We start from the raw sequence: 57,671 nt of genomic DNA, 5'->3' as shown, positions 1-57,671 counted from the left end.
CTCGGGAGCGTGGGGCTGGGCTTTCGCCATCTTTCTGACGGCGGGTATTTCCGACGGTGTCGACGGGTTCATCGCCAAGCGCTTCGACATGCGCAGTGAATTGGGAGCCATGCTCGATCCGCTGGCCGACAAGGCCTTGCTGGTCTCCATCTTCGTCACGCTGGGGATCGTCGGCGTGGTGCCCGCCTGGCTGGTGATCCTGACCGTGTTCCGTGATTTCATGATCATTGGCGCCGTGCTGGTGTCCTGGGTCATGAGCCAGCCGATACAGATCGCGCCGCTGATGCTCTCCAAGCTCAACACCGCGGTGCAGATCGCTTTCGTCGTCCTCGTGCTGTTCGCCAAGGGCACCGGATGGCCGTTTCCTTTCCTGATCGAAGTGGGGTCCATTCTGGTCACGCTCTTGACCATTGCGTCGGCTGCCGCCTATCTGCGCCAGTGGCTCAACCATATGGCCGGATGAAAATTCCGACCGAGGGAGGCCATCCGCCACCTCAGCCGTCTCGGACGACGCTTGTTTGGCCGGAGGAGAACGGTTTGGATCGAGCTTCAGGAGCGTGTGGATGAGCCTTCAAAGGCAGGTGTTCTTCTGGCTCGGCGCGCTGGCCTTGTTCGTCGCGCTGGTCTGGCTGCTTCAGGGCATGTTGCTGCCCTTTATTGGCGGCCTCGCGATCGCCTATTTCCTCGACCCCGTCGCCGACAGGCTGGAGAGCCTCGGCTTGCCGCGCTGGGCCGCCGCCTCCGTCATTCTGCTCGGCTTCATCTTCGTCATCGTGCTGGCCATCCTCCTGGTGGTGCCGATGCTCGGCGAGCAGTTCAACGGCTTGCGCGAGCGGCTGCCGAGCATCGTCGCGTCCATGCAGCGCATTCTCGGTGAGCTCAACCAGGGCTGGCTTGGCGGGATCTTCGCCGAGAGGCTGCAGAACATCCAGAAATCGCTCGGTGACTATGTCGGGCAGGGCGCCCAGCTTCTCGGCACCTTCGTCTCCTCGATCTGGTCGGGCAGCCAGGCGGTCATCGGGGTGATCAGCGTTCTCATCGTCACGCCGGTGGTGGCCTTCTACATTCTGCTCGACTGGGACAACATGGTGGCGCGCGTCGACAGTTGGCTGCCGCGCGACCATGTCGAGGCCATCCGCGGCATCTTCCGTGATATCGACGCCGCCATCGCAGGCTTCGTGCGGGGCCAGGCAACGGTCTGCCTCCTGCTCGGCCTGTTCTACGGTTCCGGCCTCACGCTGCTCGGCGTCAGTTTCGGCTTCCTGATCGGACTGTGCACTGGCCTTGCTTCCTTCATTCCCTATGTCGGTTCGATTCTGGGCTTCGTCGTCACCGTCAGCGTGGCACTGGTCCAGGTCTGGCCCGACTGGCATTTGCCTGTTTATGTCGCCCTCCTCTTCGCGGCGGGGCAGATCCTCGAAGGCTATGTTCTCTCGCCCCGGCTGGTCGGCGGCTCGGTAGGCCTGCATCCTGTCTGGCTGATGTTTGCCCTGCTGGCAGCCGGCAGCCTGTTCGGCTTCATCGGCCTGCTGGTCGCCGTGCCGGTGGCGGCGGCGATCGGTGTCCTGGTGCGCTTTGCCCTCTCGAGCTACCTCGCCAGCCAATACTACACCGGTCATGTCAACCACGATGGCTCTCTCTCTTCGGACCATTCGTCGTGACGACACCCCGCCAATTGGCACTCGATCTGCCTTTGCAGGTCTCGTTCGCCCGTGAGGATTTCCTGGTCTCGCCCTCCAACGAGGCGGCCTATGCCTTCATGGAACGCTGGCCGGACTGGCCTTCCCGCCGTGCTCTGCTGATCGGCCCGAGCGGCTCGGGCAAGAGCCATCTGGCGGCAATCTGGTCCAAGCTGGCGGGTGCGGTCACCCTGGCAGGCGAGGCGCTCGGGGAAGAAAGCGTTCCCGAACTGGTTTCGCACAAGGCGGTGGTGATCGAGGATGCAGGACGCGGCGTCGACGAGACGGCGCTTTTCCATCTGCTCAACCTCACCGGCGAGGCCGGCGCCTCGCTGCTGATCACCGCCCATGAGCCGCCCGAACGCTGGGGCCTGACGCTTCCCGACCTCATCTCGCGCCTCAGGGCCATGACGGCGTTGACCATCGCCACGCCCGACGATGATCTCTTCCGCATGCTGCTGGTAAAGCTCTTCCTCGATCGCCAGCTCATCGTCGATTCGAGCCTGGTCGACTTCCTCGTCCGGCGCATCGAGCGCTCCTTTGCCGCAGCGCGCCAGGTCGTCGCCGTGCTCGATCGCGAAGGTCTTTCGCGCGGCCGCCGCATCACGCGGGCACTGGCCGCTGAACTGCTCAAGGAAGTGCTTGCTTCTCCGCTGGACGATGAGTGAGGTCGATGGCGCCTCGTCGCGGTCCGCCCGTCATTGTGCGAGCTCTATCGCAGACGGACGCACTGGCCCACGGTGTTCATCTAGAGTTGGCCGCCAGCGAAAGACGCCGCTCCGACGATATGGACAGGGGAACTTTGCGTTTTCATGGTGAAGTTCGAACACGAACGGACCGATGCTCCGGATCTCCCCGCCCGACCATTCGCCGGTTTCCATGAACATGCCTAGTCCAGGGACGACCCGTTGGTACCGGCGATCTTGACGATCATCGCCGCCGAGGTCGACAGGTTCCGGCACTCGATTTTGTTGTTCCTGGCCGGGCGGTTCTACAAGCGATGCGGAGGAGTTTTGCGAATTTTCCCCATGGTGGTCATTTTATGTGACAGCATTGTCATATAGGCGGCCTAAGCAGATTTCCCCATGACGGGCGGCGATTCCGACCGGCGGGACCTGTAACGCCGGCCTAAAGCGTTTTACGATTTGACGGCATCGTCAAGAATCGCAAAGACGCGTCGAACCAGAGAGCGAGAGCAAACAAGCGTTTCCGTCTAAACGCGCTTTGCTCCGGGACATAGCGAGCGCCATTGACCATGACCAGCACGGCACAGACGGCGGAAGAGAGTGTGATGCGAGGCGAGACGGCGCGCGAGGCGGCTCCTGCTCAGGACCCGATCGCACTGCGCGTCAGCCCGGATCGCTTCATCAACCGCGAAATTTCCTGGCTGCAATTCAATCGCCGCGTGCTGGAGGAGGCGTCCAACAAGAGCCACCCTCTGCTTGAGCAGTTGCGCTTCCTATCGATCTCGGCCAGCAATCTCGACGAGTTCTTCATGGTGCGCGTCGCCGGCCTGATCGGCCAGGTGCGAGAGGACGTTACGGCGCGCAGCCCCGATGGCCTGTCGCCGGCCGAACAGCTCGTCAAGATCGGCGAGGCCGTATCCAAGCTTGCCAGCGACCAGCAGAAACGCTGGACCGAGTTGCGCGACGACCTGTTGCTCGAAGGCATCGTGATCACCGAGCCGCGCGATCTGTCCAAGGCGGAGCGCGCCTGGCTGGACGATTATTTCCTCAGCTACATCTTTCCGATCCTCACCCCGCTGGCGGTGGATCCGGCCCATCCGTTCCCCTTCATCCCCAATCTCGGCTTCACCATCGCCCTGCAGCTCAAACGCGTCAGCGACGGGCGCATGTTGAACGCCCTGATCCGCGCGCCGCACAAGGTGGAGCGCTTCATCCGCCTGCCGGATTTCGCCGAGACAGGGGCGGCCCGCTACATCACGCTCGAAAATCTGGCGGTGCTGTTCATCGCCAAGCTGTTTCCCGGCTACACCGTGAAAGGGCAGGGCTCCTTCCGCGTCATCCGCGACTCGGATCTGGAAGTCGAGGAAGAGGCCGAAGACCTGGTGCTACTGTTTGAGACGGCGTTGAAACAGCGCCGGCGCGGCGTGGTGATCCGCCTTGAGATCGAAGCCGGCATGCCCGACAGCATCCGCCAATTCGTCACCGAGGAACTCGATGTCGCCGACGACGCGGTCTTTCGCGTCGAGGGTATGCTCGCCCTCAACGAATTGTCGCAACTCGTCGGGCTCGACCGTCCGGACCTCAAATTCAAGCCCTATTCGCCGCGTTCGCCCGAGCGTATCCGCGATCATGGGGCCGATGCCTTCGCCGCCATCCGGCAGAAGGACATCCTGGTGCACCATCCCTACGAATCCTTTGACGTCGTGGTGCAGTTTCTCAACCAGGCGGCGCGCGATCCTAATGTGGTTGCCATCAAGCAGACACTCTATCGCACCTCCTCCAACAGCCCGATCGTCAAGGCACTCGCCGAGGCGGCCGAGGCCGGCAAATCGGTGACGGCGCTGGTGGAACTGAAGGCGCGCTTCGACGAGGAAGCCAACATACGCTGGGCGCGCGACCTCGAGCGTGCAGGTGTGCAGGTGGTGTTCGGCTTCATCGAGCTGAAAACCCACGCCAAGCTCTCGCTGGTGGTGCGGCGCGAGATGGGCCAGCTCGTATCCTATTGCCATGTCGGCACCGGCAACTACCACCCGATCACCGCACGCATCTACACGGACCTGTCCTTCTTTACCGCCGATCCTGTGATCGCGCGCGACGTCTCGCGTATCTTCAACTTCATCACCGGCTATGCCGAGCCGGCGGCGCTGGAACGCATGGCGGTCTCGCCCGTCTCGCTGAAGCAACGCATCCTCGATCACATCAACGCCGAGATCGAGCACGCCAAGGCCGGCAGGCCAGCGGCGATCTGGGCCAAGTGCAATTCGCTGGTCGATACCATGATCATTGATGCGCTTTATGCCGCCAGCCAGGCGGGAGTGCAGGTGGATCTGGTGGTGCGCGGCATCTGCTGCCTGCGGCCGGGAGTGCCGGGCCTGTCGGAGAACATCCGCGTCAAGTCGATCGTCGGCCGCTTCCTGGAGCATGGCCGCATCTACGCCTTCGGCAACGGGCATGGCCTGCCGCACCAGAAGGCGGCCCTCTACATTTCCTCGGCCGATCTGATGGAACGCAACCTCGACCGCCGCGTCGAAGCGCTCTGCCCGATCCTCAATCCGACGGTGCACGAGCAGGTCCTCGATCAGATCATGATCGCCAACCTTATCGACAACCAACAGAGCTGGAGCATCTTGCCCGATGGGACCGCCGAACGCATAGTCCCGCAGCCTGATGAAGAGCCCTTCAACGCCCATAAATATTTCATGACCAATCCCAGCCTATCGGGACGAGGCAAATCTCTTGAACACAATTCTCCCAGAACGCTCCTCAGCCGCAGACGCTGATACCGTTCCTCACGTCCAGGCCGCCGATATTGCGGGTCCGAGGCCGTGGCAGCCCGGATTCGCACAGGGCCGCATCTGCCAGGGTCCGCCGATCGCGACCATCGACATCGGCTCCAACTCGGTTCGTCTCGTGGTCTATGAAGGGCTGACGCGCAGCCCGACAGCCGTCTTCAACGAGAAGGTGCTGTGCGGCCTCGGCCGCGGCGTGATGACCACCAAGCGCCTTGATCCAAGCGCTGTCGCCAAGGCCTATGCCGCTCTGGTGCGCTTCCGTGCCTTGTGCGACACCATGGGCGTGAAGGACCTCTATGTGCTGGCGACGGCTGCGGCGCGCGATGCCGAGGATGGCGAGGAATTCATCGCTCGCGCCACGGCGATCTGCCGTGCTGAGATCGAAGTGCTGTCGGGTAAGCGCGAGGCGCGCCTGTCGGCTTATGGGGTGATCTCGGGCTTCCACATGCCGGATGGTGTCGTGGGCGACATGGGTGGCGGCTCCCTCGAACTGATCGAGGTGCATGGTCATCGCGCCGGCGCGGGCATGACGACGCCTCTCGGTGGGCTCGCCTTGCAGGACACCTCCGGCCAGTCTGTACGCAAGGCGGCAAAGATTGCGCAGGAAAAGCTCGCCAAGGCGGACCCACTGAAACATCTGAAGGACCGCACCTTCTACGCGGTCGGCGGGACCTGGCGGTCGCTCGCCAAGCTGCACATGATGCAGCTCGGCTATCCCCTGCACATCATGCATGGCTACAGCGTGCCGGCGCGCGAGATGCTCGACTTCTGCAAGCTGATCATGCGGGTCGACAACACCACCTTGATCGGCAAGGACACCGTCTCGACCGGGCGCCTGCCGCTGCTCGCCTATGGCGCGGCGGTGATGAGCGAGGTCATCAAGGCCGGCAAGCCGCGCGATGTGGTGATCTCGGCCCAGGGCGTGCGCGAAGGGTTGCTCTATTCGTTGCTGGACGAGGAGAGCCGTAAGCTCGATCCGCTGATCAGCGCGGCGAGCGAACTCAATATCCTGCGCTCGCGTTCGCCCCAGCACGGTGAGGAACTGGTGCGCTGGGGCGACCGTTTCATGGCATCAACCCATATCGACGAAACCCCGGATGAAAAGCGCCAGCGCCATGCGGCCTGCCTGGTGGCCGATATCGGCTGGCGCGCCCATCCCGATTATCGTGGCGAGCAGAGCCTCAATATCATCGCCAACGCCGCCTTTGTCGGCGTCGACCATCGCGGCCGTGCCTATATGGCGGTGGCGAACTATTTCCGCCATGTCGGCCTGAACGAGGAGGAGCTGTCTCCCCGCATCCGCGAGATCGCTACCGCGCGCATTCTCGACCGGGCACGCATCCTCGGCGGGTTGATGCGGGTGGGGTATATCCTGTCCGCTTCGATGCCGGGCGTGCTGCCGCGCGCCCCGCTCTATGTCAGCCACGGCAAATTGTTGCTGGACGTTCCGCGGGACCTGGAGGGGCTGGCGGGCGAGCGGCTCAACGCCCGCATGAAGGCGCTCGGCCGCCTGATCGGCCGTGAGGCGACGATCCGCATCATCGATCCCGCTGACAACGTTACGGTCGCGGCGGAGTAGGGGCCGTTAGGCGGGGCATCCACCGTTTTCAGGTCTTCCCACTGTTCTAAGGGATTTTGCTCGCCATCTCGCCAATGAGGCCGCTACGGCGCAAAGTGTCGAGAACTTGTTCGCGACGTTTCGCGCTGGCGGTCTGATCGCGACCATAGATGCTTGGTGCTTTGATCAGGCCGGCGAGAAAGGCTGCGTCTTGGTCGTTGAGTTGGCTCGCGGCCTTGCCAAAATAGACCATGGCGGCGCAGCGGTAACCATAGGCCCCCATACCGAAATACACCCGCTCCAAAAACGCGCGGTCGATTTCAGTCCGGGCGTGGGTCAGACGTAGTTGCAAGGCCCTCACCCAGCGCAACAGGTGGTTCCGGCCTTCGGAAGCATCCGGCGGAAATGTCCGATCCGCGACATAGCCGACTGGCATGTCTAGCGATAATGACCAGAAACGATCCGACGGATCGCCCCTTTCGATGGCGAGAACGAAGCGCGCCACTTTGTCGGTGAGATCCGCCGAGCCTTCGGTTCCAGCGACGGGGCAGGCCGCGAGAGGGCGGAGATCGTTCAAGCTGATCGCCGGCAGATCTCGAACCAGATACCAGCCGAGGCAAAACGCCGTCCCGCTGAGGAGGGCGAGGGGGATCAGGATGACGATAAACAGGCGGCGCGTGCCGATACCTGACGTGTGATCGTTGCTTTGCGCCCATGCTGCCGGTGAATTGAGGCGCGACTGGCTCGCGCGGTGGCGTTTTCAGGTTTCAGCCATACCGGCTCAGCCCCAGATCCGAGACGTCGATCTCCGGCTTCTTGCCGCCGACGATATCGGCCATCACCCGGCCGGAACCGCAGGCCATGGTCCAGCCCAGCGTGCCGTGGCCGGTGTTGAGCAGCAGGTTCTTGTAGCGGGTGCGGCCGATCACCGGCGTACCGTCCGGCGTCATCGGACGCAGGCCCGACCAGAAGCTCGCGGCGGCGAGATCGCCCGAGCCGCCGAAAAGATCGGTCACCGACTGGGCCAGCGTGTCGCGGCGGGCCGGCGGCAGGTCCTTGCTGAAGCCCGAGATCTCGGCCATGCCGCCGACGCGGATGCGGTCACCCAGCCGGGTGATCGCGATCTTGTAGGTCTCGTCCATGATGGTGGAGACCGGCGCGCGGCTCTCATCGACGATCGGAATGGTGAGGGAATAGCCCTTGATCGGATAGACCGGCACCTTGAGGCCGAGAGGCGCGACGAAATCGGGCGTATAGCTGCCGAAAGCTGCGATATAGGCATCGGCCTTCTCGACGCCGGCACCGGTCTCGACACCCTCGATCTTGTCGCCCGCGAACAACAGCCGCTTGACCTCGACACCGTAACGGAAGCGCACGCCGAGCGTTTCGGCGAGCTGTGCCAGCGCTCCAGTGAATTTGTAGCAATCACCGGTCTCGTCATTGGGCAGCCGCAGGCCGCCGCGGATCAGGGAGCGAACATGGGCGAGAGCGGGTTCGGCGGCGATGCAGCCATCCGCGTCGAGGACCTCGAAGGGAACACCGTCGCGCTTGAGCACCTCGACATCCTTGCCGATGCCGTCGAGCTGCTTTTGGGTACGGAAGAGCTGCAGCGTGCCCTGCATGCGCTCGTCATAGCTGATGCCGGTGGCGGCCCTCAGCTCGATCAGCTTGTCACGGCTGTATTCGGCAAGGCGAACCATGCGGCTCTTGTTGATCGCATAGCGCTCGGAGGTGCAGTTGAGCAGCATGCGCCAGACCCAGGCGACCATCGCCGCATCGGGGCGGGGGCGCAGGATCAGTGGAGCGTGTTTCATCAACAGCCACTTGATCGCCTTTTGCGGGATGCCTGGAGCCGCCCAGGGCGAAGCATAGCCGGGGGAAACCTCGCCGGCATTGGCGAAGCTGGTCTCGAGAGCCGGGCCGGACTGGCGATCCAGCACGACGACCTCATGTCCCGCCTTCGCCAGATAATAGGCGGAGGTCACTCCGATCACGCCGCTGCCGAGAACCGCGACCTTCATTTATGCCCACACTCCTGCTTGCGCCGCGCCAATACGGTCAGCGAATCCAACGATTCGCCCAGCTTTCGCTTGGCTGATAGCGCAAGTCAATTACAGGCGGCTATCGGCTAATTGCCGCGACCTTGCCGCGCTCGATCGCCAGCGCGAGCTTGCCATGCTTGAGGGCGAGCGCCTTCTCGCCGAACAATTCCCGGCGCCAACCATGCAGCGCCGGAACGTCGGCGGTGTCGCTGTCGGCGATCATGTCGAGGTCATCGGTGGTGGCGATGACCTTGGCGGCGACGCCCTGGCTTTCGGCTACCATCTTCAGCAGCACCTTAAGCAGTTCGACGGTGGCGCCGGCTCCGTTGCTCGCAATGCGCGGGGGAGCCTGGCGCGGCAGGCTGGCGGGATCACGCGCGAGGCCCGCCTTGACTGCCTCGATCAATTCCAGGCCAGGACGGGAGCGCTCCCAGCCTTTGGGGATCATGCGAATGCCGGCGAGTTTCTCCGGCGTGTCAGGGGCCTGCAGCGCGACTTCGGTGATGGCGTCATCCTTGAGCACGCGCGAGCGCGGTACATTCTTGGACTGGGCCTCGCGCTCGCGCCATGCCGCCACTTCGATCAGAACGGCGAGATCACGCGGCTTGCGCACGCGCCCACTGACCCGGCGCCAGGCATCTTCGGGGGCCTGCCGGTAGGTATCGGGCGATGTCAGGATAGACATTTCGTCGCCAACCCAATGGCTTCTCTTTCTTTTCTCAAGCGATGCCGCAAGCTTGAGATAAACGTCGCGCAAATGGGTGACATCGGAAACGGCGTAATTGATCTGCGCGGGGGTGAGGGGGCGCTTCGACCAGTCCGTGAAACGAGAGGACTTGTCGATATGGGCGTTGGTGATGCGCTGGACCAGTTGATCATAGGCAATGGAGTCGCCATAGCCGAGCACCATGGCGGCGACCTGCGTGTCGAACAGCGGTGCGGGAATGAAGCCGGCCAGGTGCCAGACGATCTCGATGTCCTGCCGGGCGGCGTGGAAGACCTTCAGCACCTTCTCGTCGCGCAAGAGCTCGAACAGGGGGGCAAGGTCGAGCCCCTCGGCCAGGGCATCGATGACCACGGCTTCCTCGGGGCTGGCGACCTGGACGACGCAGAGCTTGGGCCAGAAGGTGGTTTCACGCAGGAACTCCGTGTCGACGGTCACGAACGCATGGGCGGCGAGACGGGCGCAGGCGGCTTCCAGATCCTGGGTTGTGGTGATGATGACGGCGGGGTGGGCGGAAGATTGTGGCATGAATATGCTTATCGGGCACGCAGCGTCACATGGCAAGGTTTTAGGCCCTGAATGCACGTTCAGGGCCGTCCGATACCGGAGAAGGCAAGCTCAACCTTGACGGCGACCGTGGCGTTGGGGTCTATGACCTCAAACTCCAGAGCGAAGCGCGTTTCGGCGAAAACGCACTTATACTCTGGCACCATAATTTGACGCGTCTTTGCGATTCTCGGTGATACCGTCCAATCGCAAAACACTTTGTCCGGAAAGACAGCCCTATGCACCGTTACCGTTCTCACACCTGCGCCGATCTTCGCCTCGACCACGTTGGGCAGGACGTGCGGCTTTCCGGCTGGTGCCACCGCATCCGCGACCATGGCGGCCTGCTGTTCATCGACCTGCGCGATCATTACGGCCTGACCCAATGCGTGGTCGATCCGGATTCACCGGCCTTCAAGGTGGCCGAGACCCTGCGCTCGGAATGGGTCGTGCGGGTGGACGGCAAGCTGCGCAAGCGCCCCGAAGGCACTGAAAACCATGAAATGCCGACCGGTCTGGTGGAAATCTACGTCACCGAGATCGAGGTGCTCGGCCAAGCGGCGGAATTGCCGCTGCCCGTGTTCGGCGACCAGGACTATCCAGAAGAGACGCGCCTCAAATATCGCTTCCTCGATCTCAGGCGCGAACGCATCCACAACAACATCATGCTGCGCGGCAAGGTCGTCGATGGCATGCGCACCCGCATGAAGGCCGCTGGCTTCAACGAATTCCAGACGCCAATTCTGACGGCCTCCTCGCCGGAAGGCGCGCGCGACTTCCTGGTGCCCTCGCGCATCCATCCCGGCAAGTTCTACGCTTTGCCGCAGGCGCCCCAGCAATATAAGCAGCTTTTGATGATGGCGGGCTTCGACCGCTACTTCCAGATCGCTCCCTGCTTCCGCGACGAGGATCCGCGAGCCGACCGCTTGCCGGGCGAGTTCTACCAGCTCGACCTCGAAATGAGCTTCGTCACCCAGGAAGACGTCTTCGCCACGATCGAGCCAGTGATCACCAGTATCTTCGAAGAATTCGCCGGTGGTAAAAGCGTCACCAAGGGGTGGCCGCGCATTCCTTATGCGGAGGCGCTGCGCAAATATGGTTCGGACAAGCCGGATCTGCGCAATCCGTTGATCATGCAGGAGGTCTCCGAGCATTTCCGTGGCTCGAACTTCAAGGTCTTCGCGCGCATGCTCGAAGATCCTGCCAATCAGGTTTGGGCCATTCCTGGGCCTGGCGGTGGCCAGCGCACCTTCGCCGACCGCATGAACTCCTGGGCGCAAAGCGAGGGGCAGCCGGGCCTTGGCTATATCCTCTTCTTCGACAAGGCGACCGACGAGACCAGCAAGCAGGCGGATCCGAATGCCGAAGGTATCGGCGCCCGCGGACCGATCGCCAACAATATCGGACCTGAAAGGGCGGAGGCGATCCGGCTGCAGCTCGGCCTGAAGGCCGGCGACGCCGCCTTCTTCGTCGCAGGCGATCCGAACAAGTTCTACAAGTTCGCCGGCGCCGCCCGCACCAAGGTCGGCACCGATCTCAAGCTGGTGGACGAGAGCCGCTTCGAGCTCGCCTGGATCGTCGACTTCCCGATGTTCGAGTGGAACGAGGACGAGAAGCAGGTCGATTTCGCGCACAATCCCTTCTCCATGCCGCAAGGAGGCCTCGAAGCGCTTACCACTCAGGATCCGCTGTCGCTGAAGGCCTATCAGTATGACATCGCCTGCAACGGCTTCGAGATCGCCTCGGGCGGCATTCGCAACCACAAGCCGGAAGCAATGGTGAAGGCCTTCGAGATCGCCGGTCACAGCGAGGAGACGGTGATCGAGCGCTTCGGCGGCATGTACCGGGCCTTCCAGTACGGCGCGCCGCCGCATGGCGGCATGGCAGCGGGTGTCGACCGCATCGTCATGCTGCTCGCGGGTGAGCAAAATCTGAGGGAGATCTCACTGTTCCCGATGAACCAGCGTGCCGAGGATATCCTGATGGGCGCTCCCTCCGAGGCGACGCCCAAGCAGCTGCGTGAGCTGCATATTCGTCTGAACGTCCAGGAAAAATAGCAGCCTTAGGGCTGGCGGCCGCGACGTCATGCGCTAAAACGAACAAGGCCAGGGCCGAGTAGGCCCGCGGCCCAGAGCGTCTACCGATTTGAGGAAGCCACCGAGAATCGCAAAGACGCTTCAGTCAATCCGTCGGATTGGCTTGGAAACAAAGAGCTGGAGTAAGGCAGCGTTCTGTCATGAGCGCATTTTGCTCCAGCCAACAGGACGGGAAACGCAATGTCAGATGTCCAGCCCGGCTCGGCACCTCCCACGAATTCCTCGACCATGTCCGAGGATCTGCGAACTGGGGCGTTGATCTATCATCGCTATCCCAAGCCGGGGAAACTGGAGATCCAGGCGACCAAGCCGCTCGGCAACCAGCGCGACCTTGCTCTGGCCTACTCGCCTGGTGTGGCCGCCGCCTGCGAGGCCATCCACGCCGATCCGCTCGAGGCCGCCAACCTGACCGCGCGCGCCAATCTTGTCGCCGTCGTCTCCAACGGCACCGCCGTGCTCGGCCTCGGCGACATCGGCCCGCTCGCCTCCAAGCCCGTGATGGAGGGCAAGGCGGTCCTGTTCAAGAAGTTTGCCGGCATCGATGTCTTCGACATCGAGATCGCCTCCAGGTCGATCGAGGAGATCGTCACCGTTGTCGCGGCGCTGGAGCCGACCTTCGGCGGCATCAACCTCGAGGACATCAAGGCGCCCGAATGCTTCGAGGTCGAGCGCCTCCTGCGTGAGCGCATGGCGATCCCGGTCTTCCATGACGACCAGCATGGCACCGCCATCATCGTCGGTGCCGCCGTGCGCAACGGCCTGGAACTCGCCGGCAAGGCGATCAGCGAGGTCAAGATCGTGGCGTCGGGGGCCGGCGCGGCGGCCCTGGCCTGTCTCAATCTCCTGGTTTCGCTCGGTGCGAAGCGCGAGAACATCTTCATCTCCGACATCAAGGGGGTGGTCTATAAGGGCCGCGCCGAACTGATGGATCCCTGGAAGGACGTCTACGCCCAGGAAACCGAGGCGCGCACCCTCAACGACATCATCGAGGGAGCCGACGTGTTCCTCGGCCTCTCTGCCGGCGGCGTGCTCAAGCCCGAGATGATCGCGCGCATGGCGCATAATCCGCTGATCATGGCGCTCGCCAATCCGTTTCCTGAGATCATGCCCGAACTCGCCAAGGCGACCCGCCCGGATGCCATGATCTGCACGGGGCGCTCGGATTTCCCGAACCAGGTCAACAACGTCCTGTGCTTCCCCTACATCTTCCGCGGCGCCCTCGACTGCGGGGCCACCACCATCAACGAGGAGATGAAGCACGCGGCCGTCGAGGCGATCGCGGCCCTCGCCCGCGAGACACCGTCGGATGTGGTGGCGCGCGCCTATGGCGGCGAGAGCCGTCGCTTCGGCGCCGATTCCCTCATTCCTTCGCCCTTCGATCCGCGCCTGATCCTGCGTATTGCCCCGGCCGTGGCGCGGGCTGCCCAGGAAACCGGCGTGGCGACCCGTCCGATCACCGATCTGGAAGCCTATGCCGAGAGCCTGACGCGTTTCGTCTTCCGCTCCGGCTTCGTGATGAAGCCGCTGTTCACCGCCGCCAAGGCTGATCCCAAACGCGTGGTCTATGCCGAAGGCGAGGACGAGCGCGTGCTGCGCGCGGCCCAAGTCTTGTTGGAGGAGGGGCTCGCCCGCCCGATCCTGATCGGTCGCCCTTCCGTGATCGAAACCCGCATCCAGCGCTTCGGCCTGACGATCAAGCCGGGGCAGGATTTCGAGGTGATCGATCCAGCGGATGATCCGCGCTACAAGGATTACTGGTCGCTCTACCACCATCTGGCCGGGCGCGGTGGTGTTACGCCGGACACGGCGCGTACCATCGTGCGCTCGAACACGTCGGTAATTGCGGCGCTGGCCCTGCATCGCGGCGATGCCGATGCCATGATCTGCGGGCTGGAAGGGGCCTATATGCGCCATCTGCGCTATGTGCGTCAGATCATCGGCCTGGCACCCGGCGTACGCGATTATTCAGCCCTGTCCCTGGTGCTGACGGCCAAGGGCGCATTCTTCATCTGCGACACCCAGGTCAAGCCCGACCCCTGTGCGGAGGAGATCGCCGAGATGGCGATCCTGGCGGCCGAGCATGTCCGCCGCTTCGGCATCGACCCGAAGATTGCCCTGCTGTCGCATTCCGATTTCGGCTCCTATGACACCGAGGCGGCCCGCAAGATGCGCAGGGCTCTGGAACTCCTGGTCGAGCAGCGCCCCGATCTGGAGGCCGATGGCGAGATGCAGGCGGATACGGCGCTGGATGAAAGCCTGCGCGACCTCAAGCTGAGTTCATCGCGGCTGCGGGGCGAGGCGAATGTGCTGGTCATGCCTAATCTGGATGCCGCCAACATCGCTTTCCAGCTCACCCGCATGCTGGCGGATGCCCTGCCCGTCGGCCCGATCCTGATCGGTGCCGCCAAGCCGGCCCACATCCTCAATCGTGCCGTCACGGTGCGCGGCGTGGTCAACATGACGGCCGTGGCCGTGGCCGAGGCGCAGGCCACGCAGGGGTGATGCCGAAACGCCGGGGTCGCAAGCGTTCCCGGCGTTTCACCTCAGGACAGCATCTGGCCGAGGCCGCGTATGGTGTTCCAATTGCGCGCGGTGCCGATGCCGAGCCGTTTGGTGGAGAGGGCGCCGGCCAGGCGGCTTTCGCTCGGGCGTCCCGCGAAGGCGATCCATAGATCGCCTTCGACCAGGGCAAGGCGTTCGCCCTTGTCGAGATAGCGCTCCAGCTTGTTGACCAGAACGTCCTGGCCGAGCGGTGCGCGCATCAAACGGGCAATGACGAGGCTGCCGTCACGCTCGGACTCGACCGGAAACGGGTTGCCGGCAACCGTGCGCAGCCAGTCCTCCGTGCTGCGTATGATGATGTCGACATGTTTGCCGTAATGGCTCAGGAAGCCGGCCTCCAGCCGGGTTTCGAGGGTCGTGATGTCTTGTTCGGGCGCTTCGAAGACGAGATTGCCGGTCGAGGCCAGGGTACGGGGATGCTCAAACCCGCAGCCAGTGGCGATCGCGCGCAATTCGTCCATCACCACCCGCCGCTGCGGCGTCAGCACGATGCTGTAGAGGAGGGCGACATAGCCGGCCATGGCAAGGGGTTCGTCGGCAAAGGGTTCGTCGAAATTGTCCGGCAGGTCTTGAGGGCCCGCCGGCTGGCAAGAAAATCAGGAAGAGGCCACCGGCTGGAACCGCGTTTCGATGGATTCCACATCACCCCGGGTGGGCAGCTTGGCTTCGTTGCCGAGAAACTGGATCGCGTGGGTAGATGCACCGCGCGCGAAACGGAAATGCTCCTCCCAGCGCGACAGGGGGCGGCTGAGATAGGAATACATATAGGCGCCATGGAAGATGTCGCCGGCGCCGTTGGTATCGACCACCGCGGCCTTGGGCACGTTAAGCGCGGGCAGGCGCTGCACCTTGCCGCTCTCGTCATACCACAGCATGCCACGCTCGCCGGCAGTCACGCCGGCGATCTTGCAGCCCTTGCCCTTAAGATAATCGAGCATCTCGGTCTCGGACAGGTTCATTTGCTCGCACAGGCGCTCGGCCACCACGGCGACATCGACATAGTTGAGCAATTCGTCGGTGTTGGAGCGCATGCCACCGCCATCGAGCGAAACCAACCGGCCGAGCTTGCGGAATTCCTTGGCATAGTAGAGCGCGGCATCCGCCAGATGGCCGTCGAGATGCAGGGCGCGGCAATTGCCGAGATTGAGATGCGGATAGGGATGCAGATAGTCATCGTCGCGGGCGCGAACGATGGCGCGCTTGCCGTCCTTGGGCATGATGAAGGAGAGCGAGGAACGCTTGACCTTGCGAGGATGGACGGAGATGCCGTACTTCGCCGCCATGTCCATGAACATGCGGCCGAGCCAGTCGTTCGAGTTGGTGGTGATCAGATCGGGTATCACACCAAGCTTGGCGCAGCAGAAAGCGGCCGTCGTGGCGTTGCCGCCGAATGCTACGGCATAGTCCTTGGCTACCGACTTTTCATCGCCGCGCGGCATGTCATCCGCCACGAAGGTCACGTCGATATAGGCATGGCCGATGAAGAGCGCTTCCATCGCTTGTCGCTCCAAACTATCTAGATTTCCGTACATTCCCGCTTAATCGTCATGGCGCGCTGGTGCAAGCGGCCTTTTCGCAGTTGCGAGAGAAGCGCTGTTCAAGGCTACTTTCCGACCCTAGAAAGGCACTGGTACACGAAGGGGAACTTGTCTTCGCCGTAGAAGTTAGTATGTCGGTAAGATGCGTCATTTCGGTTGAGTCGGTAGTGAAATGCTCCGGCCCGGGCTGAAAGCGATGGCATCTGAAGCACGAGCTATCCTTACCTAGTCATTCATCTCCGGTTCATGGTGTGCATGATGTAAGAATCGGGCTTTGCACTCGGTTGTATCTGTATATGATCGATACGGATCGGCATCCACGGAGGATCTCCCATGAAGAAGCTTTTGATCGTAGCAGCTGCAGGGCTTTTGCTCGCGGGCTGCTCGGAATATTCGCGCGGTGACCGCGCGCTCGGTGGCGCTGCCATCGGTGCTGGTGGCGGCGCGCTGATCGGTGGCCTGGCCACGCGTTCGGCCGGCGGCGCCATCGTCGGTGGTGTGCTCGGCGGTGCTGCCGGTGCCATCGTCGGTGCCGAAACCACGCCGCGTGCTTGCACCCGTCGTTACTATGACTACTACGGCAACGTGCGGTATCGCCGCGTGCAGTGCCCGTAAGGGGTGAGATCCCTTAGAGCAAAGCGCGTTTTTGAAAAAACGTACTTTTGCTCTAACTCCTTGTTTGGACGCGTCTTTGCGATACTTGGCGATTTCGTCGGATTGCAAAACGCTTTGAGGATTTTTCATCTGACGCAAGTCGCACCCACGCAGTCCACTGCGTGGGTTTTTCTATGGAAAGGCCAGCCTTGTCGTTCTCCGATCTGACCTTGCCGGGTTTGGGCGTGTTGGCGTGGGCCTATTTCTATTCCGAATGGGCCGTGCGCCTCGTCATGATCGTGGTGGTGCCGTTCCGTCGCAATTCGGACGCGGCGCGAAGCTGGCTGCTGCTGGTGATGTTCCTGCCCTGGCCGGCGCTGGTGCTTTATCTCCTGATCGGGCGCGCCACCTATCCGCGCTGGCGGCGTAAGCGTTTCGAGCGCCTGCCGGATATCCTGAGCCTGTCCGCGGACAAGGTTCGCGAACTCACCGAAGTCGCGCGCGAGCGGCTGCCCCGGCGCTTCACGCGTGCCGCGGTGCTGATCGAAAGAGTGGGCAAGCTACCGGTCGTCGATGGGGCGAGGGTGGATTTCCTGGCCGACTATTCGCGGATGGTCGATCGGCTGGTGTCCGACATCGACGCCGCCCAGCATCATGTCCATCTACTATTCTACATCTTTTCCGACGACGAGGTCGGACAGACGGTGATGCAGGCCCTTGGCCGCGCCCAGGCCCGTGGCGTGAAGTGCCGTGTCCTCATCGATGCCGTCGGTTCCAGGCAATGGGCACGCAGCGTACTGACGACGCTTGCCGAATATGGCGTCGAAGGCCATCCCATACTTCCGGTCACCTTCTTCCGGCGCAAGTCGGCGCGGGCAGACCTGCGCAATCATCGCAAGATTGCGGTGATGGACGGGCGCGTGGGCTATGTCGGTTCTCAAAACATCATCGCGGCCCGGACAGTCCTCGACATCTCCAACCAGGAGTTGATGCTGCGCCTGGAAGGGCCAGTGGTGTTGGAACTGCAAGCCGTCTTCATCGCCGACTGGTTTCTGGAGACGGAGGAGGCGCTGCCACTCGACAGCGTGATGTCGCCGACATCGGCCTGTGGCACGCTGGCCATGCAGGTGTTGCCGAGCGGGCCGGATTATCGGATCGGGGGCATCGAGAGCCTGATGGTCACCGCCATTCATTCGGCTCTGCAGCGGGTGGTGATCGTCACGCCTTATTTCATTCCGAGCGAGGCCGTCCACAAGGCGATGCAGATTGCCGTGCTGCGCGGCGTGGCCGTGCATCTGGTCGTGCCCAAGGTTTCGGACCATCGCATCGTGCGTTTCGCCCAGCAGTCCTATTATGGGGGACTGCTTGCGGCAGGCGTGAACATCCACCTGTTCCGGGACAAGTTCCTGCATGCCAAGAACGTGTCGATCGATACCGAAATTGCCCTGATCGGCTCGAGCAACATGGACATGCGCTCCTTCGTCCTGAACTCGGAGGTTACGGTCGTGATCTACGATCGCGAGGTCACGCTGCGATTGCGGCGCATGCAGGACGACTATTTCGCGGGCAGCGACAGGCTCGACCTTGGAGAATGGCGCCGGCGTCCCTGGATCCGCAAGGTCGCCGAGAATCTCGCGCGGCTCGTCAGCCCGCTTCTATAGCGGAGCGTCGCCAACGGCCAGGGAGCGCGCGGACCGGGGCGCACAGACCTGGGCCAGCAGCGCTATGATCACGGTGAAGATGGCGGCCACGTAGAAGATACCGGCGAACGAGGTCACATGGGCGACGGTTCCAAGCAGCGGCGGAGCCACCAGCAGGCCGGCGTAGCCCATGGTCGATACCGTTGCGATCTGCACCTCCGGGCGGGGCATGGCGCCGGCCGTGCTGAACAGGACAGGCACCACATTGGCAAAGCCGATGCCGGTCAAGCCATAGCCGACGATGGCGACATAGACATTGCCGGAGAGAGGCCCCATCAAAAGCCCGATCACGGCGAGCAGGCAGCCGCCCCGGACCAGATAGACGCCGTCGACATGGCGGCGGATGGGATCACCCAGAAAGCGCACGCTTGCCATCGCTCCCGCGAAAGCGGCATAGCCGACATTGGCAAGTTCCTGGCCCGCTCCCAATTGCTCGCGCAGGAAGACGGCCGCCCAATCCAGCACGACACCTTCTCCGCTGAAGGCGAGGGCAGCCATCAGGCCGACCACGACGGCAAGGAGGGCCGGACGCAAGGAGGGTGATTTACCGCCGCCGACAGCAGCCTCGACCTTGCCGGGGGCAAGGCCTCTCTGTCCCCAGGCGAAGATCGCGACCAACCCCACCGTGATGATCAACGCCTGGGAAGCGCCATCGGTCCAGCGCAGCAACAGGGTGGCGATACCGGCTCCGGTCAACCCTCCGAGGCTCCACATGCCGTGGAACGAAGACATATAGGGGCGCCCGACCTGCTTCTCGATCCTGGCTGCATCGGCATTCATCGCCACATCCATGCAGCCGCCACTGGCACCGAACAGGAAGACGACGGCGGAGAGAAGCCAGACGTCTGGCATGAGGGGAATGATCGGCAGCAGGGCCGCGAAAATCACGCCACTCAGCCGGATGAGTGCCGCCGTGCCGATACGCTGGATGATCCAGCCGCTGCCGGCCATGGCGAGCACGGCTCCGGCGCCGAGCATCAGCAGGACGATGCTCAGCACGATGGGGTCGAGCCCCAGCCGTTCCTTGGCGAGAGGGATCTGCGTGGCCCAGACGCCATAGAGCGCGCCATTGACGTAGAAGCTTGCGGCGGTCGGGTGCCAGACCTGCCAGCCAGGCCGATAAAGGGACGTTTCAGACAAGGTGGATCTCCACGCCGCTTTCGCTGTAGCGCTGCAGGATTGTGTTCGAGCTCGCATTCTCGGTGACCATGTGATCGAGGCGATCGAATGGCATCACCTGATAGGCCGAGCGTGTGTCGAGCTTCTCGGCGGTGATCAAGGCCACCGTCGAGCGGGAGGCGGCGACCATGGCGCGCTTGAGACAGGCATCGTCGTGGTCGACCACGGTTACGCCCTCGACCCGATCGACGGCGCAGGCGCCAAGGAAGCATAGATCGGGCTTGAGGAAGGCAACCTGTTCGAGCGCCCCGGCACCGCTGGCGCTGCGGGACTGGGTATCGACCTGCCCGCCGATCAGCACCAATTTGCCGACGCCGCGGTCGAGTACGGCGACTGCGATATCGGGCGAGGGGGTAATCACGGTGAGGCCGGCCTCGACCGGAAGCTGGTGCGCCAGCATCAAATTGCTGGTGCTCTGGTCGAGCAGGACGACCATGCCCCGTTCGACGAAACGCAAGGCGTAGCCCGCCAGCTGTTTCTTCTGCGCCTCGCTGCTGATCAGGCGCCGATCAAATCGATGTGAAGTACGGGACTTGCGCAAGGCGCCGCCATGCACGCGCTCGATCAGGCCGGCGTCGGCGAGTTCCTTGAGGTCGCGGCGGATGGTGTCCTCCGACACCGCGAAATCCAGCGCCGCCTGGACGGAAGCGATGCGACCATCCTCTTCGATACGCTGCAGGAGCAGGCGCTGCCGCTCGGCAGGTATGAGGCTGGCGTCGAGAAGGTTGGAGATTTCCATGGCGGGCGCGACATCCGATGAGCAGGCTGCTTATGTCGCTTAAGCGGGAGCAATGCAAGTATGAAAATGCAGAAAGACGCATAAACGCGCGCATTCGTGCATTGCTTCAGCCGCCATGCTCATTACCGGCTTACCCTTGAGGATGACTCTGCCAGATGACCGGCTATAGTCGAGGCGGAGAGTGATTCATGGTTGCACAATCCGGCGGGAAGCCTGCCGACGCGCCGAGCAACGAGCCGGACAAGTCCGGGCAGTCTGAGCAGTCGATGGGTGGGCTGCTGCTGCAGCTCAACATGATGGCCCGCGCCTTCGTCACTTCGCCCCATCGCAACCAATTGCTGCTGCTGCTCGTCGGCGTCGTCCTGGTAATCCTGGTCACCAGCTATTTCCAGGTTCTGCTGAACGCCTGGAACCAGCCTTTCTACGATGCTTTGGCCCGTAAGGACCTCGCTGAATTTCTGCAACAGCTCCTGGTGTTCGTCGCCATTGCCGGCGGCCTGTTGACCCTCAACGTCACTCAGACCTGGCTGAGCTGGATGGTGAAGCTGAAGTTGCGGCAGGGGTTGGTCGAGGATCTCATCAGCCAATGGATGAAACCTCGCCGCGCGTTCCGCCTCGCCAATTCCAGCAAGTTCGGTGTCAATCCGGACCAAAGATTGCATGAGGACGCCCGCCATCTGACCGAACTGTCGACTGATCTCGGTATCGGGCTCTTGTCGGCGTCGATCTATCTGGCCAGTTTCATCACGGTGCTGTGGAATCTCTCCAGCGGATTCGTCTTCAATGTCGGTGGCTACAGCTTCGCTATTCCCGGTTATATGGTCTGGGCGGCGCTTTTTTATGCCGTCACCGCCTCCCTGCTTTCCTGGCATGTCGGTGGTCCGCTGATCGGCTTGAATGCCGATCGTTATGCCCGGGAGGCCGAGTTTCGGTTTTCACTCGTCCGGGTCAGCGAGCATGTCGACGCCATCGCACTGAACAATGGCGAGAAGGACGAGGAGCGTCAGCTCAATCTCGACCTCAAGGCCGTGCTGCAGGCCATGCGACGGCTGGTGACGGCGACGGCCAGGCTCGCCTGGGTGAGTTCGGGCTATGGCTGGTTCACTCAGGTGGCGCCCTTCCTGGTGGCGGCGCCAATCTATTTTGCGGGCAATCTGACCTTTGGCGGGCTGATGGTGGCGGTGGGCGCCTTCAATCTGGTGCAGGCGCAATTGCGCTGGTTTGTCGACAATTTCGGCACCATCGCAGACTGGCGCGCGACCTTGTTGCGTGTCGCGAACTTTCGCTATGCTGTCACCCAGATTGACAGCCAGCAGGCCGAGGCGAGCCATATCGAGTTCACTGAGACCGAAGATGAGGTGATCCGTCTCGATGATCTGGTGGTCGAAGCCCCAAGCGGGCGCAGCCGGCTCAATGAAAGCAAGGTAGAGATCAAATCCGGAGAGCGGGTTCTGGTCGTCAGCGACGCTGGTGCCAACAAGACGCTGCTGTTTCGGACCATTGCCGGCCTGTGGCCTTTCGGTTCCGGCCAGGTCGGCCTTCCCAAGGATGGGCACGTCACCTTCATGCCGCGCCGCCCTTATCTGCCTCAGGGAACGCTCAGGCAGGTTCTGTCCTATCCCCAGCCCGTGGCGCAATTCGAGCAGGCCGATTTCGAGCATGCCTTATCTGCGGTGGGGCTCGGTCATCTGGCCGACGACCTCGACCGCAATGTGCGTTGGGACAAGGATCTGGCCGACGAAGAGCAACAGACCGTGGCTTTCGCCCGCGTCGCCTTGCAGAAGCCGGCCTGGATCGTCATCGACGAAGCCCTCGAAGGGCTGGACGAGGGCACCCGGGATAAGGTTTTCGCCATCTTCGAAAAGGATCTTGGCCAGTCCGCCATCGTCCATATCGGCCGGCCTGGCTCCAAGGCCAGCTTCTTTCCGCGCACCCTTCGGCTTCTCAACGAACGGACGCAAGCCGGTCATACGGCGGACAAGACGGAGCGAGGCGAGGGGAGTGAAACCAAGGATGATGTATAAAAAGAATTTATTTTTCAGATAAATACGTAATTTTGTTGAAGCGTTTATCTAAAGATCGGTCACGCAAGTCAGCAAAGCTTGCAACGGGTGAAAGACGGGACGATGGCAAAGGACAAGGCCGGCAAGAAGAAGCCCTCCAAGGGTGACAAGAAAATCGCAGTGGAGAAGGTCGGCGAGGGCATGACGAAAGCCGGCTTGGCTGGGCAACTCTACAAGGCCGCCGATCTCATTGATCTGCCCGACGAGGAATTGCTGGAAGCCGTGCAGCGCCAGACCTTCCGCTTCTTCTGGGAGGGGGCGGAGCCGGCCAGCGGCATGGCCCGCGACCGTAGCACCCGCACGGTGGATACACCCAACGACCTGGTGGCCATAGGCGGGACGGGCTTTGGCATCATGGCCATGATCGTGGCGATGGAGCGAGGTTGGATCACCCATGCCGAAGGCTTGGAGCGGTTGACGAGGATCATCGACGTCATCGAGCCGACGACGTGTTTCCATGGCGCCTATTCGCATTTCATGCATGGCGAGACCGGCAAGGTCTGGCCCTTCAGCCGCAAGGACGACGGTGGCGATCTCATCGAAACCGCGTTCCTGTTCCAGGGCCTGCTTTGCGCCCGCGAATATTTCGTTGCAGATTCCCTCGCCGAGACAAAGCTGCGAAAGCGCATCACCGGTTTGTGGGGTGAGATCGAGTGGAACTGGTATACACAGGGACGCCATGCGCTCTATTGGCATTGGAGCCCGAATAACGGCTTCGTGCTCGACCATGACATCCATGGCTGGAACGAGTGCCTGATCGCCTATGTGATGGCGGTGTCGGCGCCGCGCTATCCCATCGATCCCGCCGCCTATCATCGTGGCTTCGCCGCCAGCAAGGATTTCGGGGCGCCGCGCAGCTATTACGACATCGAATTGCCGCTCGGCCCCGATCGGGGTGGGCCGCTGTTCTGGGCGCACTACTCCTTCCTGGGCCTCGACCCCCGCGGATTGAAGGACCGCTACGCCGATTATTGGCAGCAGAACGTAGCCCATACGATGATCAATCATCGCCATTGCGTGCTCAATCCGCATGGCCACAAGGGCTATGGCCCCGATTGCTGGGGGCTGACGGCGAGCGATGATCCGGATGGGTACGCTGCACATCAACCGAGCGAGGACAACGGCGTAATCAGCCCGACGGCAGCCTTGTCGAGCTTTCCCTATGCGCCCAAGGAAGCCATGGCGGCGCTGCGCCATTTCCTCACCAAGCATGGCGACAAGCTCTGGGGGCGCTTCGGCTTCGTTGATGCCTTCAGCGAAGAGCAGGACTGGTTCGCCGAGACCTTTCTGTCGATCGACCAGGGCCCCATCATCGTGATGATCGAGAATTATCGCACCGGCCTGATCTGGAACCTGTTCATGCGCATTCCCGAGATCCAGGAAGGTTTGCGCAAGCTTGGCTTCGAGAGCCCCCATCTCACGGCAGAAGCTGCGGCCTGAGAGGGGATTCGCGAGGCCCCGTGCGGCCCCTTCCCCTTACCTTCTCCCCGTAAGAATGGGGAGAAGGGGATCTCTATGGCGCGACTTATGAGGGAGCGGCCTCATCTCGCTCAACCGTGGGGCGAGATGACAGGCTGGACGTCGCTTTAATCTCGCAGCCGCCCGACATTGCGCACCAGCACCGCCGCCAGGATGATCAGACCGGTGAGGATGTCCTGCATGTAGTTGGGCACGCCGACGATGGTGAGGCCGTTTGCCACCACGGCGATGATCACCGCGCCCAGTAAGGTGCCGAGGGCGTTGGCGTCGCCGCCGCGAAAAGCCGTCATGCCGAGAAAGGCGGCGGCATAGGCCTGCAACAGGAAGCCGTTGCCGCCGGTCGGGTGAGCGCTGCCCAGCCTCGCCACCAGCAGGAGGCCGACAAGTCCAGCGAACAGGGTGCAGATCGCAAAGCCGAGCACCGTGCTGCGCACGATCGGAACACCGGTGAGGCGGGCTGCCTCGCGATTGCCGCCAATGGCCGCCATGCGCCGGCCGGGCTCGGTGTAGTCCAGCAGGACGACGCAGATCGCCGTCATTGCGACGGCCCACAGCGTCAGCACCGGCACGCCGGCCAGCGTGCCACGCCCGAGGTCGCGGAATGCGGGCGGAATATTGCCGAACAGCGTCGCGCCGTCGCTGATCCAGAAGGTGAAGCCACCGACCACCGTGCCGATAGCCAGGGTGGCGATGAAGCTCGGCACACTCAGGCGCGATACAAGATAGCCGCTGATGCAGCCGACGATCGCGCAGGACACCAGCGTGGTGAGAATGGTGGCCGGAATGCCCCAGCCTTGCGCGAACAGGCTGACGGCCAGGATTCCAGCCCAGGACACCACTGCACCGACCGAGAGGTCGAATTCCGACAGCACCATCACGCAGGTCGCACCGAGGGCCACGATGGCGAGCAGCGAGGATTGCTGGGTGATGTTGATCAGATTGGAAAGCTGGGCGAAGGAACCCGGTGAAAGAGCCGAGAAAACCCCGACTATGACGAAAAGGCCCAGAAGCGTGCCGTAGCGGGCGGTGAAGTTCAAGCTGTCCTCCGGGAGTGATCGGCCCGATGCGGTTTTGCCGTGCGAAAGGTTGCCGCAAGTACCTGCAGGCGGGATAGGCCGTCGGTGGGAGCGTCCAGCGCGATCTCGCCCTTGGCCATCACCACAATGCGCCCGGCCAGGGCGAAGAGCTCCTCGATGTCGCTGGTGGCAAAGAGGATCAGCGTGCCGTCGCCCGCGAGCTGGCGGCAAAGCGCGTGGATTTCGGCCTTGGAGCGGACGTCGACACCCCGCGTCGGCTCGTCCAGCAAGAAGAGGCGCAACCCAGGCCTGAACCAGCGTCCGATCAGCACCTTTTGCTGATTGCCGCCGGACAGGGTGGCTATGCGGTCGGCGAGGCGGCCGTAGCGGACGGCGAGCCGCTGCAGCATCGTGCCGGCATTGCGCCGCAAGGAGGGCTGGGACAGGAAGGGCAGGCCCACCAGGAGCCGCCCGTCGGAAAGGCGGGGTAGGGTGGCGTTGTCGAGGATGGAATGGCCGACCACCAGGCCGCTGCCACGGCGGTCTTCCGGTGCAAATGCGACCCCTGCCCGGATGCGGGAGGGGATGCCGGAGGCCGGCAGGGACCGTCCTGCCAATGACAACCCGCCGCGCGCCTGCGGCATGGCCCCCCAGAGCGCTTTCAGAAGGCTTGAGCGGCCGCTGCCGACGATGCCGTAGAGGCCGATGATTTCGCCGCCATGAGCGCTCAATTGCAGGGAGCCGTGGCGCGGCGAGGGAGAAAAACCGTCGAGCTCGAGCAGTCGTTCGGCTCGCCTGGGCGGAAGCGGAACAGCATCGCGCAACTGGGCGTCCCCCGCCATCATCGTCACGGCGGCATCGGGGGTGGTTTCGGCGATCAGGCCCTGGCCGACCGTGACGCCATTGCGCAGCACCGTGTAGTCCTGCGCGAGTTCGAACACTTCCTCCATGCGATGCGAGACGAAGATCACGGCACATCCCGCCAGTGCGAGATTGGTGACCACCTTGCGCAGGATGCAGGCCTCGCTTTCGCTCAGGGAGGCCGTCGGCTCGTCCAGCACCAGGATGCGCGCTTCGTCCATCAGCGCCCGCAGGATCTCGACCAACTGGCATTGGCCCACCGAGAGATGGCGCACCGGCACGTCCAGCGGCAGGGCGATGCCGAGCCTGTCGCTGACAGCCGTCAGGCGTCGTTGCATGGCCTGGCGATCGATCAGGCCGAAACGGTGCGGATAGCGCCGACCGACGAAGGCGTTCTCGGCCGCCGTAAAACCCGGGACCAGGTTGAGCTCCTGGTGCACGAAGCGCAGGCCCGCGGCCTCGGCTGCCCTGGGATCGCGGGGAGCGTAGAGAGCACCGTCGAGCTGCATGGCGCCGCCATCGGGCTGATATACGCCCGACAGGCATTTGAGCAGGCTCGACTTGCCGGCGCCATTCTCGCCCAGCAAGGCGTGGACCCGGCCCGGCGCGACCGTGAGGTTCACGCCATCAAGGGCGTGCACGCCGCCGAAATGCTTCTTCAGGCCGGTGATCTCAAGCCGCGGAACGGGGCGACCGGAAGGCTGGCTCATTGAGGACAAGTCACGCCCAGGCTCGCGCGGTCGACCACCTTGGCCTCGACCTGGATCTCCTGTTTGCTGACGGGCTTGCCCTTCAGCACATTAGCGATTTCCGTCACGGCGCTATGCGCGATCCCCGGAAAGTCCTGGCGCACGGTGGCGATCAGGTCGGTGCACTGCTTGATCAGGTCGACGGCTTGCGGATTGCCGTCGATGCCAGCGATCACCATCTTGGAATCGGGCTCGTCGCTCTGCTGGGCGAGGAGGGCGCCGATCGCCGGCTCGTCCCAGGCGGCCCAGACGCCGTCGATCTTGGTGCCATGCTGGCGGATGAAGGTCTCCATGGCGAGACGGGAATCGTCGATCGGGCCGGGGACCTTCACATAATGCTCGGCGATCACTTTGATGCCGGGATTGGCGGCGAGCGCCTTGTCGAGGGCGAGTTCGCGCTGATGCACGCCGGGATGGGCCGAATAAAAGAATTTGACGATGTTGCCCTTGCCGCCCAGTTGCTTGAACAGCTTGTCCGACAGGATGGTGCCGAGGGCGAAATTGTCGGTGGCGATGCTGGCGGTCACGCCAGGCGCGAGGGCGCCATCGAGAGCAAAGACAGGGATCTTCTTGGCGGCCGCGGCGGCGACCTGGTCGGCGATCTGCTTGGGATCGACACTGACCAGGACGATGGCCGTGACGCCGGCATTGGTGACGTCTTCGACGCGGCTCGCCAATTGCTGAAGGTCGCCGCGCGTATCGACGACATTGACGTTCCAGCCCTTGCCGGCAGCATCCTTCTTGAAGGTCTCGACGATCTCGTTGGTGGCGACCGAACTGATATAGAGCGTCAGCACGGCGATATCCTCGGCCTGGGCCGCACTTGAGATGAGGCCAGCCAGAGCCATGGCCAAGATTGAAACACCGGTCTTCACGTGGATCCCCCCGATACCGCTCAACCCGGATCCGAACTCCCGGGGCGGGTTCTTTGCGTTGCTATGGCATAGTCCGCGGCAGTTCGCGCGCGAAATCCGACGCAGCGCGATAGCTGTGATAGCGCCGATCCGCCACCTCCGCTCGGGCTGGATTCGGGTCGACCGTGACGCTGCCCGCCAATTGCTGCACTGGCTCGAAACCGAGCCTGGGCGCAAGCATGCGATAAATGCCGAGCGCCGGCATCTCCTGGCTTGCGGCCGGAGCGATCACGGGCCGGTTCAGCGCTTCGGCCAGGAAGCGTTGCTGTAACGGGCTACGGGCGCCGCCGCCGATCACAGTCAGCGGCTGGCGTGGCAGGCCGGCGGCTTCCAGATTGTGGCGAATGGCAAAGGCGATACCCTCGAGCACGGCGCGGCACAGCGCGCCCGGCCCGTGACCGCGATCGAGGCCGAGGAAAGCGCCGCGAACCGCGCGATCCTCGAAGGGAGAACGTTCGCCGAAGAGATAGGGCAGGAACAGGGGATGAGGGCCATCGCCATCAGCAGTGGCGTGATCCAGCAGCATTTCTACCGGCAGGGACGTGATCTCGCTCAACCAGTCGAGCGCCGCTCCGGCGCAAAGGAACGGCGTAATGACGATCGCGCGGCTGCCCTTGACGGGATCGGCCAGGGTATAGCTGTCACGAGGGGGGCGGGCATCGGCAAGGTCCATGGTGCCGGCGACCCAGCCGGTGGTGCCGACATAGGCATAGGCAGTGTTGGGCGCATCGGCGAAGGCGCCCCAGGTTGCGGCCGCGCCATCGCCCGCTCCGTTGTGGACGGGGATGCCGCGTGGCAGTCCGAGAGCGGCGGCGGCTTCATCGGCAAGCGGGCCGGCGACGGCATCCGCGGCCAGGATTTGCGGCATTTGCCCAGGCCCGACGCCGGCAACCGCCAGCAAGGCTTCGTCCCAGGCGCCACTCACGATGTTGTAGAGCCCGGTCGTGGTCGCGGTGGTGGGATCGATCACGCTGCGCCCGGTGAGCCGCTTGATCACGGCATCTTTGGCCCCGAAGAGAAAACCGGCGACGGTGTCGAGCGGCAAGCCGGGAAGGAAGCGATCGAGCCGCATCAGCTTGAGGATGGGATGGGCGGGATCGAGATGATTGCCGGTGCGCTGGCCGTAATCGCCGGGAAGTCGACCACGCAGCTCCGCCACTTCGTCTTGCTCGAGGCGGCGGTCGGAATAGAGTATCGCCGGGCCGACGGGTTCGCCCTCGGCTGAGAGGGCGATGAGGTTCTGCATCGAACCCGCCAGGCCGAGCGCGCAGACATCGGCGCGGAACGGCAATTCGCTCACCGCAGCCTGCGTTGCCGTCCACCATTGCCGTGCATCCTGCTCGACGGAACCATCGGTGCGGGTCTGCGTGGTCAGGGGGCGCGTTGCCGAGGCCACGGCCGCGCCGGCGCGGTCATACAACACCGCCTTGAGTGCGGTGGAGCCCACATCGAGAATGAGAAGCTTGTCACCCAAATCTTGCTTCCAGGGAGCTCCGAAGGCGGCGGCCGGCAGCGGCGCCCTTCGCAATGCCATTTCTTGAAGCAAAGTGCGATTTGGACAAATCGCACTTTGCTTCAACCTCTTGTTTCAACGCATTTTCTTAAGCGAAAAGGCCGCCGGCCTTTCTGGAAGAAGCCTTACGCTTCGTCGATCTGAAGGAAGGCCACGCAGGTCGGCGTACCGATCGGGATTTCCGTACCGGTCGGGGTCAGCTCGCCGCTCTCCTTGTTGATGGCAAAGACGGCGAGCTTGTCGCTGTTCTGGCTGGCGGCGACCAGGAAATTGCCCGAGGGATCGATGGCGAAATGGCGGGGAAACTGCCCGCCGCAGGGTACGCTGTGCTCCAGCACCATGCCGCCTTCACTGTCGAGGGCGATGACGCCGATGCTGTCATGGCCGCGATTGGCGACGTAGAGATAGGCACCGTCGGCCGAAATCGCGATCTCCGAGCAGAAGCTGCCCGACCCGGCCGATTCGGGCAGTGCCGAAATCGTGCTGACCGATGTGAGCTTGGCCTGGTCCGCCTCGAAAGCGAAGGAGGTCACGGTGGAATCGAGTTCGTTGGCGACATAGAGCAGATTGCCGCGTGGGTGGAAGACGAAATGGCGAGGGCCTGCGCCGGCAGGAACAGAAGCGGCTCCGGCACGGGCGATCGCCCCGGTCTGGGCATCGAAGCGGTAAACGACCAGAAGGTCGAGCCCGAGGTCCGCAACCACGATGTGGCGGTTATCCGGCGTGACGCGTACGCAGTGGGGATGCGGGCGTTCCTGACGCTCCGGATCGGGTCCCGTGCCCGCATGGGTGGCATCGCTGACCGCGGCCTTCAGGCCGCCATCCTCGCGGATCGGCAATACTGCGATCGCCTTGTTGGGCAACTCGCCTTCCGGGGTCAGGCTGTAATTGGCGACGAGCAGGAAGTTGGCGTTGCGGTCATGGCTGTTGAAGGCCGCGATGCTGCCCAGGGTCGGCTGTTTGTTGATGTAGCTCAGCGTGCCGTCGGCAGGATCGACCGCATAGGCCGAGACCGTACCCTCGTTCCAGCCGAACACTTCGCTGTTGACGTGCAGGACTTTGCGTTTGGCGTCGACGCCGATCCAGGTGGGATTGTCGATACCCTCGATCAAACCGACCGGTGCGATGGCACCGGTTGCCTGGTCGAAGGAGAAGGTGGAAATGCCCTTGGCGTTGTTGGTTGGATAATACGGCGTGGGCCGCGTGGGGCCGCCGACATAAAGATAGGTGCGCTGTCCGGACATAATACCGCCTTGTCAGACTCAGAAACTCGATGCGGCGCCGACCATATGGGACAGGGATGGCCCGGGCAACCGGGCCAGGGGTAAGTTCGTGCCTTTCCGGGGTGGGAACCTGGTTGGCGGGCTGCCGCTCGCACTCTGCAACGATTGCCATTTGAATATATCATACAAATGCAGCTATCAATCGGGGAGCGGGCGGGCACGCCTGAAATTGTCCTGCCCGCCGCACTACGCAGAATTTCCTGGTGAGGCTCGTGGATGGGCTTCGCCAGGAAACTCTGCAAATGTTTGATAACTTGCTGCTTCTTCCTGGTCGAGCCAAGGGCATGATCAAGAAGAAGCCACTTGCCAAGCCTTGAGCAAAGAGCCGGCTGAGCCGGAGATCGACGACGGAGAGTGAAATGTCCCAATCCTTGCAGGGCAAGACAGCCCTTGTCACCGCGGCAGCCCAAGGGATCGGCCGCGCTTCCGCGATCGCGTTGGCCCGCGCCGGCGCGCGCGTGGTCGCCACCGACATTGCCGAGGACAAGCTGGCAGATCTTGCCGGGGTTGAAGGCATCGTCATCGAACGGCTGGACGTGCTGTCGCCGGAGGCGATCGCCGCCTTCGCCGAACGTCATGGACCCCAGGCCGACATTCTCTTCAACTGCGCCGGCGTCGTCCATGCCGGCACGATTCTCGACTGTACGGAGAAGGACTGGAATTTCGCCTTCGATCTCAACGTCACCGCGATGTTCCGCATGATCCGGGCTTTCCTGCCGCATATGCTGGAGCGCGGCGACGGCAGCATCATCAACATGTCTTCGGTGGCGTCGTCGGTGAAGGGAATCCCCAACCGTTTTGCCTATCAGGCCTCGAAGTCGGCCGTGGTCGGTATCACCAAATCGGTTGCGGCCGATTATGTGAGCAAGGGCATACGCTGCAACGCCATCGCGCCCGGCACTGTCGAAAGTCCCTCCCTGCGCGAAAGACTGGAGGCGACCGGCGATTATGAGGCGGCACGCGCCGCTTTCGTCGCGCGCCAGCCGATCGGGCGAATTGGCCAGCCCGAGGAAATTGCCGACCTCGTCGTCTATCTCGCCGGCGCTACCTATACCACGGGACAGATCCATATCATCGACGGCGGCTGGACCGGCTGAAGGCGGTCGATCGAGATTTTCCGCAGCCATAGCTCTGTGTTGAAGGTAAAATTTAGCCCCGGCGCTCGGTAGTATGTGACATTCTGATCTGCCATAGGTCCGTTCCGTCATGAAATTGTCATCGAGCGGCCTGGTCGGCCCAAGAGGTGGCGTCGCTCGGAGTAAAGACGTGGAAACAGGCAGTAGACCCGCACCGGCAATGCCAGCACCGACATTGCCGGTCCCGGCTGCCAATCGGGAAATCGAGCTCAAGCTGCTGGCCCCCGCCGGCAGCTTCGATTCTCTGGCTGCAGTTCCGGTCATTGCCCAGCATGCGCGCAATCGCGGCGTCTTTCGCAATTTCGAGAACGCCTATTACGACACGCCCGATCGCCAGCTCTACCGCAACAAGATCGCCCTCAGGGTGCGCAAGAGCGGCAAGACCTTCATTCAGACCCTGAAACGCCCGACCAGCGGCACCAATCCCCTGGCTCGCCATGAATGGGAAGTGCCCGTGCCGAGCCTGGAGCCGGATCTGGCGCTGCTGCCGCCCGAGGCGCTGGAAATCGGTATGGACGGCGTCGGCAACGGCGTGCTCGAGGCGGTCTTCGTCACCAAGTTTCGCAGGCGCATCCAGGCACTCGACCTGCCGGCCGCCAATCTGGAGCTCGCCTTCGACCAGGGGGAGATACGGGTCGGAGAGCGCCGCGAGGCCATCTGCGAGCTCGAGCTCGAGCTCAAGGGCGGCGACGCCGGCGCCCTTTATGATGTTGCCCTGGCCCTGCTCGATGCCGCCCCTCTTCGCGTCGGCACGCTGGCGAAAGCCGATCGCGGCTACAGGCTCGCCTATGATCCGCCCGCCGAGGGCGTGCGGGCCAGCAAGGGCAGCATCGGTGCCGGCGACAATGTCGACGAGATCGTCGCCAAGCTGCTCGGCGACTGCCACCGCCATATGGCTGCCAATCAGGCCGTGGTGGAGGAGGGCAGGACGCCCGAGGGCGTGCACCAGATGCGAGTGGCGCTGCGACGCATGCGCACCGCGATTTCGATCCTCCAGCGCCAGATCGGCTCACCGACCCTCGCGCTGCTGGCGGTCGAGGCCAAATGGCTGGCATCCACGCTGGGCCCCGTGCGCAATTGGGATGTGCTGGTGGTGGATACGATTCCCGGCATCGAAGCCCATTGCCCTGACGAGAAGGCCTTTGCCGCGATGCGGGCTCATGTCGAGCCGCGACGGCTGCATGGCTATCAGCATTTGCGCGAGCTGTTCGCCGGCGCCCGCTATAATCGTTTCCTGCTGACGCTCGGCCGCACCGTCGAAAGGCGTGCCTGGCGCAACGACATCGCCAGCGGCTCGCTCGGCATCCTGGCGGAGACGGCCGACCTGTTCGCCCGCCAGGCGCTCGAACGGCTGCATCGCCGTGCCCTGAAAGGGGGAAAGCATTTCAGGCGGCTGGAGCCTGTGGCCCAGCACGAATTGCGGCTCGTGCTGAAGAAGCTGCGTTATGGTGCCGAATTCTTCCGCAGCGTCTATGATACCAAGGAAGAGGCGCAGCGTTATCTCGCCCGGCTCGCGGACCTCCAGGAAGGGCTTGGCCTAGCCAATGACGCGGCGACGACGGGTGGTCTGCTGACGGTGCTCACTGACGAATCGCCGGATGCCGCCCTGCATCGTGGTGCTGGCTTGATCAGTGGCTGGCAGGCCCGCGACAAGGAAGTCGCCGCCGGCTCGTTGCACAAGCTGTGGAAGCGTTTTGCCCAGGGCTCGCCTTTCTGGCTGCCATGACGGCCGATCGCAGGTTGTCACTGACCTGAATCTGCGGCACACCGTGAGGGTTGCCAAATCTTGGCCGAGTCTGGGCGGTGAGCTTTGCTGTCTGGTGCCGGCCGAAGCTTGCCCGAGGCCGTGATGAGCCGTATTGCCTATGTGAACGGGGTCTATGTGCCGCTGCGTGATGCCTGCGTGCATGTCGAGGACCGCGGTTTCCAGTTTGCCGACGGGGTTTATGAGGTCTGCGAGGTTTTCGGCGGTCGGCTCATCGACGAAACCCGTCATCTGGACCGGCTCAAGCGCTCGCTTTCGGAACTGGGCATCGCCATGCCGGCAGGGGAGGGGGCTCTCAGGGTGATCGTGCGTGAGACGGTCCGGCGCAACCGCGTCCGCGACGGCCTGGTTTATCTTCAGGTGACGCGCGGAGCGGCCCGGCGCGATTTCGTGTTTCCGGCGGCAGATACGCCGCCTACCTTGGTGGTGACCGCCCGCTCCGTCGATCGCAGCAAGGCGGAGGCCGGCGCTGCGAGCGGTATTTCGGTGATTAGCCTGCCGGATAATCGCTGGGAGCGGGTCGATATCAAATCCACGGGGCTTTTGCCCAATGCACTGGCGCGGCAACGGGCCAAGGAGCGCGGCGCCAAGGAGGCCTGGTTCGTCGACAAGGACGGCTACGTCACCGAAGGGGCGGCCAGCAATGCCTGGATCATCACCCGGGAAAATACCCTGCTGACGCGCCCGGCCGAGAGCGGCATTCTGCGCGGTGTCACCCGCACCACACTGCTGGACCTTGCCCGGCGCGACAATCTGCTGGTCGGCGAACGGCCTTTCACACTGGCTGAGGCCAAGGCGGCCAAAGAGGCCTTCGTGACGGCGGCGACGGCGCTGATCATGCCGGTGGTGCGCATCGACGATACGACCATCGGTGATGGCAAGCCGGGGGCCCTCACGGTGCGGTTACGGGCACGCTTTCACGAGGTGGCCGAGCGTTCACTTTAGTGGCGGGCATACCATTGCTGCTTGACAGATGACGGCTTGACCTCCATCTGCGATCATTCCGACAGATTGGGCGGAATGACGCGTTGGGATTGCAAACTTTTGCTTGCGCGACGCAGCATCCCCGTCGACTATGTAGGATGATTGCATGAAAGGCAGGCGCGTCAGCGTTGGCTGATTTTGCTTGTGAATGTCCGCGGACCAACCGCGGTCAAGGAGTTTCGGGGGTATTATGGCGGCGGAGCGCACCCAAAATCTACAGGACACGTTTCTCAACAATGTCCGCAAGAACAAGATCCCGCTCACGATCTTCCTGGTGAATGGTGTGAAGTTGCAAGGCGTTGTGACCTGGTTTGACAATTTTTGCGTGCTTTTGCGCCGCGATGGTCATTCCCAGTTGGTCTACAAGCACGCGATTTCGACGATCATGCCGGGCCACCCCGTCCAGCTCTTCGAAGGCGGTGAGATCGAAGGCGCGGACAAGCTTTGATTCTTGCCGTACCGGCGGTGGTGGGGGCAACCCCGCCCGAAAGTTGACGTTTGACAGCAAATACTCTCAAGGATCCGGCGCACCGCATCGATGCGCATGAGCTGGAAGTTGCTTCCGGCACAAGAACCTACGTCGTCGCTCCGGTGCTTTCGCGCCGGAGCGAAAGCGATTTGGTTCGATCACCCGAAGCCAAGCTCGAGGAGGCCGTCGGCCTCGCCGGCGCCATCGATCTCAACGTGGTCGGCGCCGTCGTGGTCACGCTCGGGGAAATCCGCCCCTCGACCTATATCGGCAAAGGCAAGGTCGAGGAGATCAAGGCGGTCGTCGAGGCCGAGGAGATCACCCTCGTGCTGATGGATTGCGCCCTGTCGCCCGTGCAGCAGCGCAATCTCGAGAAAGCCTGGGGCGCCAAGGTGATCGATCGCACCGGCTTGATTCTGGAAATCTTCGGCCGGCGTGCGCGCACCAAGGAAGGCACGCTGCAGGTTGAGCTCGCCCATCTCAACTATCAGAAGGGACGCCTCGTCCGGTCCTGGACCCATCTCGAACGCCAGCGCGGCGGCGGCGGCTTCCTCGGCGGTCCCGGCGAAACCCAGATCGAGTCGGACCGGCGCCTTCTGCAGGATCGCATCGTCAAGCTGGAGCGTGAACTGGAGCAGGTGAAACGCACCCGTTCCTTGCACCGCGCCAGCCGGCGCAAGGTGCCTTATCCGATCGTGGCGCTGGTCGGCTATACCAATGCCGGCAAGTCGACACTATTCAATCGCCTGACCCGAGCCGAGGTACTGGCGGAAGACATGCTGTTCGCCACGCTGGATCCGACGCTGCGCGCGCTCAAGCTGCCGCACGGCACCAAGGCAATCCTATCGGATACGGTGGGGTTCATTTCCGAATTGCCGACCATGCTGGTCGCCGCCTTCCGTGCCACGCTGGAAGAGGTGCTGGAAGCGAATGTCATCCTGCATGTGCGCGATATCTCTCATGGTGATACCGAAGCCCAGGCTGGCGATGTGCGCTCCATCCTGGCCAGCCTCGGTATCGAGGAGGGCGCCGGGCAGTCGGTGATCGAGGTCTGGAACAAAGTCGATCTTATCGAAGAGCCGGCGCGCGAAGCGTTGTTGACGGCTTCACGGCGTGATGGCGAAAATCGACCGATTGTTGTCTCGGCCGTGACCGGGGAAGGACTGCCGGTGCTGCTTGATCGGGTCGAGGCGGTGGTTGCTGCCGGGCGCCTGACGCTTGCCATCGACATCCCGCCGGCGGACGGTGCAGGCCTTGCCTGGCTCCATGCCAATACCGACGTGCTGGCTCGCGAGACCGATGAGGATGGCGTCACCCATGTCTCCGTCCGCGTGGCTCCGGAAAGAGCAGAGCAGGTCAGGCGGCGGTTCGGGATCGTGGCTGTTGAATGAGCTGAGCGCGCATTACACGGACCCGCGTCTTGCGGCTCTCTACGACGTGCAGAACCCCTGGGGGCCGGATAGCGAGTTCTACCTCGCCTTGGCGGGGAAGCCGGCCCAGGCCATCCTCGACATCGGATGCGGGACGGGGATGATGGCAGCAGCCTTTGCCAGGCAGGGGCATGACGTCACGGCCGTCGATCCTGCCGCAGCCGTGCTGGACATCGCCCGCTCGCGTCCGCATGGGCATCTGGTGCGCTGGGTTCACGGATTGGTCAGCGACGTCCAGGGGCACTTCGATCTCGCGGTGATGACTGGGCATGCTTTCCAGGTTCTGCTCGACGACGAGACGTCGCTGGCCTTCTTCCAGGCCGTGAAGCAAAGACTCGTGCCAGGAGGGCGTTTCGCTTTCGAGACGCGCAATCCGGACGCGCAGGCCTGGAAACAATGGGCCGGCCAATCGATGTCGGGCCCCTCGACAGGTGCTGCCGGTACGGCCCATGTCGATGTCGAGAAGAGGGGCGAACTGGTATCGTTCCGCTCCATCTATCGTTTTGAGGATGGAACGGAAACTTCCAGCCACAGCACATTGCGCTTCGCGTCACAGGCCGCGATATCGGCGCTCGCGGCGAAAGCCGGGTTTTCGTGGCAGACATGGTATGGGGATTGGGATTATCAGCCAGTCAGGCCGGATAGCCGAGAGCTGATCCTGGTTGCCGGTTTCGACTAGGCTGAACCTGCCTTCAACACGGGCCGGGCCGAAGTGTCTGCGGGCCGGTGATGGTGCAATGGCAGTCCGAGCCATCCCAATGCACACTGTGCGATACCCATGACGGTCGCCGGCCGCAGGCATCGACCGGGGGCGAGCAGGTCGGGCAAACGAAGGCCCCCGCATTGTTCATGGTGATTTCGCCCGCTCCGTCCGCGGGCGTGATCGCTACGCCAAAATCCCCGGTGCGATAGAGAAAAACCCTCATCCGCCCGCGGCCATGCAATCCCTGCCAGCTATAGATCGCTCTGGGCGTTTCCAGATCGGCATCGACGGAAAGAAGCTTGCCGCCGGCGCCGGCCGCCTTCTGCAGGCCGGCGAAGTCGTGAATGTCTCGCAGCACGGCGGCCCAGGCGCTCGTGATGGCCACGCTCGCATCGGGCTGCCCGGGATCGCGAGGTGGCCACGGCGTCTGTTCCGACGAGAATGCCGGCAGCGCCGTGCAGATCGTCAGAATGACGGTCCCCGCCAGGCCCATGACCGGTCTCGACATCGAGGGCACTCCGCACATGCCGTAAAACGACAGCCGGACTATGGCGCTCGGCGGGCGCGAACGTCAATTGGAGGGGCGGAACTGGTACCAGTCCGCGTTGCCTCTGGCTGTCCGGCTGGCGCCACGGACTCTGCTTCCCAGAGCAAAGCGCGCCGTCAAATCGCAAAACGCTCCAGGGCGAGCTTGGAGCGCTGGCTTCAGAACCAACTAGTCCTCGCCGGCTCGGGCGTCGTGACGAGACCGACGACGGCGCCTGTGGTTGCCCCGATGGCGCCGCCGACCAACGCACCGGTGGTCGGCTGACGAGCGACCAGGCTGCCGACGATGGCCCCGCTGGTGCCACCGATCAGGGCCCCATTGAAGGCCCGCCCAGCCGGGCTGGAACTGCAGGAAGCCGTGCTGACGGCAAGACCGGTGATCAGGATCAAACCCGGAAGTCTCTTCATCCTTGAGCATCCTTACGCTACGCTACGATGAATAGCTCATTTACTGAATATTAACTGTTGGTCTCGAATCGGACAGAAGCAAGGCTCCGTTAGACAAGATTCAGCCCAATGTATTAATGGCAACGGGTTCCGGCGTTGATTTGAGACGCTTTACTAGCTGAAATGGCGTTAATCAGGAACAAAGAGGATAGTTTTTCTGGTTCTTGGCGGAAGGAATCGGGCAGTTTGCATTCGTGCAACATGGTTAATATTGGAGCCTTTGCCAGGTTGCAGTCCTGTCGAGATGAGGCTGCATGGCGGGGATTGGCGGGGGCCCGGCGCGCGACAAAAGTGGTCGCTAGGGTGCCGGAGCGCTGGGGTCGGGCAAGGCCAGCTTCTGGCGTAGCGCTTTCAATACCCCGTCCCCCATGGCCGCCTGGCCGAGGGCATTGGGATGGAATGAGCCGCTGAGAGTGGCGGCCAGGACCGGCTGAGCTCGACCGTTCATATGAGGATCGCCGCCACTGCCGGCCAGCGTGCGCATGGTGTTGGCGGTGAGGAAGGCATCGTTTGGCGTGACAAACCAGCGTTGGCGCGGCCGGTAGGCTTGCCAGGCCGACGGCGAAAACGGGATCCAGCGTTGCCCCGTGGGATTGCTGACCGGAAAACGTAGCCCGTCCGGGGCATTGCTGCCGTCCGCCATGCCCGGCTGACACAAAGCGTGGCCCTTGAACTCCGCGGCGAAGCCGGTCACCACCTGCCAGCCTATGTCGCTACCGAGATCGCGGATCTTGGCATTCAGACCATCGACGAAGGTGACGGACTCCTGTCCAGTGGTCGGTTTGCTGATCCGGAAGATCTCGTGAAGGTCCATTCCAGCCGTTCCGGCTTCGCCGTTCGGGGCATGTGGGCAGGTGCCGGTGCCCGTGTGCAGCATCTGAGGATAGCCGGTTTGAATGACCTGGGACGCATTCAGGCCCAGGAGCCGTTCAATGGCCTGGCCCAGGATGCGATACCGCTCGGCCAGCGAACTCTCCATGGCGGTGGCGTCCTGGAAGGTGATTGGATCGACCCCCTTGATCCATAGTTTTTCGGCCGCCCGGCGGAGCGAGAGGAAGTTACTGCTCGCAACCAGGGCTTCACCGGCGATGACCCGTGAAAAGCCGATATCGTTTCCGCCGATGCTGAGCAGCAGGATGTCGGGTTTGCGCTTGAAGGCGGCGCAGCGTTTGAGATCGCTCTCCCAGGAAAAGCGCGGTGACGACGAGAAGCGGTTGAAGCCCTTCAGGGGCATGGGACAGAGGTCACGCAAGGCGCGCATCAACTGTGGTGAGGCATCGTACTGACCCACCTTACCCCGCCGATCCTTGGGAACGTCGTCGCGGGCTGTCCAATAGCCGAGAAGCCCCTCGAAGACCTCCGCCCCGGTGCAACCATAGCCCAGATAGGTCACACTGACATGCGGCGCTTCGAGCGCGATCGCCAGGGCGGCCTTGAGTTGGTGCGAATAGAGCGAGCGATGGCACTGCTGATTGATCCATAGGGCGCCGATCCCGAAGCTCTTGTCGAAATTGTGTTTGTCGCGGAGGGGATAAAGCCGCAGGCGGCCGCGCCATCCCGATTCACCCGGCAGGTGGGAAGATTCCTGGAAATTGTTGACGTCGGTACCGAGCACCGCAGCCTTGTCCGGATTGCCTTCGCCAGAGGCGAAGGAATCGCCCATGCCGAGGACGGTGATCGGCCGGATGATCTGCTCGGCCGCTTCGCCCAGCATCGCGCCATCGGCCTTGACGCTCAGGGTGAAGGAAGCATCGATGGGAATGCCGGCAAGGCGAACCTGTACGGTGCCGCAAGCCGCCGTCGCCGCCACGGCGCCATTGACCAACCATTGGCACTCACGGCCGGCAGGGGCCTCCGTGACGCTGGCGAGGATGTCGGCCTTGCGGGCGCCGACATAATCCTCGCCATTGGTCAGCTTGCAGGCCCAGTGCCCGCGATTGGTTTCGCTGAAACAAGTACTGCGGACAAGGGCGGAGGCCCAGCCGAAACGCCAGATCGTTGCGGGATCGCCAAAGGCTTTGCCGAGTTGCCTGGCATCGGCGCGTTTTTCGAGCTCGACCTCCAGCGCCATCACGGGTTGGTTCTGCCGATCGGCCAGGGGGAGGCCTGCATAGATGCCGGCAAGAGCGCGGAAATGGTCTTCGTTGCGGAACAGCGGGAAGCGGTTGGCCACTTCCCAGGTGATGACGGGCGCGGCCTCGGCTGGGGCTGTGCTCAAGGCAAACCCCAGGGCGGCGGCGCAAAGGCCGGCTCCGTGCCCGATATGCCGCAGGCGCGATCGCCCAAGCCCGACAGTACCTTCATATGGCATGGCAGCCCCCTCGCATGCGATCGGTTCGCCAGATTAGGGGGAGGGGCGTGATGGCGCCGTTATGGCAGGAGGCGCGCCGGGGTCAGTCGGCCCGCATGAACCGAAATATCGCGTCGACGGTCGCTTGGACCGGCTGGCGGGTGTCGATCTCGAAATCGGCGGACTGGCGTAGCAGCGGTTCGACCGCCGCGACCAGTTCGGCGACCTTGCGACGTTCTGCTTCGGTATGGCCGTAACCGCCACCGGTGCGGGCCGCGAGCCGCGCCAGGATGGTTGCGAGGGGAACCGAAAGCAGGATGGTGGCGTCGATCTTGGGAAGGAGCGCAACCATGTTCTCGGCGCAGCCGCTGACGAACAGGGGCCCGGGCGTCGACCGTGATAGCAGGGCCGCGACCTTGTCGAGTTGCCAGACCCAGTCCTCTCCCTGGCCGGGTATCAGATCGTCTCCCGGGGCGGCAGGGACCCAATGAGACCATTCCGGCGTGTCGAGGTCATGGGCCTCGTTGCCTCGGGCCAGCAATTCGCGGATCACCGAAGTCTTGCCGGTTCCGGACATGCCCGTGATCAGGATGCGTTTCATCGCCGCCTTGCTCCGAAAGGGACCTGAAAGGCCACCCCCATGACTGCTCGCGAAGCTGTCACGCCCGTAACGCCGCTGCAACGGCGGTAATAAAAATGGCCGGATGAACCGGCCATTTTCACGAGTAAGACGCTTGGCCTCTTGCAGGCGCGCCCGTTACATCATGCCGGTCGCCTTGGCGAGCATGAGGGCGACGATGCCGCCGATCACCGGGCCGACGACAGGCACCCAGGAATAGCCCCAGTCCGAGCCGCCCTTGCCGGGGATCGGCAACACGGCGTGGGCGATGCGCGGACCGAGGTCGCGGGCCGGATTGATGGCATAGCCGGTGGGACCGCCAAGCGAGACGCCGATGCCCCAAACCACCATGCCGACGATGAAGGGGGCGAGATAACCCGGCGTCGCCACGGCCTTGGAGCCGATGGCCGCGACCACGAACAGCAGGGCGAAGCCGCCGATGATTTCCGTCACCAGATTGGCGCCATAGTTACGGATGGCGGGACCGGTGCAGAAGACGGCGAGCTTGAGACCCTGGTCTTCGGTTTCGCCCCAATGCAGCAGATGGGCGAGCCAGACCAGGATCGCACCGATGAAGGCGCCGATGAACTGGGCCGCGATGAACGGGACGACATTGCTCCAATCGCCGGTCGCTGTGGCGAAAGCGAGGGTCACCGCCGGATTGAGGTGGCCCGGGGCACCGGCCGCAACGGCGACGAGCACGCCGCAGAGCACGGCGAAGGCCCAGCCGGCGGTGATGACGATCCAGCCGGAGTTCTGGCCCTTGTTCTTGGCCAGCAGCACATTGGCGACCACGCCGTCACCGAACAGGACGAGCGTAGCGGTGCCCATGAGCTCGCCGATAAACCCAACTGCCATGGTATGTTTCCTCTTGTTATGGGGCGACACCCCCCGGTGCGGCCCTTTTGCCGGTGTTGATCAGTCGACCCAGTCGAGCGAGCGGCTGACGGCCTTGTTCCAGGCGCTGAAGAGCTTGCTGCGCTGCTCTTCCTTCATCATCGGATGCCAGCGCTTGTCGACGCCCCAGTTTTCCGAGATGTCCTTGGTGGAGTTCCAATAGCCCGTCGCCAGGCCGGCCGCGTAGGCCGAACCCAATGCAGTCGTCTCGATGACCTTGGGACGCACCACCGGAACATTGAGGATGTCGGACTGGAACTGCATCAGGAGTTCATTGACGACCATGCCGCCATCGGTCCGCAGCTCCTTGATCTGAACGCCCGAATCCTTGGTCATGGCGTCGAGCACTTCGCGGGTCTGATAGGCGGTCGCCTCCAGTGCGGCGCGCGCGATATGGCCCTTATTGGCAAAACGTGTGAGGCCGGCGATCACGCCGCGGGCGCTCTCCTTCCAGTGCGGCGCGTAGAGGCCGGAGAAGGCCGGCACGAAATAGACGTCGCCATTGTCCTTCACGGTATTGGCGAGAGACTCGATCTCTGGTGCGGTTTTCACCAGGTTGAGGTTGTCGCGCAGCCACTGCACCAGAGCGCCGGCGATGGCGATCGAGCCTTCCAGGGCATAGACGGGCTTGTTGTCGCCGAGCTTGTAGCCAAGCGTGGTCAGCAGGCCGGCCGTCGAGTGGAAGGGCTTGTCGCCGGTGTTCATCAGCATGAAGCAGCCGGTGCCATAGGTGTTCTTCGCCTCGCCCGGCTGCAGGCAGGCCTGGCCGAACAGGGCGGCTTGCTGGTCACCGAGGATGCCTGCCACCGGGATGTCGGCCAGCACGCCGGTGCATTTGCCGTAGACTTCGCTGGAGGAGCGGATCTGCGGCAGGCAGGCCCGCGGGATGTCGAACAGGTTGAGAATATCGGCATCCCAGTCCAGTGTCTCCAGGTTCATCATCTGGGTACGCGAGGCATTGGTGACGTCGGTCAGGTGCAAGCCACCCTTGGTGCCGCCGGTGAGGTTCCACACCAGCCAGGTGTCGAGGTTGCCGAAGAGGAGGTCGCCCGCTTCTGCCGCCTTCTGGGCGCCGGGCACGTTGTCCAGCAGCCAGCGCAGCTTCAGGCCTGAGAAATAGGTTGCCAGCGGCAGGCCGGTCTTGGCGCGCAGGCGATCCTGGCCGCCATCCTTGGCGAATTTGCCCACGAGCTTATCGGTGCGGGTGTCCATCCAGACCAGGGCGTTGTGCACCGCCGCGCCGGTCTTGCGATTCCACAGGACCGCCGTCTCGCGCTGGTTGGTGATACCTACCGATGTGAGGTTGGCCGTGGTCAGTCCCTTCTTTTTCAGGGCTCCGGCAATCACGCTCTGGGTGTTGCGCCAGATCTCTGCCGGATCATGCTCGACCCAGCCGGGCTTGGGATAGATCTGCTCATGTTCCTTCTGGTCGACGGAGATGATCTCGCCGCGACGGTCGAAGATGATGAAGCGAGTACTGGTCGTGCCTTGATCGATGGACCCGACATATTTGGTCATGCTTTCCTCCTCGATATGTTCTTGCAGTCCGGTTTGGTCTCAGAACGAGTTCAGTGGGGAACGGGCGCCTTCTGCCTGGCGGCGAGATAGGCGGAGATGTCACCGGCCACCTCGGGCGGCAGATGCAGGCCGAGCTTGGAACGGCGCCAGAGAATGTCCTCGGCAGTCACGGCCCATTCCTGGTCGGCGAGATAGTCGATCTCGGCGGCCGTAAGGCCCTTGCCGAAATCGCGGCCGAGATCGGCCATGCTGTTGGCGCCTTCCAGGAATTTGAGGACGCGCGTGCCGTATGCCTTGGCAAGACGCCGGGCGAGGGCAGGGGACAGGAAGGGCTTGCGCGCCATCAGCGAGCGGATGAAGGCGTCGAGATCCGCGTTGGGCATGTCGCCGCCTGGCAGGGGCGCGTCCGCGGTCCAGGGCTTGCCCCTGGCGCCAAGCGTTTTCTCGATATGTTCGAGGATCGATTCCGACAGGCGGCGATAGGTGGTGATCTTGCCGCCGAAGATATTGATCAGCGGCGCGCCGTCGATCAACTCCTCCTTGATCACATAGTCGCGGGTGGCTGCCTGGGCGGCCGTGGCGTGATCGTCATAGAGGGGGCGCACGCCCGAATAGGTCCAGACGATATCGGCAGGCGTGATTTCCTTGGCGAAATACTCGCTCGCCGCCTTGCACAGATAGTCCGTCTCGCTGGGCGTGATCGCGACCTTGGCCGGGTCGTCCTTGTAATCCTGGTCGGTGGTGCCGATCAGGGTGAACTCGTCCTCATAGGGAATGGCGAAGATGATACGGCCATCGGGGTTCTGGAAGATGTAGCAGCGGTCGTGGTCGAAGAGCTTGGGTACGATGATATGGCTGCCCTGGACCAGGCGCACCTGGTTCGGCTCCTTGTGCGCGACCACGTCCGCCAGCACCTTGTCGACCCAGGGACCAGCCGCATTGACGACAAGGCGGGCGGTGACCTCGTTCTCCGCACCATTGGTCTGATCCAGCAGCCGGAGGCGCCATAGGCCGCTGTCGCGACGCGCAGCGACGACCTTGCAGCGAGTGCGGACGACGGCGCCGCGGTCGGCGGCATCGCGGGCATTGAGGGCCACGAAACGGGCGTCATTCACCCAGCAGTCGGAATATTCGAAGGCCTTGGAGAAGATCGGCTTCAACGACTTGCCGGCCTCGTCGCGCCGAAGGTCCAGCGTCCGGGTGGGTGGCAGCTTCTTACGGCCGCCGATATAGTCGTAGAGGAAAAGGCCGATCCGCAGCATCCAGGCCGGGCGCAGGCCTTTGAAATAGGGCAGCACGAAACGCAGCGGGTGGACGAGGTGTGGGGCGTTGTGCCAGACGATCTCGCGTTCGGTGAGAGCCTCCCGCACCAGGCGGAACTCGTAATATTCGAGATAGCGCAAGCCGCCATGAATCAGCTTGGTAGCCTTGGAGGACGTGCCGCTGGCCAGATCGTTCATCTCGGCCAGATAGACTGAATAACCCCGCCCGACGGCGTCGCGGGCAATGCCGCAGCCATTGACGCCCCCACCGATGACGAAGACGTCGAAGATGTCGTTGGAGGATGCCTGCTCGCTCATCGGGCGACACCGCGGATCGTGACGGCAGTCAGGATGTCGATCGGGCGTGGCGAGATGGCTTGAACCATTGCGTTCCGTCTCCCTGCATTTCGCCCCTCATCGGCGAGGGCGTCATATTCGGGAGGCATGTTGGCGCGGTTTGGTATTTTCGCAATAGAAAATTTTACCTTTCGTTTCCCGGAAAACGAAAATGATAAACTGTTCCAAAAGTGAAACCTCTTTGAGGCGTCAATAATAAGATACCGACAGCATATGAGAGATTTCTTGGTTTAGGCTGCGGATTTGGCCCGCACACGTCGCATCGTGGATAGTTTAGGTAAAATAATAGGGACTCGAATGTTCCTTCGAATTTTAAATCACAATCAATGGGTGTTAAAATTTGAATCGTCGCGTGACTGTTATTTTCGCAATGCTCCAATTCGAAAGGAGCCGCGAGCTGTTTTTTTCATGACAAACTGTGTCACAAATCAAGCCGGCCCTCTTCGAGGACGGCCCAACGCAGCGATGCCGGTTAGGCGCTGGCGATATGAAGCTCCGTGCCGCTGGTCGCCAGCAATTCGGTGAGCGCCCGAGGCGGCGCCTTGTCGACGAAGACGGCGCTGACTTCGGTGATCGACGCCATGCGCAGGAGTGGTCTGCGCTGGAACTTGGTGTGGTCGGTGACGAGATAGGTCTTGCGCGCATTGTGCAGGATGGTCTGGGCGGCGCGGATCTCGTCATAGTCGAAATCGAGCAACGTGCCGTCGGTATCGATGCCACTGATGCCGATGATGCCGATATCGACACGAAATTGACTGATCATGTCCACGCAGGCCGGGCCGAGCACGCCGCCGTCGCGGTTGCGCACCGAGCCGCCAGTGATGGTGATCTCGAAATCGGTGTGCCGCGAGAGAATCGTCGCCACGTTGAGATTGTTGGTGATCACCCGCAGATCCTGGTGATGGATCAGCGCCGCGGCCACCGCCTCGGTGGTGGTGCCGATATTCATGAAGATGGAGACATGATCGGGTACGTGGCGCGCCACCAGCTTGGCGATCTGCTCCTTCTCCGCCTGGTTCATGATCTGGCGGGCACTGTAGTCGATATTGGCGACGCTGGAGGGGAGGCCGCCGCCGCCGCGATAGCGCGCCAGCCGCCCCTCGTCACTCAAATCGTTGAGATCGCGCCGGATCGTCTGAACGGTGACATTGAACCGGCCCGCCAGCATTTCGACGCCGACGAAGCCGTGCTGACGCACCAGATTGACGATGGCTTCGCGTCGTTCCTCAACGCTGAGAGCTGCGGATACATCGGCGGGCGGCGGGCTGGACGACATGGCGGATCACGCGAAGACGAGGAATGCAGGTGAGCCTGGTTTGTCGCATGGAATGCCGTTTGCGGCCAGTGAGGCCATGCGGGCGCCGGCTATGCAGGCCTGCCTCGGTGGGGCGGCACGCTTCTCGGCAGAAGGAGCGGGGCTTATAGGCCCGCTCGTTTGGCCTCGTTCCACAATCCGTCCATTTCTTCCAGGCTCGACTGGGCCGGAGCCGTGCCCTTCTCGCTCAGGCGAGCCTCGATGAAATGAAAGCGCTTCTCGAATTTAGCATTGGCGCCGCGCAGCGTACCTTCTGCGTCGACATGGGCATGGCGGGCAATATTGGCGACAGCAAAAAGCAGATCGCCGATTTCAGCCGCCAACGCGTCTTTGCCGGCTCCCTCGTCGAGGGCGGCCTCGATCTCGTCAGCCTCTTCGCGCACTTTGGCGAGCACCATGCGAATGTCGTTCCAGTCGAATCCGACCTTGCCCGCCTTCTCCTGCAGCTTGACCGCCCGCGTCAGGGCCGGCATGGCGGCGGGAACGCCTTCGAGGGCACTCGTCGGGCCAACCGGCGGATGGCGGTGCGCGCGTTCGGCCTTTTCCTGCGCCTTGATCTCCGCCCATAGTTTCTTCACCTCCGCCGGCGGCAGGTTCCGGGCCTCGCCGAAGACATGCGGATGGCGACGGATCAGCTTGGTGGTGATCGCCTCGACGACATTGCCGAAATCGAAAAGACCTTCCTCGCGTGCCATCTGGGCGTGAAACACCACCTGCAGCAGGAGATCGCCAAGCTCGTCAGTGAGATCAGCCATGTCGCCGCGCTGGATCGCATCAGCGACCTCATAGGCTTCTTCGATCGTATAGGGGGCGATGCTGTCAAAATCCTGTTCAAGATCCCAGGGGCAGCCGGTGCCGGGAGTGCGTAAGGCGGCCATGATATCGAGCAGGCGCTCGATGTCCCGACTGGGAGCAACGGCAGTGCTCGATTTGGCGGTGCTGTTCATCCAGGTCCTCCCATGGCTTCCGAAAGCGCCTTGCGATTGGACGGAATCACCTGGAACCGCAAAGGCGCATCGAAACAAAGAGCGTTTTGCTAGAGCGCACTGTCCTCTAAAGCAAACGGGATTCGAACGGAATGCTCGTCGTGCCGGTGCCTCGTTTCGCCGCGCTTGTGTCTTTCTCGACATCTCTGCCGGGCTTGCGCGGGCTTTTGCGTGTCAGATCGGTGATTTTCACGCTCCGATCGGCTGCGACTGAGACCGAAGAGATCGCGCAGATGACAGTACCCGTCACAAAGCTTGGGGCTCGTTGCGATTTTACCTTGATTGCCGGAACGGGATTGTCTATCCGGAGGGCATTGGAGACGTGGCCGAGAGGCTGAAGGCACTCGTTTGCTAAATGAGCATACCCCACAAGGGTATCCAGGGTTCGAATCCCTGCGTCTCCGCCACCCCCCTTCCCATGACATCCATATTGCCACGCAAGGGATGCAATCGAAGAGGCCATAGCGTCGCGCATCGCTGACGGCGAAGATATCCCGCCAGCCGATCGTGTGGAGCCCCGGAGCGTCATGGTTCGACCCTACCTGGGGACACAGCTGAAAATGCAGCTTTACACGGCTCTTCGTGCGGCCGGCATCACCCGCGCGGAGCTGGCGCGCCGGCTTGGCTGGCAGCGGGGGTCCGTGGACCGCCTATTCCTGCTTGATCATGCGTCAAAGCTTGATCAGATCGATGCGGCGTTTGCTGCGCTGGGGCTGAACATAGAAATTCAGGTGTGGAGCGGCCCAGCCGCCCGATCGGGTCGAGCAGCGGCCCTGACGGTGACTGCGCCGACAGGAGCACTTAGCTAAGGCGATCAGAATTTGTAGTTGACGCCGAGGCGTACGACATTCGTTGTGACGTCGTGCTTATGCGAATAGCAAAGATCGGTAGCGAAGTTGTTGCACGAAGATGATTTTGTGCTTCCAAAGTCGGCATAGAGGTATTCAAGCTTCACTGACCAGTGATCGTTAATTGCTTGCTCGACGCCGGCCCCAATGGTCCAACCGGATTTGAATTCCGATTTTGACACACCCTGGAAACTACCCGGATAAACTGACGAGTCACGAAAATCCAACTGTGTTCCCGCCCAACCGCCGGTGGCATAGATGAGTGTCTGATCAAATGCATAACCAAGGCGAACGCGGGCGGTATGTAATCCCGTCGCTTTTCCAGTCTGGGTAACCGAATTGCTAGGGAAATTGGGGAGAAGGCTGCGGGTTTTGGAGAATGATTTCTGGTAGAAGTCGGCATCAGCTTCTGCACCGACTACGAAATGCCCTTGCTGCCAATTGTAGCCGATCTGAGCGCCGCCAAGGAAACCGTCAAGGTCGTAAGAGTGGTTGGTGAGCGACTGCCGTAGCGCAATAGCGTCAGGGTCATCGCCTCCGCTGGTGTGCCGCCACCCTTCTTCAGACTTGGTCATGGCATACCCGCGTTCACGCCAGCATAAAAGCCTGTCCAACTGAAGGGCGCCGCTACCGGTGAAGTTGGCTCAATGGCTGCTGGCGCGAGATCCGCAGCCATAGCCGGAACCGAGAGGCACACCAGAGCAGAAGCGACGAAGAGAAGCTTGCGCATGGCTACAATCCAAGAGAGTACTCCCCATCAATAACTTTAAGAGGAGGTAAAATCTGTTGCCAATTGGCAACATTTCGAAAAAATTATGTGTATTAATATTTGAAAATTCCTATGTCGTAGAGAAAAATACAATATTTATAGTATGTTTTGCCGTGTTCGTGGGCATAGTTGGAATAACAAAGGCGAAGAGCCCTGATGGGGCCAGTTTTTTCCTCCTATTAAGAAACGGCGAGCGGGGTTGATCACAAGACGGCGTCCTCCCTTCGCGCATCTGGGGAAATTCCCCAGATGCCAACTCAGCACTAGGTAGAGCGCAACGGCACGACATACCTTCAAGATACGTCAAACATCGGCCGGGCGCGGGCTGGCCGCTCGGAGTCCCCGGTTACGCCGGCCGGGACGGTTGCTCCCTTTAGGTGACGCTCGCGATGCGCACAAAGTGTCATCGCCTCAATGTATCCACGTGATGTCGTGTCGCGTTTGTACATTTTCGGGAACATTCATCTTATCGAACAGTTATCGGATCCTCTTTGATGAGGATTTCTGAATGAAAAAATCAAAAGGCAAGGGAACTGATGGCGGCCCACCGAAGAGCGCCCTTACGGTAACATCAGACCTTTACTATAGAATGAGAGCAGATACGCAAAGATCGCTGAAGCGGCAACAGTTGTCGGACAGCAAGTCCCCGCCGGCCAGAGCCCGCTCACAAGACGCGGCCGAAAGATCTCTTTTGTCCATGAGAGAGGATATGGGGCTCTCGCGTGAGAAGCTAGCCAGTTTGGCGGGTGTCTCTGTCGCCGATATTTCCCGAATTGAAGACGGTGACACAGGTCTGCCCCTTTCAATATACCTTAAGTTGTCCGAAATACTTAATGTAAGCGTCGATCAATTCAAATACGATCGACGTAAATATTAAAATAGACTTCTATGTGTATGTTTATTTTGGAAAAAATATGAAAGTTATTTAGCAAATACATCGATAATATTTAATTATAGAGAAAATATTGGGAGCCAAATTCAAAGATCTGTTCTGGCGATAGTCTCTATCGCATGGATTTTGGGGCTCTTCTGCATCTGTTTTGCTATTTGGTCTCTGGTTTCATTTTCTTCAACTGCGCCAGCTTCACTTATACCAGCCTGCGTGACCACTGACTCACGTTGGGGATTCCCAAGCAGTCGAAAGTCTGAATCTATGGGCCCTTGAATGGAGGGGGTGACCATGGGCTTGGTGATCGGCTTGCGAGCGGATTATGACGGAGCGGCGTTGCGGCGATTGGCACGGACGTCGAGAAGTGCGAACCAAGCACGGCGCCTGCTGGCCTTGGCCGCGATTTACGACGGCGGGAGCCGGAGCGCGGCAGCACGGATCGGCGGCGTGGGCTTGCAGATCGTGCGTGACTGGGTGGTTCGGTCCAATGACCATGGCCCGGGCGGCCTCCTGGATGGCAAGGCCTCCGGCCCTCGATCCCGGCTCAACGATGCCCAGCGCCAGGCGCTGGTCGAGATTGTGGAAAGTGGCCCGATCCCAGCGATCCATGGCGAAGCTTCGCCGCCGAGTTGGCAAAGGTCAGGGCAACCCTCCCGAAGGGCGCGCCCGTAGAGATATGGTTTCGCTGCGCGTCCTCCGGATCAGGACGAAGCGCGTGTCGGTCAGAAGAACAAGATCACCCGGCGCTGGGCGCGGCGCGGAACCCGGCCGTCGGCGCCGAAGGATCAGAGGACCAAATCGGCCTACATCTTCGGCGCGATCTGCCCTGAACTGGGCAAGGGCACCGGCCTGGTCCTGCCCTTCTGCAATACCCAAACCATGTCGCTGCATCTGGCCGAAGTATCGTTGGCTGTCGCGCCCGGCGCTCACGCGGTCGTGCTGGTGGATCAGGCTGGCTGGCACACAACCAACAAGCTTGGGATGCCCGGCAACATCAGCATCATCTCGCTGCCTGCCAAATGTCCCGAGCTGAACCCGGCTTTCGCGAAGCGAAGGCGCTTCGCTGTCGCCCGAGGGGTCGAGAACATCTGGCAGTTCATGCGCGAAAACTGGCTCTCCAACCGCGTCTTCACATCCCACGACAATATCGTCGACCATTGCTGCCAGGCCTGGAACAAGCTCATCGACCAGCCTTGGCACATCATGACCATCGGACGTCGCAAATGGGCCTATGGGTTCTGATCAGCGCAGGTTGGTATAAGCTGCCGATCCCGGTTCGATTCCGGGCGTGGCTGCCATCGTCGCCGATTCGCGGGCAGGGGGAATCCACACAAATTTGGAGTCCATATCGTCCCTAAAACCCGAGTTTTCAGTGGGGAAGAAAGTAGGGAAGCGGTTTAATGATAAAAAATATATCGATACAAACAAATCGATAGAAGAATTTTTAGGCGCTGCGTCTCCGCCACCCCCCCTTCATTCAGATATCTGCTCGACATGCCCTGACTTTGTCTTGGGCCGATCGGTATCGTGGGGGCGTGATGCCCCCTGTTCACCCGATCGTCGTCGCCTGATCGTGAGAGGTGTATTTGCATTATGGTATTATGATGCGCCCGCCCTGGCGTAAATCGATATAATTCGACCCTCACTTCCTAAAGGGAGTTTGGGCTATGGACAGGTTAGATTTTCCATGTAGCATCGTTATGCTAACAATGCCGTTCAAGAGTTTACGGGTGTTATTTCTGCCAGGCGACGATAGCAAGGCTAGTGTCCAGGCGCAGACTTATCTCGCGAAAGCTTAACGGAAAACAGAACTTTTTTGGGGAAGGAGAGTGCGCTCTCTTTCCCCGTATTTCTTTTAAATAGGCAATTCATCCCAGTGCATCCGCGGGGCGGGAGACGGATGCCGTAATGCGGGCCAGTCGGCAGCAGGGTAGCGAATCGGCGCCCGTGGACGTCTGGACAAAAGAAAACCCCACCGGATGGCAGGGTGTTCGTGCAGGCTAAAACCTGATGGAGGCTGCTCATGCCCTGCTACACCGCGCAAATGCCACCTCGGGCGCTCGGGTGTTGGGCTAAACGCTCACGAGCAGTGTGCCGGGCTCAGCGCGGGAACGGCGTATCCGGGCCGACGACGTAAGCCGGACGGCGGTCGGCCTGGCCGTAGTCACTGGCGCAGGCTGCCAAGCCAGCCAGGACGAAAACGGCGGTGAGGATCTTGAGAATTGTCATTGTCGCTTCCATTTTTTCGGACAGCAGCGATGTAGGTCTAACACCGAACCATTACCGAGGGCACTTTTGTTTTCATCGCATAATGCTGCGAAACCGTAAACGTTTCATGCTGGCAATCCCGGTTCTTGCCGTTTTTTTGACCTCTTGTCATGTATCGATTGAAGGCTGGTGCTAGGGTGCTACCCTGAGTAGTGGTGGCCGCTCGACTGCCATCGCGACGCTCTTGCCGCAATTCTCTAGCCAGGAAGGTTTGTGACGCACGGAACTGTCCGCTGCCCCATCCATGATCCATAACAGCCATCAGGATGGCTCGCCTGCAGCGTGATAAACGCTCCCGTCACGGAGACTATTGAATGTGTCATGTGCGTTTCGGCACCTCGTTTCCGATCCTGACGGGGCCTAGTGCCGCTGTACCGGTTCACAGCCGGTCCTGAACGTCCACCGCTCTTTCATCGACCCAAGCGTGCGCACCTCATGATTTTGCGTTAAGAGTGCGCCGCGAAACGGCTTCCCACCCACTGAAGGAAACTCCATGCAACTTCTTCGCATGAAACGCCGCAGTCCCGCCGCCAGGCTGGCCTTTCGGAGCACGCTACTGGCCGCGACGCTGCTGAGCGCTCCCGCCTTTGCGCAGGGCGTATCGGCGGATGGCGCCAAGCAACTGCAAGACAGCCTGGCCAAGACGTTTGGCAGCGGCCTTTTCGAGAAGGGCATCCTGTCCATCACCCCGCAGGGCAGCGCCTATGCCGTGAAGCTTGATCTGGCCTCCACCCTGGCCCAGCTCAAGGGAGCCGGCGTCACTGCGAGCTTCGATCCGATCACCTATCTGGCCACACCCAATTCGGACGGCACCTACGCGGTGACCAGCGATTCGCCGATCAACTACAATTTCAGCGGCACCCAGGGCGACAAGCCTTTCGCCATGAAGGTTGCGGCGCCTTGCAAGTCGGCAGGCGTGTTCGATCCGAAGATCTCGACCTTCTCGACCTATGAAGTGACCTGCGCCTCGATGGCGATGGACATGGAGGATCCCGAGAGCACCGTGACCGCGAGCATGGGCGCGATCACCTCCAAGCTGACCGGAACCGCCGGCAGTGGTGGGGGCGTCAACATCAGCACCACCGGCTCGGCCACCGATTTCGTCGAGAACATCGTCGGCAAGACCAAGCCCCTTACCATCAAGGTTTCGGCCAAGTCGCTGGCCTCTGATGGAAAGGTCGACAATCTCCAGCTTACGACAGTGCTGGAATTCATTGGCATGGCCGCCAATTCCAAGGATCCCAAGGAATTGATCGGCAAGCAGGCCGAGATCAAGCAGAAGCTGACTGCAGCCCTGCCGCTGTGGAACAACCTGTCCGGCACGACCAAGCTGAATGAGGTCACCGTCGAGACGCCGTTGGGTCCGGTCAAGCTCGGAAGCCTGAGCTACGGCGTCGGCATGACCGGCGCGGTCAAGGATGCCTCCTATGGCATTGACATCAAATATGATGGCTTGGCGTTGCCGCAGTCCCCGGCCATTCCGGGTTGGGTGGCTCCGCTGGTTCCGGGCGAGGGCAATATCGACGTGAAGTTCGAGGGCGTCGACCTCGAGGCCATCGCCAAGCTGGCGATCGAGAATTTCGATGCGAGCAAGGATCCGCCGATCCCCAACGAACTGACGCCGCAATTCCTGGCTCTCTTCATGGCCGGACAGCCGCATGTGACCCTGGCGCCCAGCACCTTCACCGCCCCGGCCGGAGCGGTGAGCGCGGAAGGCAAGATGAGCGTCATGCCGAGCCAGAAGGGCAAGGTGACGATTTCGGCCACCAATCTCGACCAGATCATTGCGGCCGTGAACAACGCCCAGGTTCCCAACAAGGAATCGGCCCTGATGGGCATCGCCCTGATCAAGGGGCTGGCCAAGACCGGTGCTGACGGCAAGGCCGTCTGGGACGTCGACTTCGACGCGGCAACCAAGGCCGTGAGCGTCAATGGCCAGGTGCTCAGCGCCGGCAACGGCGGTGGAGCCGCACCTGGTGCCGGCGGCGGTGACGAAGGCGGCGACGATGAAGGCGAGGGCGACAACGCTCAATAAGGAGCGATTGTCGATCCCAAGGTCGATGCAATGAATGGGGGCAGGCGCGAGCCTGCCCCTTTCGTTTGGAACCAACGGCTTTTCGCCAACGAGACGGAATCGCCTGGACTTGTAGAGACGTGCCGGAACGCAGCGTTGGGACAAGCGTTAGCATGTGAACACGCTTTGCTCGCGGCCAACGCCAAAGGGAGAGATCGAGAGCCAAAGAAAAACCCCCGCGGATCGCTCCACGGGGGTGATGATTTCGGCCTCGAAGGAAAGGCTTAGTCGGCCTTGGCTTCACCAGCCGCTTCGGCCGAAGCCGGCTGCTGGGTCGGTTCGGCGGCGCGCGCATTGTGCATCGGGCGGATCGTCTGGAAGGAGGCGCGCTCCTGAACCGCCGGACGACCGGTCAGGCTGACGACGTCACGGCGGATCGAGGCGATCAACTCGCGGATGGAGCCGCTGTCGCCGTCGGGACGATATTCCTCGCCGAGCACGTCCAGCTTGGCGCAGAGCTCGACGGCGTTCTTGGCGGGGGCGCGGGAGATCGAATTGGCGATGGAGCGCAACTCGGAGACCAGTTCGTCGCGCAGCCCCTTCTGGTCATCCGCATCGATGATCGGGGAAGCGAGCATGCCGCGCAAAGCGGCGCGCCGCAAACCCAGAGCCGCTACCGTGTTGGCTCCGTCGGTCGCTTCGCGCTGTTGTCCTGGTCCTGCCATTTTGCTGCCCTCGTATGGAACTAAGAATGAGTGTGCGGCTCCCCTGCACGCCCAATGTGGCGAAAGAGCGATGACGGAAAGCGCGGTTCTGATTTTCGACCTGCTTGTTGGGCAAGTTATCGGGCAAAGGCAAGGTTTTCTTGGCCAGATGCCGCAGATTCCCACATGATTCGAGGCGGAACGACAGACTGCGGTATGGTGTGGTCTTTGGGGTGGTTTGGTAAGCGGATCGTTAAGGCGGGCGCTTGCATTGCACGAACAAATGTGGAACAAAACTAATTGTGCACGAAGCCAATTCCCTTGCAGGCGTGGCGCCGGGAGCATGCTAGAGCAGAAATGATGGAGGCGCCTTTCGGGGTGCCATGGGGCGTGCAGGGCGGTTCGGCCGGCACGCTGTGAAGCGAAGGAAGGAAGCCTCGATGTCGGGCTCGGTGAACAAGGTCATTCTGGTCGGTAATCTCGGCCGCGATCCTGAAGTGCGGCGGCTCAATTCGGGCGAGCCGGTCGTCAACCTGCGTATCGCCACGACGGAAAGCTGGCGCGACAAGGCCACCGGCGAACGCAAGGAGAAGACCGAGTGGCACAGCGTGGTCATCTTCAACGAGGGGCTGGCACGCATCGCCGAGCAATATCTGAAGAAGGGTGCCAAGGTTTACCTCGAGGGCCAGCTGCAGACCCGCAAATACAATGACGCTTCGGGCGTGGAAAAATATTCCACCGAGATCGTGCTGCAGCGCTATCGCGGTGAAATGACACTGCTGGACTCGCGCGGCGGCGGTGGGCAGGGTGAGGGCGCCCGGGACTATCAGGGCAATGATTTCGGCTCGTCGAGCCCGATGGAGCGCCGTCCGGCACCGGCCGGTTCGAGCAAGTTCTCCTCGGCCGACATGGACGACGACATCCCGTTCTGACGTCGGAACAGACCCGTCGACAAGGTGCCTGAAGCGCCGGTCACGTCTCGTGGCCGGCGTCTTGCTTTTGTGCGCGATCGAAGGCTCGATCATCGCCCTGCCGAGACGGAGAAATGGTGTCGAACGCAGTGCGGGCCCTTATCCGGTCACGATCGCCCTGACGCCATCGACGATGAACTGCACCGCCAGGGCCGACAGGACGATGCCGAGAAGTCGGGTTAGCACGACATTGCCGGTGATCCCCAGCAGCTTGTTGATCACGCCGGCAAGGCGGAAGGAGACGTAGCAGCAGGCCGTCACGAAGGCGATGACGAGAAACAGGGATGCGAATTTGGCCGGCTCGCCATGGGTCTGGGCCGATAGCAACATGACGGCTGTGATGGCGCCGGGACCGGCAATCAAAGGGATGGCGAGCGGGAAGGCAGCGACATTGGAGATGAAGTCCTTGGTGATGGCGGTCTCCGCAGTCTCGTTCTTGCGCATGGTGGAGCGGTCGAACACCATTTCATAGGCGATGGCGAAGAGCAGCAGGCCGCCGGCGATACGGAAGGCCGGCGTGGTGATGCCGAGCAGCCTGAGGAAGGGTTCCCCGGCGATGGCAAAGAAGGCGAGCACGCCGAAGCCGATCACGCTGGCGCGCCAGCCGACCGAGTGCTGCTGCTCCTTGTTCATGCCGCGGGTGACGCCCAGGAAGATCGGGCCGAGGCCGGGCGGGTCGACCACCACCAGCAAAGTGACGAGAGCGGCGGTCAGATAGTCCAGAATCGACGTCATCACGCCCCTCGACCGATCATTTGCACGCGCCAAGATTGACGCTGCGGCCCAGCCTGAATATGGCTGTGCCTTCCGCTTGCGGTCGAGAAAAATCAAGCCGCTTCGCACTCCGCTTGGCTTCCCATCCACAAGCAGCAGAAAGAAATCGGATCGAACATGTCAAATCTCTATCCGGCCGAGCTCGTCGCGGCCGCCAATGTCTCTGCCGCCTGGCCATTCGAGGAGGCGAGGAAGCTCGTTGCCCGTCTGCAGAAGCGCGCCGGCGACAAGAAAGAGATCCTGTTCGAGACCGGCTACGGTCCCTCGGGCCTGCCGCATATCGGCACCTTCGGCGAGGTCGCGCGTACCACCATGGTGCGCAATGCGTTTCGCCTGCTGACGGAAGATCGTATCTCGACCCGGCTGATTTGCTTCTCCGACGATATGGATGGCATGCGCAAGATCCCGGACAATGTGCCGGATCCCGAAGCGCTCAAGCCTTATTTGCAGATGCCGCTGACCCGTGTTCCCAATCCGTTTGGCGGCGCTTACAAGAGCTTCGGCGATCACAACAACGCCATGCTCCGCCGGTTCCTCGATACGTTCGGGTTCGATTACGAATTCGCCAGCGCGACGGAATACTATACATCCGGCAAGCTCGATGCCGTGCTGCTGAAGGCCGCCGAAAAGTACGACGAGATCATGGCCGTCATGCTGCCGACCCTCGGCGAGGAGCGGCAGGCGACCTATTCGCCGTTCCTGCCGATCTCTCCGAGCAGCGGGCGGGTGCTCTATGTGCCGCTCAAGGACGTGAATGCCAAGGCAGGGACCATCACCTTCACCGACGAGGACGGTGTCGACAAGACGCTACCGGTCACCGGCGGCAAGGTGAAGCTGCAATGGAAGCCGGATTTCGGCGCGCGCTGGGCGGCGCTGGATGTCGACTTCGAGATGTTCGGCAAGGACCACCAGACCAACGCGCCTGTTTATGACGCCATTTGCGAGATCCTCGGCGGCACGGCCCCGGAGCACTATGTTTACGAACTCTTCCTCGACCAGCACGGTCAGAAGATCTCGAAGTCGAAGGGCAACGGCCTGACCATCGACGAATGGTTGACCTATGCCACGCCGGAGAGCCTGGCGTTGTACATGTACCAGTCGCCCCGCTCGGCCAAGAAACTGCATTTCGACGCCATTCCACGAGCCGTCGACGAGTATCTGCAGTTTCTGGGCGGCTTCGGGCGGCAGGATGCAAAGAACCAGCTTGGCAACCCGGTCTGGCATATTCATGGCGGAAATCCGCCGGCGCCGGAGACGATCGGCCAGGAAGGGGCGCGCACCACGATCAATTTCGCGCTGCTGCTCAATCTGGTTGCCGTTGCCAATGCGGAGAACAAGGACGTGCTGTGGGGCTTCCTGCGTCGCCATGCTCCGGACGCATCGCCGCAGACCCATCC

The 57,671-nt window shown here is 62.2% G+C and carries 46 protein-coding genes, 1 tRNA gene and 1 pseudogene (2 of these 48 cut by a window edge); 23 read left to right on the top strand and 25 right to left on the bottom strand.

The window, feature by feature from the left end:
• The 5 genes from AB4037_RS13870 to AB4037_RS13850 form a co-directional block, all read left to right on the top strand.
• A protein-coding gene (locus AB4037_RS13870) for a CDP-alcohol phosphatidyltransferase family protein (protein WP_434956698.1) crosses the window boundary here: on the top strand, window positions 1-463 show its 3' portion. Its footprint begins 68 nt before the window's first position; the window shows 463 of its 531 coding nt (coding positions 69-531); the start codon falls outside the window, past its left edge; its stop codon occupies window positions 461-463.
• 100 nt (window positions 464-563) lie between these two features.
• The gene (locus AB4037_RS13865; RefSeq protein WP_434956697.1) at window positions 564-1,661 is read left to right on the top strand and encodes an AI-2E family transporter; all 1,098 of its coding nucleotides are present in this window, start codon (window positions 564-566) and stop codon (window positions 1,659-1,661) included.
• On the top strand, window positions 1,658-2,347 hold the full coding sequence (locus tag AB4037_RS13860; protein WP_434956696.1) for a hypothetical protein: 690 nt from the start codon (window positions 1,658-1,660) through the stop codon (window positions 2,345-2,347). Before AB4037_RS13865 ends, AB4037_RS13860 begins: the two co-directional genes overlap by 4 nt.
• A 623-nt stretch (window positions 2,348-2,970) precedes the next feature.
• The gene (locus AB4037_RS13855) at window positions 2,971-5,145 is read left to right on the top strand and encodes an RNA degradosome polyphosphate kinase (protein ID WP_441771918.1); all 2,175 of its coding nucleotides are present in this window, start codon (window positions 2,971-2,973) and stop codon (window positions 5,143-5,145) included.
• 28 nt (window positions 5,146-5,173) lie between these two features.
• Window positions 5,174-6,736, top strand: coding sequence for a Ppx/GppA family phosphatase (locus AB4037_RS13850; RefSeq protein ID WP_441771917.1), 1,563 nt, complete (start codon window positions 5,174-5,176; stop codon window positions 6,734-6,736).
• Window positions 6,737-6,782: 46 nt separating this feature from the next.
• Here the strand turns inward: AB4037_RS13850 and AB4037_RS13845 are convergent, their stop codons facing one another.
• From AB4037_RS13845 to rnd, 3 genes are all read right to left on the bottom strand, one after another.
• On the bottom strand, window positions 6,783-7,292 hold the full coding sequence (locus tag AB4037_RS13845; RefSeq protein WP_441771898.1) for a transglycosylase domain-containing protein: 510 nt from the start codon (window positions 7,290-7,292) through the stop codon (window positions 6,783-6,785).
• A gap of 190 nt (window positions 7,293-7,482) precedes the next feature.
• Complete coding sequence (locus tag AB4037_RS13840) at window positions 7,483-8,736, bottom strand: D-amino acid dehydrogenase (protein ID WP_441771897.1); 1,254 nt, start codon at window positions 8,734-8,736, stop codon at window positions 7,483-7,485.
• 100 nt (window positions 8,737-8,836) lie between these two features.
• The gene (gene rnd, locus AB4037_RS13835; protein WP_434956692.1) at window positions 8,837-10,009 is read right to left on the bottom strand and encodes a ribonuclease D; all 1,173 of its coding nucleotides are present in this window, start codon (window positions 10,007-10,009) and stop codon (window positions 8,837-8,839) included.
• A 257-nt stretch (window positions 10,010-10,266) separates the two neighbouring features.
• On the opposite strand from rnd, the gene aspS reads away from it, so the two are divergent.
• Both aspS and AB4037_RS13825 read left to right on the top strand, forming a co-directional pair.
• Entirely contained in the window at window positions 10,267-12,084 is a 1,818-nt protein-coding gene (gene aspS / locus AB4037_RS13830; RefSeq protein ID WP_441771896.1) for an aspartate--tRNA ligase, read from the top strand.
• Between the two features lie 219 nt (window positions 12,085-12,303).
• Window positions 12,304-14,625 carry an NADP-dependent malic enzyme gene (locus AB4037_RS13825; protein ID WP_434956690.1) on the top strand — a complete coding sequence of 774 codons (2,322 nt, stop codon included), beginning with the start codon at window positions 12,304-12,306 and terminating at the stop codon, window positions 14,623-14,625.
• A gap of 41 nt (window positions 14,626-14,666) precedes the next feature.
• On the opposite strand, the gene AB4037_RS13820 is transcribed toward AB4037_RS13825, so the two are convergent.
• Together AB4037_RS13820 and AB4037_RS13815 are read right to left on the bottom strand one after the other, a co-directional pair.
• Window positions 14,667-15,206, bottom strand: coding sequence for a DUF1697 domain-containing protein (locus AB4037_RS13820; RefSeq protein ID WP_434956689.1), 540 nt, complete (start codon window positions 15,204-15,206; stop codon window positions 14,667-14,669).
• A 75-nt stretch (window positions 15,207-15,281) separates the two neighbouring features.
• The gene (locus AB4037_RS13815; protein WP_434956688.1) at window positions 15,282-16,181 is read right to left on the bottom strand and encodes a sugar kinase; all 900 of its coding nucleotides are present in this window, start codon (window positions 16,179-16,181) and stop codon (window positions 15,282-15,284) included.
• Window positions 16,182-16,556: 375 nt separating this feature from the next.
• Between AB4037_RS13815 and AB4037_RS13810 the strand changes: the two genes are divergently transcribed.
• Both AB4037_RS13810 and cls read left to right on the top strand, forming a co-directional pair.
• On the top strand, window positions 16,557-16,838 hold the full coding sequence (locus AB4037_RS13810) for a bacteriocin (protein WP_105862901.1): 282 nt from the start codon (window positions 16,557-16,559) through the stop codon (window positions 16,836-16,838).
• 188 nt (window positions 16,839-17,026) lie between these two features.
• Complete coding sequence (gene cls / locus AB4037_RS13805; RefSeq protein ID WP_434956687.1) at window positions 17,027-18,478, top strand: cardiolipin synthase; 1,452 nt, start codon at window positions 17,027-17,029, stop codon at window positions 18,476-18,478.
• Here cls and AB4037_RS13800 read toward each other — a convergent pair.
• Complete coding sequence (locus AB4037_RS13800; RefSeq protein WP_434956686.1) at window positions 18,473-19,657, bottom strand: MFS transporter; 1,185 nt, start codon at window positions 19,655-19,657, stop codon at window positions 18,473-18,475. The genes cls and AB4037_RS13800 overlap by 6 nt on opposite strands.
• The gene (locus tag AB4037_RS13795) at window positions 19,650-20,435 is read right to left on the bottom strand and encodes a DeoR/GlpR family DNA-binding transcription regulator (RefSeq protein ID WP_441771895.1); all 786 of its coding nucleotides are present in this window, start codon (window positions 20,433-20,435) and stop codon (window positions 19,650-19,652) included. The genes AB4037_RS13800 and AB4037_RS13795 overlap by 8 nt, the downstream gene beginning before the upstream one ends.
• 188 nt (window positions 20,436-20,623) lie before the next feature.
• On the opposite strand from AB4037_RS13795, the gene AB4037_RS13790 reads away from it, so the two are divergent.
• On the top strand, window positions 20,624-22,459 hold the full coding sequence (locus tag AB4037_RS13790; protein WP_441771894.1) for an ABC transporter ATP-binding protein/permease: 1,836 nt from the start codon (window positions 20,624-20,626) through the stop codon (window positions 22,457-22,459).
• A gap of 102 nt (window positions 22,460-22,561) precedes the next feature.
• Window positions 22,562-23,938 carry a glucoamylase family protein gene (locus AB4037_RS13785; RefSeq protein WP_441771893.1) on the top strand — a complete coding sequence of 459 codons (1,377 nt, stop codon included), beginning with the start codon at window positions 22,562-22,564 and terminating at the stop codon, window positions 23,936-23,938.
• Window positions 23,939-24,084: 146 nt separating this feature from the next.
• Here the strand turns inward: AB4037_RS13785 and AB4037_RS13780 are convergent, their stop codons facing one another.
• The 5 genes from AB4037_RS13780 to AB4037_RS13760 all read right to left on the bottom strand — a co-directional run bounded on the left by AB4037_RS13780 (window position 24,085) and on the right by AB4037_RS13760 (window position 30,274).
• Window positions 24,085-25,014, bottom strand: coding sequence for an ABC transporter permease (locus AB4037_RS13780; RefSeq protein WP_441771892.1), 930 nt, complete (start codon window positions 25,012-25,014; stop codon window positions 24,085-24,087).
• A complete protein-coding gene (locus AB4037_RS13775) occupies window positions 25,011-26,564 on the bottom strand; it encodes a sugar ABC transporter ATP-binding protein (protein ID WP_441771891.1) in 1,554 nt (517 codons plus the stop codon). Before AB4037_RS13775 ends, AB4037_RS13780 begins: the two co-directional genes overlap by 4 nt.
• Window positions 26,561-27,478, bottom strand: coding sequence for a sugar ABC transporter substrate-binding protein (locus AB4037_RS13770; RefSeq protein ID WP_441771890.1), 918 nt, complete (start codon window positions 27,476-27,478; stop codon window positions 26,561-26,563). The genes AB4037_RS13775 and AB4037_RS13770 overlap by 4 nt, the downstream gene beginning before the upstream one ends.
• A 61-nt stretch (window positions 27,479-27,539) precedes the next feature.
• Window positions 27,540-28,991 carry a xylulokinase gene (locus tag AB4037_RS13765; RefSeq protein WP_441771889.1) on the bottom strand — a complete coding sequence of 484 codons (1,452 nt, stop codon included), beginning with the start codon at window positions 28,989-28,991 and terminating at the stop codon, window positions 27,540-27,542.
• A gap of 164 nt (window positions 28,992-29,155) precedes the next feature.
• Entirely contained in the window at window positions 29,156-30,274 is a 1,119-nt protein-coding gene (locus AB4037_RS13760; RefSeq protein ID WP_441771888.1) for a lactonase family protein, read from the bottom strand.
• A gap of 398 nt (window positions 30,275-30,672) precedes the next feature.
• Between AB4037_RS13760 and AB4037_RS13755 the strand changes: the two genes are divergently transcribed.
• The 6 genes from AB4037_RS13755 (at window position 30,673) to AB4037_RS13730 (ending at window position 36,776) form a co-directional block, all read left to right on the top strand.
• On the top strand, window positions 30,673-31,410 hold the full coding sequence (locus AB4037_RS13755) for an SDR family oxidoreductase (protein ID WP_441771887.1): 738 nt from the start codon (window positions 30,673-30,675) through the stop codon (window positions 31,408-31,410).
• 169 nt (window positions 31,411-31,579) lie between these two features.
• Window positions 31,580-33,175: a CHAD domain-containing protein gene (locus tag AB4037_RS13750; protein ID WP_434956676.1), complete on the top strand. Its 1,596-nt coding sequence runs from the start codon at window positions 31,580-31,582 to the stop codon at window positions 33,173-33,175.
• Window positions 33,176-33,298: 123 nt separating this feature from the next.
• Window positions 33,299-34,159: a D-amino-acid transaminase gene (locus AB4037_RS13745; RefSeq protein WP_434956675.1), complete on the top strand. Its 861-nt coding sequence runs from the start codon at window positions 33,299-33,301 to the stop codon at window positions 34,157-34,159.
• Window positions 34,160-34,388: 229 nt separating this feature from the next.
• Window positions 34,389-34,646 (top strand): RNA chaperone Hfq, encoded by a 258-nt coding sequence (gene hfq / locus AB4037_RS13740; RefSeq protein WP_068290859.1) that lies wholly within the window; start codon window positions 34,389-34,391, stop codon window positions 34,644-34,646.
• Window positions 34,647-34,696: 50 nt separating this feature from the next.
• Window positions 34,697-36,058 carry a GTPase HflX gene (gene hflX / locus AB4037_RS13735; RefSeq protein ID WP_441771886.1) on the top strand — a complete coding sequence of 454 codons (1,362 nt, stop codon included), beginning with the start codon at window positions 34,697-34,699 and terminating at the stop codon, window positions 36,056-36,058.
• Window positions 36,051-36,776 carry a class I SAM-dependent methyltransferase gene (locus AB4037_RS13730; protein ID WP_441771885.1) on the top strand — a complete coding sequence of 242 codons (726 nt, stop codon included), beginning with the start codon at window positions 36,051-36,053 and terminating at the stop codon, window positions 36,774-36,776. The genes hflX and AB4037_RS13730 overlap by 8 nt, the downstream gene beginning before the upstream one ends.
• Before the next feature lie 13 nt (window positions 36,777-36,789).
• On the opposite strand, the gene AB4037_RS13725 is transcribed toward AB4037_RS13730, so the two are convergent.
• The 9 genes from AB4037_RS13725 to mazG form a co-directional block, all read right to left on the bottom strand.
• A complete protein-coding gene (locus AB4037_RS13725; protein WP_441771884.1) occupies window positions 36,790-37,308 on the bottom strand; it encodes a hypothetical protein in 519 nt (172 codons plus the stop codon).
• A gap of 197 nt (window positions 37,309-37,505) precedes the next feature.
• Complete coding sequence (locus AB4037_RS13720; RefSeq protein WP_105862915.1) at window positions 37,506-37,754, bottom strand: YMGG-like glycine zipper-containing protein; 249 nt, start codon at window positions 37,752-37,754, stop codon at window positions 37,506-37,508.
• Between the two features lie 337 nt (window positions 37,755-38,091).
• Window positions 38,092-40,011 carry a hypothetical protein gene (locus AB4037_RS13715; RefSeq protein ID WP_441771883.1) on the bottom strand — a complete coding sequence of 640 codons (1,920 nt, stop codon included), beginning with the start codon at window positions 40,009-40,011 and terminating at the stop codon, window positions 38,092-38,094.
• Between the two features lie 175 nt (window positions 40,012-40,186).
• Complete coding sequence (locus tag AB4037_RS13710) at window positions 40,187-40,684, bottom strand: AAA family ATPase (RefSeq protein ID WP_434956670.1); 498 nt, start codon at window positions 40,682-40,684, stop codon at window positions 40,187-40,189.
• A gap of 156 nt (window positions 40,685-40,840) precedes the next feature.
• Window positions 40,841-41,560 carry an MIP/aquaporin family protein gene (locus AB4037_RS13705; protein ID WP_434956669.1) on the bottom strand — a complete coding sequence of 240 codons (720 nt, stop codon included), beginning with the start codon at window positions 41,558-41,560 and terminating at the stop codon, window positions 40,841-40,843.
• A 60-nt stretch (window positions 41,561-41,620) separates the two neighbouring features.
• Entirely contained in the window at window positions 41,621-43,117 is a 1,497-nt protein-coding gene (gene glpK, locus AB4037_RS13700; RefSeq protein ID WP_434956668.1) for a glycerol kinase GlpK, read from the bottom strand.
• 50 nt (window positions 43,118-43,167) lie between these two features.
• Window positions 43,168-44,697: a glycerol-3-phosphate dehydrogenase gene (gene glpD / locus AB4037_RS13695; RefSeq protein ID WP_441771882.1), complete on the bottom strand. Its 1,530-nt coding sequence runs from the start codon at window positions 44,695-44,697 to the stop codon at window positions 43,168-43,170.
• 511 nt (window positions 44,698-45,208) lie between these two features.
• Window positions 45,209-46,012 (bottom strand): DeoR/GlpR family DNA-binding transcription regulator, encoded by an 804-nt coding sequence (locus AB4037_RS13690; protein WP_441771881.1) that lies wholly within the window; start codon window positions 46,010-46,012, stop codon window positions 45,209-45,211.
• A 143-nt stretch (window positions 46,013-46,155) separates the two neighbouring features.
• On the bottom strand, window positions 46,156-46,998 hold the full coding sequence (gene mazG, locus AB4037_RS13685; protein WP_441771880.1) for a nucleoside triphosphate pyrophosphohydrolase: 843 nt from the start codon (window positions 46,996-46,998) through the stop codon (window positions 46,156-46,158).
• A gap of 355 nt (window positions 46,999-47,353) precedes the next feature.
• On the opposite strand from mazG, the gene AB4037_RS13680 reads away from it, so the two are divergent.
• A tRNA-Ser gene (locus tag AB4037_RS13680) sits at window positions 47,354-47,444 on the top strand.
• A gap of 407 nt (window positions 47,445-47,851) precedes the next feature.
• Here the strand turns inward: AB4037_RS13680 and AB4037_RS13675 are convergent.
• Window positions 47,852-48,460 carry an outer membrane protein gene (locus AB4037_RS13675; RefSeq protein ID WP_441771879.1) on the bottom strand — a complete coding sequence of 203 codons (609 nt, stop codon included), beginning with the start codon at window positions 48,458-48,460 and terminating at the stop codon, window positions 47,852-47,854.
• Between the two features lie 702 nt (window positions 48,461-49,162).
• Here AB4037_RS13675 and AB4037_RS13670 point away from each other — a divergent pair.
• A complete protein-coding gene (locus tag AB4037_RS13670) occupies window positions 49,163-49,531 on the top strand; it encodes a helix-turn-helix domain-containing protein (protein ID WP_441771878.1) in 369 nt (122 codons plus the stop codon).
• Window positions 49,532-49,834: 303 nt separating this feature from the next.
• Window positions 49,835-50,785: pseudogene (locus AB4037_RS13665) on the top strand (IS630 family transposase).
• A gap of 858 nt (window positions 50,786-51,643) precedes the next feature.
• Here the strand turns inward: AB4037_RS13665 and AB4037_RS13660 are convergent.
• Entirely contained in the window at window positions 51,644-51,772 is a 129-nt protein-coding gene (locus AB4037_RS13660) for a YgdI/YgdR family lipoprotein (protein WP_245197435.1), read from the bottom strand.
• Between the two features lie 532 nt (window positions 51,773-52,304).
• Here AB4037_RS13660 and AB4037_RS13655 point away from each other — a divergent pair.
• Window positions 52,305-53,846 carry a hypothetical protein gene (locus tag AB4037_RS13655; protein WP_434956662.1) on the top strand — a complete coding sequence of 514 codons (1,542 nt, stop codon included), beginning with the start codon at window positions 52,305-52,307 and terminating at the stop codon, window positions 53,844-53,846.
• Window positions 53,847-54,109: 263 nt separating this feature from the next.
• On the opposite strand, the gene AB4037_RS13650 is transcribed toward AB4037_RS13655, so the two are convergent.
• Window positions 54,110-54,550 (bottom strand): hypothetical protein, encoded by a 441-nt coding sequence (locus tag AB4037_RS13650; protein WP_434956661.1) that lies wholly within the window; start codon window positions 54,548-54,550, stop codon window positions 54,110-54,112.
• A 419-nt stretch (window positions 54,551-54,969) separates the two neighbouring features.
• Here AB4037_RS13650 and ssb point away from each other — a divergent pair, with 419 nt between their 5' ends.
• Window positions 54,970-55,461, top strand: coding sequence for a single-stranded DNA-binding protein (ssb, locus tag AB4037_RS13645; protein WP_149255008.1), 492 nt, complete (start codon window positions 54,970-54,972; stop codon window positions 55,459-55,461).
• A 138-nt stretch (window positions 55,462-55,599) separates the two neighbouring features.
• Here ssb and AB4037_RS13640 read toward each other — a convergent pair whose 3' ends face one another.
• Window positions 55,600-56,235: a MarC family protein gene (locus AB4037_RS13640; protein ID WP_441771877.1), complete on the bottom strand. Its 636-nt coding sequence runs from the start codon at window positions 56,233-56,235 to the stop codon at window positions 55,600-55,602.
• Between the two features lie 156 nt (window positions 56,236-56,391).
• On the opposite strand from AB4037_RS13640, the gene AB4037_RS13635 reads away from it, so the two are divergent.
• On the top strand, window positions 56,392-57,671 hold the 5' portion of the coding sequence (locus AB4037_RS13635; RefSeq protein WP_441771876.1) for a lysine--tRNA ligase. Its footprint extends 427 nt past the window's final position; only the first 1,280 of its 1,707 coding nucleotides appear in the window; it begins with the start codon at window positions 56,392-56,394; its stop codon lies off the right edge, out of view.

It is taken from the genome of Labrys sp. KB_33_2, from assembly GCF_052114505.1.
GTDB lineage: Bacteria > Pseudomonadota > Alphaproteobacteria > Rhizobiales > Labraceae > Labrys.
This window is presented reverse-complemented; position numbering and strand designations above follow the sequence as displayed.

Excerpts from the sequence above, each read along its gene's own strand:
- AB4037_RS13865 (WP_434956697.1), top strand. The coding sequence starts at position 564 with ATGAGCCTTCAAAGGCAGGTGTTCTTCTGGCTCGGCGCGCTGGCCTTG.
- rnd (WP_434956692.1), bottom strand. The coding sequence starts at position 10,009 with ATGCCACAATCTTCCGCCCACCCCGCCGTCATCATCACCACAACCCAG.
- glpK (WP_434956668.1), bottom strand. The coding sequence starts at position 43,117 with ATGACCAAATATGTCGGGTCCATCGATCAAGGCACGACCAGTACTCGC.
- hfq (WP_068290859.1), top strand. The coding sequence starts at position 34,389 with ATGGCGGCGGAGCGCACCCAAAATCTACAGGACACGTTTCTCAACAAT.
- AB4037_RS13775 (WP_441771891.1), bottom strand. The coding sequence starts at position 26,564 with ATGAGCCAGCCTTCCGGTCGCCCCGTTCCGCGGCTTGAGATCACCGGC.
- AB4037_RS13690 (WP_441771881.1), bottom strand. The coding sequence starts at position 46,012 with ATGTCGTCCAGCCCGCCGCCCGCCGATGTATCCGCAGCTCTCAGCGTT.
- AB4037_RS13710 (WP_434956670.1), bottom strand. The coding sequence starts at position 40,684 with ATGAAACGCATCCTGATCACGGGCATGTCCGGAACCGGCAAGACTTCG.
- glpD (WP_441771882.1), bottom strand. The coding sequence starts at position 44,697 with ATGAGCGAGCAGGCATCCTCCAACGACATCTTCGACGTCTTCGTCATC.
- AB4037_RS13840 (WP_441771897.1), bottom strand. The coding sequence starts at position 8,736 with ATGAAGGTCGCGGTTCTCGGCAGCGGCGTGATCGGAGTGACCTCCGCC.
- AB4037_RS13855 (WP_441771918.1), top strand. The coding sequence starts at position 2,971 with ATGCGAGGCGAGACGGCGCGCGAGGCGGCTCCTGCTCAGGACCCGATC.
- AB4037_RS13725 (WP_441771884.1), bottom strand. The coding sequence starts at position 37,308 with ATGTCGAGACCGGTCATGGGCCTGGCGGGGACCGTCATTCTGACGATC.
- AB4037_RS13650 (WP_434956661.1), bottom strand. The coding sequence starts at position 54,550 with ATGGCAGGACCAGGACAACAGCGCGAAGCGACCGACGGAGCCAACACG.
- aspS (WP_441771896.1), top strand. The coding sequence starts at position 10,267 with ATGCACCGTTACCGTTCTCACACCTGCGCCGATCTTCGCCTCGACCAC.
- AB4037_RS13720 (WP_105862915.1), bottom strand. The coding sequence starts at position 37,754 with ATGAAGAGACTTCCGGGTTTGATCCTGATCACCGGTCTTGCCGTCAGC.
- AB4037_RS13815 (WP_434956688.1), bottom strand. The coding sequence starts at position 16,181 with ATGGAAGCGCTCTTCATCGGCCATGCCTATATCGACGTGACCTTCGTG.
- AB4037_RS13810 (WP_105862901.1), top strand. The coding sequence starts at position 16,557 with ATGAAGAAGCTTTTGATCGTAGCAGCTGCAGGGCTTTTGCTCGCGGGC.
- AB4037_RS13675 (WP_441771879.1), bottom strand. The coding sequence starts at position 48,460 with ATGACCAAGTCTGAAGAAGGGTGGCGGCACACCAGCGGAGGCGATGAC.
- AB4037_RS13745 (WP_434956675.1), top strand. The coding sequence starts at position 33,299 with ATGAGCCGTATTGCCTATGTGAACGGGGTCTATGTGCCGCTGCGTGAT.
- AB4037_RS13755 (WP_441771887.1), top strand. The coding sequence starts at position 30,673 with ATGTCCCAATCCTTGCAGGGCAAGACAGCCCTTGTCACCGCGGCAGCC.
- AB4037_RS13820 (WP_434956689.1), bottom strand. The coding sequence starts at position 15,206 with ATGGCCGGCTATGTCGCCCTCCTCTACAGCATCGTGCTGACGCCGCAG.
- AB4037_RS13825 (WP_434956690.1), top strand. The coding sequence starts at position 12,304 with ATGTCAGATGTCCAGCCCGGCTCGGCACCTCCCACGAATTCCTCGACC.
- AB4037_RS13640 (WP_441771877.1), bottom strand. The coding sequence starts at position 56,235 with ATGACGTCGATTCTGGACTATCTGACCGCCGCTCTCGTCACTTTGCTG.
- AB4037_RS13705 (WP_434956669.1), bottom strand. The coding sequence starts at position 41,560 with ATGGCAGTTGGGTTTATCGGCGAGCTCATGGGCACCGCTACGCTCGTC.
- AB4037_RS13785 (WP_441771893.1), top strand. The coding sequence starts at position 22,562 with ATGGCAAAGGACAAGGCCGGCAAGAAGAAGCCCTCCAAGGGTGACAAG.
- AB4037_RS13655 (WP_434956662.1), top strand. The coding sequence starts at position 52,305 with ATGCAACTTCTTCGCATGAAACGCCGCAGTCCCGCCGCCAGGCTGGCC.
- AB4037_RS13670 (WP_441771878.1), top strand. The coding sequence starts at position 49,163 with ATGAAAAAATCAAAAGGCAAGGGAACTGATGGCGGCCCACCGAAGAGC.
- AB4037_RS13760 (WP_441771888.1), bottom strand. The coding sequence starts at position 30,274 with ATGTCCGGACAGCGCACCTATCTTTATGTCGGCGGCCCCACGCGGCCC.
- AB4037_RS13790 (WP_441771894.1), top strand. The coding sequence starts at position 20,624 with ATGGTTGCACAATCCGGCGGGAAGCCTGCCGACGCGCCGAGCAACGAG.
- AB4037_RS13660 (WP_245197435.1), bottom strand. The coding sequence starts at position 51,772 with ATGACAATTCTCAAGATCCTCACCGCCGTTTTCGTCCTGGCTGGCTTG.
- AB4037_RS13795 (WP_441771895.1), bottom strand. The coding sequence starts at position 20,435 with ATGGAAATCTCCAACCTTCTCGACGCCAGCCTCATACCTGCCGAGCGG.
- mazG (WP_441771880.1), bottom strand. The coding sequence starts at position 46,998 with ATGAACAGCACCGCCAAATCGAGCACTGCCGTTGCTCCCAGTCGGGAC.
- ssb (WP_149255008.1), top strand. The coding sequence starts at position 54,970 with ATGTCGGGCTCGGTGAACAAGGTCATTCTGGTCGGTAATCTCGGCCGC.